This window comes from Azospirillum sp. P4_B5, from assembly GCF_056402275.1.
This window is the reverse complement of sequence record NZ_JBFUHT010000005.1, coordinates 113,817-163,214: the sequence shown is the minus strand read 5'-3', so window position 1 is coordinate 163,214 and position 49,398 is coordinate 113,817. Positions and strand designations below refer to the sequence as shown.

Below are 49,398 nucleotides of genomic sequence, written 5' to 3'. Positions count from 1 at the left end.
TCGGTCCGCCGAGAGCGGGGGAGGGTTGGGTGGGGCCCCGTTGCAACCACTTTCCGACGCCTACTCCCCACCCGCCTTGCGCGCCAGGAAGCCCCGCGCCGGGTTGTAGCCGTAGACCGCCCCACCCAGGAACACCACCAGCGCCAGCACCGTCCAGCCCAGCGCCGGCAGGTTCACGTCCAGATACAGCGCGAAGCGGATCAGCTCGACCGCCTGGCTGAAGGGGTTGACGGTGCACAGGACGTACAGAAGCTCCCCCGCCTCCTGCATCTTCCACAGCGGATAGAGCGCGGTGGACAGGAAGAAGGTCGGGAAGATGACGAAGTTCATCACGCCCGCGAAATTCTCCAGCTGCCGGATGGCCGAGGACAGCAGCATCCCCAGCGCCCCCAGCATCAGCCCGCTGACCACCAGCGCCGGCAGCACCGTGAGGTAGCCGAGCGGCGGCGCCTGCACCCCGTAGACCCAGGCGACGGCGAGGAAGGCATAGACCTGGAGGATCGACACCGCCGTCCCGGCCAGCAGCTTCGCCGTCAGCAGGAACCAGCGGGGCAGGGGGCTGACCAGCAGCATCCGCATGCTGCCCATCTCGCGGTCGTAGACCATCGACAGCGAACTCTGCATTCCGTTGAACAGCTGGACCATCCCGGCAAGGCCGGGGACGATGTAGACCTCGTAGGGAATGTAGGTCTCGTAGGGCGGGGTGATGGCGATGCCCAACGCCGCGCGGAAGCCCGCCGCGAAAACGAACAGCCAGAGCAGCGGACGGACCAGGGCCGACAGGAAGCGCTCCCGCTGGTGGACGAAGCGCAGCACCTCGCGCCCGACGATCCCGCCGAGCGCGCGCGCGTAGTGGGCGGGGGCATTATAGGCAAAAGCCGTCATGCCGCCTCCTTCGCGGTCAGCCGGGTGAAGCTCTCGGTCAGCGAATCCGCCCCAGTCGCGCGGTTCACCTCCGTCACCGGCCCGGCGGCGCGGACCCGACCGCGGTGGATCACCACCACGCGGTCGCCCTCGCCGATCTCGTCGATCAGATGGGTGGCCCAGAGCACGGCGATGCCGCGCTCCCGGCACAGCGCGTGGACATGCTCGACGATGGCGCGCCGCGCCGGGACGTCCAGCCCGACGGTCGGCTCGTCCAGCACCAGCAGGGCCGGCTCGTGCAGCAGGGCGCGGGCCAGCTCCACCCGGCGGCGATGCCCGCCGTTCAGCGCCCGCACCGTCTCGCCGATGCGCTCCGCCATGCCCAGCCGTTCCAGCGACTCCCGCGCCCGCGCCTCGGCGGTGCGGCGGGGGATGCCGTGCAGGGCCGCGAAATAGAGCAGGTTCTGCCGCACCGTCAGGTCGAGGTCGAGCGTGGGCTGCTGGAACACCACCCCCATGCGGCCCAGCGCCCGCGCCGGCTCCCGCCGCAAGTCGATGCCGCCGATGCGGATGGTGCCGCCCGGCGATTCGAACAGGCGGGTGATCAGCGCGAACAGCGTCGTCTTGCCCGCCCCGTTGGGGCCGAGCAGGGCGGTGAAGGACCCCGCCCCGACCGCCAGCGACACGTCCTTCAGCGCGAAGGCCCCGCGCCCGTAGGCGTAGCTCAGCCCTTCGACCGACAGCGCCGGTTCCGCCATGCCCTTACCCTTTCGACAACTTAGCCCTTCACCGCGACGCCCCAGGGGTAGCGGCCGACCTTGATCGACTTGACGACCTTCAGGCTGTCCACGTCGATCACCGACACGTCGCCCGACACGCCGTTGGTGGCGTAGAGCCGCTTCTGGTCGGGCGACAGGTCGAGCTGCCAGACGCGGCGGCCGACCAGCAGATATTCCTTCACCGCGAAGGTCTGGGTGTCCACCACCGCGACGTGGTTGGCCGGGCCGAGCGCCACGAAGGCGTAGCGCCCGTCGTCGGTCAGCTTGATGCCCACCGGCTGGATGCGGTCCTGGGGCACGCCCTTGATCTTGAAGCGGATGGTCTGCGCCACCTTGCGGCTGGCCGTGTCGATCACCGACAGCGTGCCGCCGATCTCTGCGGACACCCACAGGCGGCTGCCGTCCTTGTTGAACTGGGCGTAGCGCGGGCGGGCGTCCACCAGCGTATGGTCCACGACGGAGCGCTTCTCCGTGTCGATCCAATGGACCATGTTCGTCGTCTCCGACGTGTTCACCGCCCATTTGCCGTCGGGGCTGACCGCCATGCCCTCCGGCTCCACACCGACGTCCACCTGATAGGCGACCTTGCGGCTGGGCACGTCCACCACCGTGACGACGTTGCTTTCCTCGTTGGCGATGAAGAGCTGCTTGCCGTCCGGGTGCAGGGCGAACAGTTCCGGGTCTTCGCCCGAGGGCAGGTTGTGCAGGATCTTCTTCGTCGCGAGGTCCATCACCTGCACCGTGTCGTCGTCGCTGGCGCAGATGTAGAGGTGCTTGCCGTCCGCGCTCAGCGTGATGCCGCGGGGGCGCCGCCCGACCTTCACCGTCTCCGTCACCGTCAGGGTCGCGCCGTCGATGATGGACAGGGTGTTGTCCTTCTCGTTCGAGACATAGACGGTCTCCGCCAGGGCGGGGACGGCGCAGCCGGCCAGCAGGGCGGCGAGGAGAAGGGAGCGGGCGGTGGTCATCGGGGCGGTGTCCTTTTGGCGGAAATGATTGAGAAGAATCAGCGTCGGCCCATCAACGTCGGCAGCCGGTTTCGGGCTGGTCGTGGCCCAGCGTGTCGAGTTCGGTCTTCGGGTGCAGGAAGCCGTCCTGCGGCGAGACGGACACCAGCGAGCGGTCGGCGGCGAGAAGCACCGGCTGGCGCAACTGCCCGTCCCAGCTGCGGAAGGACAGCGGCACGCCCTTGAAGGCGGCCAGCGTGAAATCCGGCCCGCGGATGTAGGCGGCCAGCGCCGCCGGATCGGTGGAGCGGGTGCGGGTCGCCGCCTCGCCCACCGCGCGGATGGCGGCCCAGACGGCGTGGTCGCGGGGCGACATGACGCGCTGGGCGGCGGCCTTGAAGCGGGACTGGAGCTGCGCCGCGCCCCAGGCCTCGTGGGCGCGGTGCCAGTTGGTGGGGACGAGGCCCTGCGTGCCGGCGACCGGGCGCGGCTCCCAGGTGCGGTAGAGGACGTAATCGCCGAAGTCGCCGATCTCGTCGGCGACGATCACCACGTCGTGCCGCTTGCCCTGGGTGAAGACCGGCATTTCGGCCTGGGCGGTGCGGCGGGCGTCGTGGTCCTCGCTCCAGGTCTTCTCCTCGACCACCTCGGCGCCGAAGCGCTTGGCCGCCCGCTTGACGGCGGCGGCGTAGAGCCGGTCCTCGGGCCGGGTGCCGACGATCAGCAGCCATTTCGTCCAGCGCTTGACCGCCAGATACTGGGCCAGCGCGTCGGCCAGCATGGCGCGGTCGGGTGCCGTGTGCAGCAGGTTGGGCGCGCACAGCGCGTTGCGCAGGCTGTCGTCGGTCGAGCCGGCGTTGAACAGCAGCAGGTCCGCCGCCTCGGGCAGGCGGGCCAGCGCGCCGGGCGTCTCGCCGGGCAGGTCCAGCACGACGATGCGGTGCCCGGCGGTGGCGAGGTCGCGCAACGCCTGCGCCGGGTCGCCGTCGATGGGGACGGTCACCGCCTCCAGCTCGAACCGCTGCTTGAGGAAGCGGCCCGTGCTGTTGTTGTCCGCCACGGCGAGGGTGGCGCCGGCCAATCCGTCGTCGTCGGGCGGTTCGTCCAGGTTGGACAGGGCGGGGGGATGCTCGACCTCCTGCGTCAGGTAGGCGATGCGGACCGTGGAATTGTCCGCAGGCGCCGCCTCCTGCGAAAAGGCGGCCGGCGAGGCGCACAGCCCGCCGGCCAGCAAGGCGATCTGCATCAAGGAGGGTAACCAAAGGCTGAAACGCATCGCGGGTTTGCACTCGCCTGGTTTCGGGAGACCAGGGTATCCCCGCCGGGCAGCGTCCCGGAATGCAACTTTGGTACGATTGCGCGGTCGGAAAATTGCGGTTCGGTCCGATCGCGGCCGACTCCACGCACAGTTGCTACCAAAGTCCAATTATTGGCGGCACGGACCGCCCGCTATGCTCCGGGGCAACGGACAACGCTCCCTTCGCATCTTCTCTGAATGAGGACGCCCCTTATGAACGCACGGCTTCTCCGGCTTGCGATGGCCGGTTTCCTGACCGGCGCGGCCGCCGTCGCCTCCACGGTTGTCCCCACGGCGGCCTTCGCCCACGGCGACGTGACCCCCCAGGCAGTGGACACCACCGGCCTCGACAAGCTGGGCGAGGACTGGCGCGACGCGAACCCCTACCGCGGCAACCCGCGGGCGATCGAGATCGGCTCCTCCGCCTTCAACCAGAACTGCGCGCGCTGCCACGGGCTGGGCGCGGTGTCGGGTGGCATCGCCCCGGACCTGCGCTTTCTGGACAAGGGCGACATCGGCGACGAGTGGTTCAAGGAGCGGGTGATCAACGGCTCGATCCGCAACGGGGTCACCTACATGCCGCGCTTCGGCGAGGCGCTGGGCCAGGAGGCGCTGTGGGCCATCCGCTCGTGGCTGGAGACGGTGCACGAGGAATGAATGCGTTTGGAATGACGGCGCTTCCGACGCGGCGCCACCTGCTGTCCTTCGCCGCCGCCGCGCTGGCCGCCGGGGTCCTCCCCCGGCGCGCCGGCGCGCGCCCGTTGGACGATGTGGTGGCCGCCGGCCGGCTGATGGTCGCGGTCTACCGCGACAACCCGCCCTTCTCCTACCGCAAGGGCGGCGCCCTGGTCGGTGTGGACGTGGACCTTGCCCGCGCCATCGCCGGGCGGCTGGGCGTCGGCGTCGAGTTCATGGAGCTGACCGCCGGGGAGGCCGTGTCAGACGATCTGCGCAACGCGGTGTGGCGCGGCCCGGTCGTCGGAGGCGGCGTTGCCGACGTGATGATGCATGTGCCCTATCAGAAGGAGTTCGGGCTGCGCAACCCGGAGGCCGTGCTGTTCGGCCCCTATCAGCGGGAGGGCTTCGCGCTGGCCCGCAACCCGATGCGCATGACCCAGCCGATGCTGGCTTCCCTGCCCGACGAGCCGGTGGGGGTGGAGATCGACAGCATCCCCGACTTCTACCTGCTGGGGGCCTTCGGCGGACGCCTGCGCGAGCGGCTGGTCCATTACATGACGATTCCCGAAGCGGTCGAGGCTCTGGTCAAGGGCGACGTTGCCGCCGTCGTCGCGACTCAGAGCCAGGTGGAGGCCGCGCTGGGCGACCGCGCCGCCGGCTTCCCGATCACCCCGGTGACCTTCCCCGGGATGATGGCGTCGAGCTGGGACATCGGCATGGCGGTCAAGGAGAACTCCCGCGATCTCGCCTATGCGGTGGGGGACGCCGTGACCGCGATGCTGGAGGACGGGACGCTGCCGGCGATCTTCCGGACGCACGGGGTGACGCACAACGCGATTCCGGTGGAGTGACGGTGCTTGCCCCCCTCCCAACCTCCCCCCGCTTCGCAGGGGGAGGGGCTTAATTCCCTCCCCTGCGAAGTGGGGGAGGGTCAGGGTGGGGGCAAGCGCCCGCACAAGAACAACAACGCAAGGGAGGGGGGAAACCGCCATGAACCGCCATCTCGCCGCCGCGGCGCTCCTGGCCGCGCTCTCCAACCCGGCTCATGCCGGCTCGCCGGACCCCGCCGACCCGCTGGCCTCCATCATGTGGGACGTGCTGCGGCCGGAGCTGTTCGGAACGGCCCCCGTGCAATTCGACGACCGGGTGACCGTCACCGCCCCCGACAACGCCGAGAACGCCGCCGCCGTCCCGGTGATGGCCGACGCCACGGCGCTGGGCGCGGTGGAAGAGATGGTGCTGTTCGCCGACCTCAACCCCTTCCCGGTCATCCTGCGCTTCCAGCCGCTGGCGGCCAAGCCGGTGATCGCCACGCGCTTCAAGGTCCAGCAGGCGACACCGCTGCGCGCCGCCGCCCGCACGCCGGACGGCGTCTGGCACATCGGCGGCAAGCTGCTCGACGCGGCGGGCGGCGGCTGCACCGCGCCGCCCGCGACCTACGCCGCCGCCGACTGGGCCGACCATGTGGGGGAGGTGCAGGGCCGCGCCTGGGCGCCGACCGGAGAGGACAAGGCGACGCGCGTCCGCTTCCTCGTCCGCCACCCGATGGACACCGGTCTGGTCGCCGGCATCCCCGCCTACTTCATCGAGGCGTTGACCCTGCGCGACGCCGACGGGCGGGCGCTGGCCCGGCTCCAGACCGCGGAGCCGCTGTCCGAGAACCCCGTCTTCACGCTGGAGGTTCAGCCCGGAGCGGGAGCGCGCAGCCTGACGCTTGACGGGCGCGACAACCAGGGCGGCGAGGTGAAGGCGGCCATCCCGCTGCCTTGGGTCCAAGGGGCGCTGCCATGAGAGCGCTCGTCGCCCTTCTCCTTCTGATCGCCTCCGCCGCGCCCGGCTGGGCCGCCGGCCCGCTGACCTACACTCTGAAGCCCGTCGCCATCGCGCCGGACACCTGGGTCTTCGAGGGAACGCGGGAGCATTTCACCCGCACCAACGGCGGCAACATCCTCAACCCCGGCTTCATCGTGACCGACGACGGGGTGATCGTGATCCAGACCGGCCCGTCGCGCCGCTTCGGCGAGGAGATGCGCGCGGCCATCGCCACGGTCACCGACAAGCCGATTCGCAAGGTCTTTATCAGCAACCTGCACCCCGACTACTGGCTGGGCAACCGCGCCTTCGCCGACGTGCCCATCGCCGCCCTCCCCGGCACCATCGAGGGCATCAAGACCGAGGGTTCGGGGATGACCGAGAACATGTACCGCCTCGTCGGCGACTGGATGCGCGGCACCGAGCCGCTGGTCCCGACCGAGACGGTGTACGGTTCCACCGTCGTCTTCGGTTCGCACCGGCTGCGGCTGATCCCGCTGGATGGCCACACCGCCGCCGACCTCGCCATCCTGGACGAGACGACGGGCGTGCTGTTCGCCGGCGGAGTCGTCTTCTCCGACCGGACGCCGACGACTCCCCACGCCGACATCGGCCAATGGCTGGCGGCGCTGGATGCCCTGGACGCGCTGGAGGTGACGGTTCTGGTGCCGAACCACGGGGGCATCCGCTCCGACAAGGCCGCCATCGCCCAGACCCGCGACTGGCTGACGTGGCTCGACCGCACATTGCGCGAGCGGGCGGAGGCCGGGGCCGACATGGCCGAGCTGCTCGACGCGCCGATCCCCGAGCGCTTCGCCGGGATGGGCGTGCTGCGCGAGGAGTACCGGCGCTCCGTCTCCCACCTCTGGCCGCGTATCGAGACGGCCGTGTTGCCGCGGGTGAATTGAAGCCGTTCGTAATGAAACGGTCCGTGTCCTCCAGCAGAACGCTTCGCCCATTCTACTATTTGCCAATGGACCCCAATCGGGGCGCCGGTAGACTGCTTTATTGTCAGAAGGATAGGGGCTTCGCGATGCCGCGTCGTCCCTGCGTCGAACCCCTGATTGTTCCGAAAAGAAGCCGAGGCCGGGCGGACGAAGCAGACGGATTCCGCCAATTCGTCTGCACATGATCATTTGTCTACGCATGATCTCTGCCCGCGCCTCCGGCTGTCCATTCCCCTGGGAGGTATCCGCACCATGAAGCGTCTCTTCCGCACCTGCCTTCTTGCGAGCGCCATGGCCGCCGGCCTTGGCCTGAGCGGCCCCACTTTGGCCGCCGCACCGGTCGCTGGCGGGCCGAGCAACGACGACCTGCTGAACGACGCCAAATCGACGGGCGACGTCCTGACCTACGGCATGGGTCCTCAGGCGCAGCGCTTCAGCCCGCTCGACACGCTGAACCCGGACACCGTCAAGGGGCTGGTGCCGGTGTGGTCCTTCTCCTTCGGTGGCGAGAAGCAGCGCGGGCAGGAGTCGCAGCCGCTCATCCATGACGGCACGATCTACGTCACCGGCTCCTACTCGCGCCTCTACGCGGTGGACGTGAAGACCGGGCAGAAGAAGTGGCAGTACGACCACCGCCTGCCGGAAGGCATCATGCCCTGCTGCGACGTGGTGAACCGCGGCGCCGCGCTCTACAAGGACAAGATCTACTTCGCGACGCTGGACGCCCGTCTGGTCGCGCTGAACAAGGACACCGGCAAGGTCGTCTGGTCGAAGAAGATCGAGGACTACAAGGCCGGCTATTCGGCGACCGCCGCTCCGCTGATCGTCGACGGCAAGGTCATCACCGGCAATTCCGGCGGCGAGTTCGGCATCATCGGCATGGTCGAGGCGCGCGACGCCGAGACGGGCGAGCTGGTCTGGCAGCGTCCGACCATCGAGGGCAACATGGGCACCCTCAATGGCAAGGAATCGACCATGACCGGCGTGATGAACGCCAGCTGGACGGGCGATCTCTACAAGACCGGCGGCGGCGCCACCTGGCTGGGCGGCACCTACGATCCGGAAACCAAGACGCTGTTCTTCGGCACCGGCAACCCGGCGCCCTGGAACTCGCACCTGCGTCCGGGCGACAACCTCTACACCTCCTCGACCCTGGCCATCGACCCGGCCAACGGCGACATCAAGTGGCACTACCAGACCACGCCGCACGATGGCTGGGACTTCGACGGCGTGAACGAGCTGGTGTCCTTCGACCTGAAGAAGGACGGGCAGACCATCAAGGCCGGCGCCAAGGCCGACCGCAACGGCTTCTTCTACGTGCTGGACCGCACCAACGGGAAGCTGCTCAGCGCCTCGCCCTTCGTCACCAAGATCACCTGGGCCAAGGAGATTGACGTGAAGACCGGGCGGCCGGTCTACAACGACGACAACCGTCCGGGCACCCCGGTCGGTGCTGAAAAGGGCACGTCGGTCTTCTCCGCTCCGGCCTTCCTCGGCGCCAAGAACTGGATGCCCATGGCCTACAGCCCTGCGACGGAGCTGTTCTACGTCCCGGCCAACGAGTGGGGCATGGACATCTGGAACGAGCCGATCACCTACAAGAAGGGTGCCGCCTATCTGGGCGCCGGCTTCACCATCAAGCCGCTGTATGACGACTACATCGGCGCGCTGCGCGCCATCGACCCGAAGACCGGCAAGATCGTCTGGGAATACAAGAACCCGGCGCCGCTGTGGGGCGGCGTGCTGACCACCGGCGGCAACCTCGTCTTCACCGGCACGCCGGAAGGCTACCTGAAGGCCTTCGACGCGAAGTCCGGCAAGGAGGTCTGGAAGTTCAACACCGGCTCCGGCGTCGTCGGCTCCCCGGTCACCTGGGAACAGGACGGCGAGCAGTATGTGGCCGTGGTCTCCGGCTGGGGTGGCGCGGTGCCGCTGTGGGGCGGCGACGTTGCCAAGCTGGTCAAGGACATCAACCAGGGCGGTTCCCTCTGGGTCTTCAAGCTGCCGAAGGCCTGAGGGGGAAAGCCCGTGCCGTGACCGGACCAGGAAAGGGCGGCCCGAAAGCTTCGGGCCGTCTTTTCTTGCGAATCGCTTGCAAAGGGATTTGGAGCGGGATTTGAAACGGAATTGCCTACGATCGGCTGTTTTGGCGAATACCCGTTCCCGTCCTTGCGCATTCTTGAATGGTCCGGCATGATCGCACCCGGAAACGCCCCGAAACGATGAGCGTGGGAACCACGCCATGAGCCGAATTCTGATTGCGGACGATCATCCGCTGGTGCGCGACGCCCTGCGCAGCGCCGTCCTCTATTCCTGCCAGGCGCAGGAGATCCACGAGGCCGGTTGCCTGGACGAAACCATCTCCATCCTCGACTCCATGCACAGCGGCAAGGGGGAGCCGGACCTCGTCCTGCTCGACCTCAACATGCCGGGCATGAACGGGCTGACCGGGCTGATCGCCCTGCGCCGCCGCTTCCCGGCCATCCCCGTCGCCGTCGTCTCGGCGCACGAGGACCGCAAGGTGATGCTGGAGGCGGTGCGCTGCGGCGCCGCCGGCTTCATCCCCAAATCGACGCCGCGGGACGCCATCGCCGGCGCGTTGCGCCAGATCCTCGCCGGGGAGGTCTATCTGCCCGCCTCGGTCGAGGAGGGGGCTGCGGCGGAGGATGAGGAAACGGCGGAGATCGCCCGCCGCCTGTCCACCCTGACGGCGCAGCAGCTCCGCGTTCTGGAGATGCTGGGCACCGGCAAGCTCAATAAGGAAATCGCCTATGAGCTGAGCATCACGGAAACCACCGTGAAGGCCCATGTCTCGGCGATCCTGCAAAAGCTGAAGGTCTACAGCCGCACCCAGGCCGTGGTCTTCGCCAACCGGCTGCAACTGGAAAAGGCCCGCTTCGGCATTTGATCCGGGGCATCTGACCGGGCGGGCCTTTTCCGTTCAGCGGTTCCGCATCCGCCGCGCGTCCGCGGCGGCGCGCGCCGCCTCCTGTCCCGGATCGCCACGCCCGAAGCCGAGCGGCACCGGGCCGTCGAGCCAGCCGAAGCCGTCCAGGGCGTGGCCGTCGAACTCCGTCCAGTCCGACCAATCCTTGTCCTTGCTGCGCCGCTTCGCCTCCGCCTTGCGCACGGCGCGCCGGGCCTCCAGGCCGGGGTCGCGCCGCCCGAGTTGTTCGTCGCGCGTCGTCCGTTCGATGATGACGATGGAGGACCCGGTGACCGAATCGCCAATGATCGCCAGATCGCGCGACCGGTCGGCGTGGTTGGGGCCATGGGAGCCGGATTGCAAAATCACGATCTCCCCGGCGCGCGCCGCGCCGGACGGGAGCGCCAGGCCGGCGCCCAGCAGGAACAGGGGCAGGAACAGGGTGCGCATCGTCGTCTCCGCCGGTTTCGTCGCAGCGGGACAGACTGCGCCCGGCGGACGGCGGCGGGTGTGAGCCGCTTCACAGTTTCGACGAAAGAGTCAGGCGAGCAGTCGGAAGGCCGGGTCGGGTCGGGCCAATAGCTCCGCCCGCACGCGCTCGACCAGCGCGTCGTCGCGCAGCGCGCGCGGCGTGCCGAGCGGCACCTCCGCCGCCACCCGCGTCGGGCCGGGGGCCATCACCAGGATGCGGTCGGCCAGTTGGATCGCTTCGCGCAGATTGTGGGTGACGAACAGCACTGTGGCCGAGGACCGTTCCAGCATGGAGGCGAGGAGTCTGCGCATCCGCTGCGCTGTCGGTTCGTCCAGCGAGACGAAGGGCTCGTCCATCAGCAGCAGGCCCGGCTCCACCGCGAAGGCGCGGGCGAGCGCCACCCGCCGCGCCATACCGCCGGACAGACGGCCCGGATATTCGTCGGCCACCGCCTCCAGCCCCATGGCGGCCAGCCAGCGCTCCACCGTGCCGTCGCTCCGCCGCATCTTGGGCAGCACCAGCGCCACATTCTGGCGCACCGTGCGCCAGGGCAGCAGGCGGGGCGTCTGGAAGACGCAGCCAAGCACCGGCTCCGGCCCACCGAAGTCGAGCGTTCCGTCGAAGTCGCGGTCCAGCCCGGCGGCGATGGTCAGCGCGGTCGTCTTGCCGCAGCCGGACGGGCCGACCAGCGCCAGGAACTCCCCGGGCGCGGCCGTCAGCGACAGGCCGCGGATGACCTCCCGCCCGGCGAAGCGCTTGGAGCGGATCTCAAGCCTCAGCGCGCACCGGCCGCCAGCGGGTGAGCCGCTGCTCGACGGGTTGCAGGACGCAGAGTTCAAGGAGTTGGACGACGGCCACGAAGGCGACGGTGTACGCAAGAATGCCGGCCACATCGAACATCTGGAAAAAGAGGTGGATCTGGAATCCCACCCCGTCGCTGCGGCCCAGAAGCTCGACCACCAGCACGATCTTCCAGATCAGCGCAAGGCCGGACCGCGCCGCCGCGGCGAAGTAGGGGGTGAGTTGGGGCAGCAGCACATGGCGCAGCACGTCGGACCGCGCCATGCGGAAGGTCCGCGCCATCTCTACATACTGCTCGTCGATGGCGCGCGTCCCCTCGCGCAGGACGACCACGACGTTGGGGATCTTGTTGACGGCGACCGCGCCGATGGCCGCCGCCTCGGTCAGGCCGAACCAGACATAGGCGAGCACGATCACGACCAGCGCCGGGATGTTCAGGAACACGGTCAGCCACAGCCCGAACAGCCGGTCCGCCGTGGCCGAGCGGCCGAGCAGGATGCCCAGCGCCGAGCCGATGGACATGGCGATGGCGAAGGCCGCGGCCATGCGCGCCAGCGTGATCCCCAGGTGATGGAACAGCGCGCCGTCCGCCGCCTCGCGGACCAGCACGGAGAGCACGGCGGCGGGGCCGGGCAGGCTACGGCTGGCCGCCAGTTCCGCGGCGGCGGCCCACAGCCCGACCAGCAGAGCCAGCGACAGGACCGGGGCCAGCCGCCGCCACCGCATCAGAAGCGGACCTCCGGCCAGAAGGTGCCGTCCGGCAGGGCCATGGCGTTACCGACCAGCTCCCGTCCGCCGAGCTTGGCCATCAGCCCGTAGAGCCTGGCCGCGGCCTCCCGCTCCTCCTCCGTCCAGCGCTGCGGGATGCCGGCGCGGAATTGGTCGCGCAACGCTGCCCAGGTGGCCTCGTCCTCCGCCTTCATCAACGGGCGCAGCCGGTCCCACTCCGCGTCGGATCGCGCCATGATCGCCTTGGCCTTGCGCGAGGCGGCGACGAAGGCGTCGAGCGCCGCCGGGTTGGCCCTGGCCCAGCCCTCGTGGAAGACGAAGCCGACCGCCGGCACCTGGGCCGACAGGCCGAGGTCCCGCATCATTCCGTCCACCCCGATGACCGTCCGCATCCCCGCCGCCTGGAGGCGGGCGGCGTAGGGCCAGAAATTCAGCACCGCGTCCAGCTCCCCCGTCGTGGCCTTTTGGTTCAGCAGGGGCGGGGCGGCGAAGACCGGTGTCGCCGCGGCGTCGAGGTCGAGCGCGTAGCGGTCGCGGGCCAGCGCCTTCAGCAGCAGCCAGCTCTTGTCGATGGGCGTTCCGGCGACGCCGATGCGCTTGCCCTTCAGGTCGGCGACGGAGGCGATGGGGGAGGCCGCCGGCACCATCAGCGCGCCGACCGCCGCGGAATGCGGGATGAAGGTCAGGTCGGCCCCCGCCGCGCGCTGGCGGGCCACCCACAGCCAGTCGCTGGCGATCATGTCCACCGCGCCACCCTGAAGGGCGATCTGCGCCGCCTGACCGCTCGCCAGTTCCATCAGCTTCAGTTCGAAACCGGCGGCCTCGTCCAGCCGGTGGTGGCGGATGACGTCCAGCTCCCAGCTGACCGTGCCGAATTTCAGCACCCCGATGGTCACCGCGGGCCGGTCCGCCGCACGGGCCACGGAGGCGACGCAGACCAGCGCCAGGAGCAGGCACAGCCGGGCGAGGGACATCAGGCGCATGGCACCGCCCCTGCGTCAAAAATTGCATTTGTGTGGAAGGTGGGCCGCGTCATGGTTGCGCGGTGGACCGGGCGGCGGATTGGCCACCGCCCGTGTCCCATCACAAGGAGGCGTCGAGGATGGAGAAAATCCTCACTCTCCTGATCCTGCTGCTTCGGGTGATCAGGGACATCCTTGATCTCCTGAACCGCTAAGGATCGGGCTGGGAGGCAAGGGTCTAGCCACCCTTGTCTCCCTAGCCTGATGATGATGCGTCCTGCGGTCGTTTGCAAGGCAGGCCTCTGCGGTGCGGTGGCGCAGCGGAACGCGGGAATCCCACGACGGCGAACGCTGAGCTTAGGCCCCGCCCGCCGGTCCCCGGTATTCGACTATCGGGCAACTTGACCCTGTCGGGCACGGGGGGATTTCGTGGGTGCCGCAGAACAATGGGGGAGGGAACGTGGTGCGCGCAGGATGGCTGGGCGCCGCCGGGTTGGCGCTGTTGCTGGCCGGGCCGGCGGAAGACGCCGCGGCGGATGTTGTCCCGGTGCCGGACGGCTACCGGATGACCGAATACCGGTCGCCGACTCCGGCCTCGCTGCCCGGGGCCGACACGGTGGACACGGCGCAGGCCCGCGCGCTGGTGGAGTCGGGTGCCGCTCTTCCCATCAACGTGATGAAGCTGGACCGCAGCACGCTGCCCGGCGGCCCCTGGCTGGTGCCGAAGCCCTTTCCGCAGATCCCCGGCAGCGTCTGGCTTCCCAACGTCGGGCTTGGGGCGCTGACGCCGGAGCTGGAGGGCTATTTCCGGGCCAACCTGGAGCGGCTGACCGGCGGCGACCGCGGGCGCGGCCTGCTGTTCTACTGTCTGGCGGATTGCTGGATGTCGTGGAACGCGGGCAAGCGCGCCCTGGAGATGGGCTACCGCCGCGTCCTCTGGTACCGCGACGGGGCGGACGGCTGGGCCGAGGCGGGCCTGCCGACCGAGGACGGGAAGCCGGTTGCGGTCGCCGCACCGTAACCGGCTAGCCGATGCTTACTGCTTCAGCGACTTCAGGAAGGCGATCAGATAGTCCTGTTCCGCCGGATCGGTGATGGCGACGTGCCGCATGCGGGTGCCGGGCACGAAGCTGTCGTTGCCGGCGATCCAATGGCGCAGGTTGTCCTCGGTCCAGGTGATGTTGGACGCCTTCAGCGCGTTGGAATAGTCGAAGCGCGGGATCGAGCCGGCCTTGCGCCCGACGACGTTGTACAGGCTCGGGCCGAAGGCGTTCTTGCTGGAATCCAGCGAATGGCAGGCCGCGCACTGGTGGAAGATCTGCTTGCCGGCGGCCTCTTCCGCCGTCTTGGGCTGCGGCCCGCTTTCGGCGTTGGCCGTGCCGGCAGCAAGCAGAAGGGCGGCGGCGATGACGAATTTGGAAACGGTCATGTGAGATGGCTCCCCAGCCAAAACTCCGCGGCGCCGGTCGCGGCGGCGGTCGATGCCGCGCATTTTAAGGGGCTGGGTCGGGCCGCCGAATTGGACTTTGGAACAAGCCCGCATACGCAATGAGGTTTTGGGGCCGGTCCTGTTGCCTCACGCCCCGTACAGTTCGTCCGTGACCTTTTCCATCCAGTCGACGGCCTTGCCGTCCAGCTGCTCCTGGATGGCGATGTGGGTCATGAACATGGTCGGCGACGCGCCGTGCCAGTGCTTCTCGCCGGGCGGGAACCAGACGACGTCGCCGGGTCGGATCTCCTCGATGGGGCCGCCCTCGCGCTGGACCCGGCCGAAGCCGGCGGTGACGATCAGGGTCTGCCCAAGGGGATGGGTGTGCCACGCCGTGCGGGCGCCGGGTTCGAAGGTGACGCTGGCCGCCGCGGTGCGGGCCGGGGCTTCGGTCTGCACGATGGGGTCGATGCGGACCGTGCCGGTGAACCAGTCGGCCGGTCCGGTGACGGATGGCTGCGCGCCAACCCGAATGATCTCCATGGTCGAATCCTCCGCTGTGGTCCCCAGCCGGGGCTGCGTGACGGAAACAAGCGGGGAGGGCGGATGTGGCCTTGCGGCGGTCCGTGGAACAGGCACAGAAGGGGAGGTGGTGCGGGCGGTCGGACTCGAACCGACATATCCGTGAGGACGGCGGATTTTGAGTCCGCTGCGTCTACCAATTCCGCCACGCCCGCACGGTGCCTGCCGGACCCGGCGCTCGCGGCGACCGGTGCCCGCTATATAGAGGGGAAATCGCCCTGGGACAAAGTGTTTTGTGCGGACGCGTCGGCGTGTCTGGCCTAAGCCTGTGGGGCGCGCTAATCTCACCCGCATGACGAACCGCCTCCCCATCGACGATCCGCGCTACACCGCCGGGCTTCTGGCCATCGCCAGCGCCGGCGTGCTGGCCGCCGCGCTGTTTTTCCAGTTCGTGCTGGGCTACCAGCCCTGCGTCCTGTGCCTGTGGCAGCGCGTGCCCTACGGCGCGGTGATGGCCTTCGGCATCGTCACCCTGCTGTTCCGCCAGTGGCGCGGGCTGGGCGACGCGTTGCTGGTGGCGAGCGGGCTGGCCCTTCTGGCCGGCGCCGGGATCGCCGCCTACCATGTGGGGGTGGAGCAGCATTGGTGGGCCGGCACCTCGGCCTGCGGCGCCAGCGGACGCGCGCCCCAGACGCTGGAGGAACTGCGCGCCCAGGTGCTCGCCGCCCCGGTCACCCGCTGCGACGAAGTGGCGTGGTCGCTGTTCGGGATTTCGATGGCGGGCTACAACGTCGTGATTTCGCTGGCATTGTCCGCCTTCGCCTTCGCGGCGGCCCGCGCCGCCTACATCCGGACCTCGGTTTCCAGGACCTTCGCATGACCCCGCTCGACAACACCGCCGCTACCCCCGCTTCCGCTCCGTCCACCGGCGAGTCGTCGGCCCCCCGGCCCCGCCCGCGCGGGCGCCTGCCCGGCGACCCGACCCCGGAACAGCGGCTGGCGCGGATCGTGCGCGTGGACCATGCCGGGGAATATGGCGCCAAGCGCATCTACGAAGGCCAGCTTTCGGTCATGGGCCGGGGCCGGCACGCCAAGACCCTGCGCCACATGGCCGACCAGGAGCTGGAGCATCTCCAGTATTTCGAGAAGCAACTCGTCGCCCGTCAGGTGCGGCCGACCGTGCTGCAGCCGCTGTGGCACGTCGCCGGCTTCCTGCTGGGCGCCGGGACGGCGGTGATGGGCGAGCGGGCGGCCATGGCCTGCACCGTCGCCGTCGAGCAGGTCATCGACGGCCATTACGAGGCGCAGTTGAAGCACCTCGGCCCGGAAGAGGAGGAGCTGAAGACCTCCATCCTCAAATTCCAGGCGGAGGAGGTGGAGCATCGCGACATCGGTCTGCTCAACGGTGCGGAGCAGGCCCCGGCCTATCCGGTGCTGTCCGCCGCCATCAAGGCCGGCACCAAGGCGGTCATCTGGGTGGCCGAGCGGGTGTGACCGGCGCCCACTCCGGCGGAAACCGGAGCGGACTCAGGCGGCCTTGCCGTCCGCCCCAGTCTGCGCCGGAGGAGGGGCCGGGATGGGCACTGGGGCGGGCGGCGTGCCGTAAATCTCGTCCTCGCTCCGCCCGCAGCCTTCGCAATAGCCGTCCTCGCCGATGATGCAGATGCCCACGCAGGGATTCTCGTCGTCCATACCCAAATCTTCCCCGGTCCATTCTTCCCGATCGCGGCGTTTCTACATCGGATCGAGTTCGGTGTCCCAATAAAGAAAATCCCGCCAACTTTCGTGAAGGAAGTTTGGCGGGAATGCACGTCCGTTCTCTTGAAGCTGGTAGGCACTCGGCTGGAACGGGGGACTGAGGGGGATCATGCCGCAACTGTGCGGCAGCCAGTTTCCCTTTGCCAGATTGCAGGCCGAGCAGGAGGTGACGACGTTGTCCCAGGTGGTGCGCCCGCCGCGCGACCGTGGGATGACGTGGTCGAAGGTCAGTTCCTGCGTGGGAAAGTGGTGGCCGCAATACTGGCAGGTGAAGCGGTCGCGCAGGAAGACGTTGAAACGGGTGAAGGCCGGCCGCCGCGTCGCCGGGATGAACTCCTTCAACGAAATGACGCTCGGCAGTTTGATCTCGAACGTGGGGGATCGGACGACGCGGTCATATTCGGAGATGATGTTCACCCGGTCCAGAAAGACGGCCTTGACCGCCTCCTGCCAGGACCAGAGCGACAGGGGGAAGTAGCTGAGCGGCCGGAAGTCGGCGTTCAGCACCAGGGCCGGACAGTGATCGGGTGGTGGAGCCAATGGCCACTCCCTTATCTGAGGCGTGTCTGGAACCTTGTCTGGTGTTCCGCTCCCCCATGCGGGATGACACGCCGCCGGGTGACCGGAACACCAGATACATAGTTGATTTGTGGTTCGAACTCAATATGTCGCGCCGCACTGCGTCATTTCTTCACGATCCTGTAACCCTTTCGATAGGCAGGGCTCCGACGTTTCCGGGCGACCGGCAGGATGCCTGTGACATTTGGTTGTGAAGCCTTGATCGTGCATTTTCCGACATCGTGGTTACTGAGCGTTAACCATGCTCTGAGATGGTGGCAGCGCCCTAGGGGGACGCTTTCAAAGGGAACATCCATGAGCGCCACGATCATCGACCTTGCCGAGAAACGCGCCGAGCGCGAGGAGCGCGACCGCCAGCGCCGCATCGACGCCTTCGACCGCGAACTGCGCCGCCGCCTCGCCATGTATCTGGAGGGCGAGGACATCCCGGTCGAGCCGATCAAGGACAATCCCTACATCTGACTGCCCCTACATCTGACCGCCCTTTGCACCCCCACCCGTTGCGCCCGTAGTCCTGCATGCAGGCCGGGCGCGGTTGGGGTATAAGGCGGGGATGACCGACGTCGTCACCCGCTTCGCGCCGAGCCCGACCGGCCATCTCCACCTCGGGCATGCCCATTCCGCTCTGTTCGGCTGGACCGCCGCCCGCAAGGCCGGAGGGCGCTTCCTTCTGCGCATCGAGGACATCGACCCGCAGCGCTGCCGTCCCGAGTTCGACCGCGACCTGCGCGAGGATCTGGCCTGGCTGGGCCTGACCTGGGAAGAACCGGTGCGCCGCCAGTCGGAGCATCTGGACGATTACCGCGCCGCGCTGGCGCGGCTCGCCGATCTGGGCGCCGTCTATCCCTGCTTCTGCACCCGCAAGGACATCGCCGCCGAGATCGCCCGCGCCGGCCACGCGCCGCACGGGCCGGACGGTCCGCTCTATCCCGGCACCTGCCGCGGCCTGTCGGACCTGGAACGGCAGGACCGCATCGCCGCGGGCGCGGCCTATGCCCTGCGGCTGGATGTGGAAAAGGCCATGGCCATGACCGGGCCGCTGCGCTGGCACGACCGGCGGCGCGGCTGGCAGGACGCCACGCCGGGCATCCTGGGCGACGTCGTCCTGGCCCGCAAGGACGCCCCGACGAGCTATCATCTGGCGGTCACCGTGGACGACCATCTTCAGGGTGTGACCCTGGTGACCCGTGGCGACGACCTGTTTTTCGCGACGCACGTGCATCGCCTGCTTCAGGGGCTCCTTCGAGTCGGCGCTCCTGATTATCATCATCACTCTTTGATGGTGAATGAACGGGGTGAGCGCCTTGCCAAGCGCGACAACGCCAAGACCTTGCGATCTCTTCGGGAAACGGGGCGAACGGCGGCGGCGGTGCGCGCCCTGTCCGGCTTTCCGGAAGAGTTATGATCTACCACCAAATGTGTATTACAATGATCGGAACACTATCCGTTTGAGGCGGCTCTCCTGGAATCTCCTTCCTCTTGCACGTATCTTTTGAATCTCGACCGATTGTTTGCCCTGCCCAACGGATGGCGCCAAACGGTTGGCCGGCTTGCAATCCGAAGGGGGCAAGCGATGCGAGAGGAGGATGTGGCGGGGGGCGACCGTCGTCCCGCCGACCCCGCCGAACTGCGGCGGGTCTTCGACACGATCGGCGTGGCGATTGCCCTGCTCGATCGGCAAGGACGCATTGTCGATCTCAACGCGGCGATGCAGCGCGCCATCGGATGCCCGCAAGATCTGCTGATCGGGCAAGCCATGGCCGGCGCGTTCGTCTGGGGCGGCCGGGAGGACGCGGCGGAGCGCTTCGCTCAGGCGATGGCCGCCGCGGGCCGCGGGCTGGTCCAGGAACTGGCCCTGACGGGTGACGGAAACTGGCTCGACATCGTGCTGACGCCGCTGCCTGCGGAGTCCGGCGGAGAGGCCGGGGGCATCGTCATGACCGCGACGGACGCCAGCCGCCGCATGGCCGTGGAGGCACGGCTGCGCGGACAGGGCGAGTCTCTGCGCGCCGCGCGGGACGAGGTGAAGCGCGCCGGCCAAGCCAAGGTGCGCTTCCTGGCCGCCGCCAGCCACGACCTGCGCCAGCCCGCCCAGTCGCTGACCCTGTTCGGCGCGGTCCTGGCGGAACGGCTGTCCGATCATCCGCAATTGCCGCTGGTCCAGACGATGAACCGGGCGGTCGAGGCGATGCGCGGCCTGCTCGATGCGTTGCTGGACGTGGCTCGGCTCGACTCCGGGATCGTCTCGCCCGACGTGGCCCCTTTCGCGCTGGCCGAAATGATGGAGCGGTTGAAGACCGACTACGGCCCGCGCGCGGCCGCCAAGGGGCTGAAGCTGCGGGTGCGCCCGCTGAAGGCGCAGGTCCGCAGCGACGCCGCCCTGCTGGAACGGCTGTTGCGCCACCTGCTCGACAACGCGGTGCGCTACACGGCGTCGGGTGGCGTCCTCCTGGGGTGCCGGCGGCGGGGCATGATGCTGTGCATCGAGGTGGCGGACACGGGCGTCGGCATCCCCACCGACAAGCTCGACGAGATTTTCGAGGAGTTCGTTCAGCTCGGCAACGTGGAACGCGACCGCAGCCGCGGCCTCGGCCTCGGGCTGGCGGTGGTGAAGAGGCTGTCGCATCTGCTCGGCCTGCCCGTCCGCGTGCGGTCGCGTCCGGGGCGGGGCACTTGCTTTACGGTGGAGGTTCCCTTGCACGCTTCCTGGAATCCCAACGCGACGGAACGCGCCATGCCGTCCTTGGACCGATCCGGTGCGCTGGCGCTGATCATCGACGACGAGGAGTTGATCCTGCAAAGCCTGCGGCTGGTGCTGGAGCAATGGGGGTGGGATGTGCTGGCCGCCGCATCGGGAGAGGAGGCTCTGCGCCAACTCGACGGGGCGGAGCGGCTTCCCGACGTCATCATCGCCGACTACCGCCTGCGCTACGGTCGGACGGGGGTGGACGCCATCCGCGACATCCACGCCTTCGCCGGTGACCTCATCCCGGCGATCCTGCTGACCGGCGACACCAGCCCCGACCGCATCCGCGAGGCGCGGCGCAGCGGCTTCACCGTCCTGCACAAGCCGGTCACCCTGTCGGAGCTGTCGTCCCACCTGGAGGAGGCGCGGGCGCGCCGCGGCGGAGTGACCGTGGCCGCGTCCGTCGAGGTGGCGGCGTCTACCGCCGCAGGCCCGTCACGATCGCCAGATAGTCGGGCTCCTCCGGCGTCAGCCAGCCGTGACGGACGAGGAAGTCGATGACGACGAGGGGCACGTTGAATTTCCAGTCCTTCGTCGTGCGCACCGACTCCGCGACGCGGTCCAGCGGCCACAGCTCGAAGCGCTCGACCTCGCCGTCGGTGTTCCGCGGGACGAAATCCGCGTCGAGTTCCAGGTCGTAGAGGAACAGCGTGTCCTGCTTCAGCCCGGCCTCCGTCTCCATGCGGTAGGTGACGGCCCCGACGGGTACGGCGCGGGACGCCAGGGCGGCGTCCACCCCCGCCTCCTCCTGCGCTTCCTTGACGAGGTTCTCCGCCAGCGTCAGGCCGATGGGCTGGCCGCCGGCGATCAGGTTGTCCAGTTTGCCCGGCGCCACCTCGCGGTCTCTGGCGCGCCGTCCGATCCACAGCGACAGGCCGCCGTCCGGCTGGCGGACGAAGCCGTTGACGTGCAGCCCGTAGGCCGGGGTGCCGAACTGCGCCACAACCGCGCGGTCGATGCGCATCAGCGGCTCCGCCCCCCAGGCCGGCATGACCGGGTAGAACTCGCCGCGCAGGGCGGAGACCGCCCCCATCTCGACGAGGAACTGGGCGGCGTGCGCCAGCACCGAGGACCGCGCCTCGAAATCGCGGACCTCCGGGGCCAGCGTCACCCGGTCGGCGGTGACGACGAAGCCCGGATCGACGCCGGGAAGCTGCTCGGCCAGCGCGTGGCGGACCCAGCCGAGGCGATGCCCTTCCAGCTCGAACGGACGGAAGCCGGAGAGGTCGTGCGCGTTGCACGCGCGGATGTGGTCGAGGAAGCTCATGCGACTCCGTGTAGCCGCAGCGCCCCCCGCCGTGCAACCGTTCTTCCGTGAGCCGTTCCCGGTCAGCCGGCCAGCCGGTTGCAAAGGGCGTGCATGCGGCGTACACACACGGCCTATCGGACTCGGGGGAACAGGGCGATGCCGGCGGCGTTCGGGGATTTTTCGGTTCTTGTGATCGAAGACGAGAGCTTCACCCGCATGGTGCTGGCGAAGATGCTGGCCACGCTGGGTTTCCGCACCGTTCATCAGGCCGCCGACGGCGAGGCCGGTTTGGCAGCCGTACAGACGCACGCGCCCGATCTGGTCGTCTGCGACGTGGAGATGCAGCCGATGGACGGGCTGGGGTTCCTGAAGGCCCTGCGGGCCAGCCCCGACGCCCGTCACCGCGCGCTGCCGGTGGTCTTCATGACGAACCGTGCCGATCAGAGCCGCATGGACGAAGCCGCGGCCTTCGGCGCCGACACCTTCATCGTCAAGCCGGCCACGCCGGAGTCGCTGAAGGGCACGCTGGGCGCCAAGCTCGGCTGAGGACGCGGGACGGCCAAGGACGGACCCGCAGGTCACACTTTTTCCCCAACCTGTGGCAGGACTGCAAGAACGCGGCCAAGTGCTTGATTCCAGCCGGCTTCCGGATCCCCTGCCGATTGTGCGCCGCAATGGCAAAGGCGGCTCATCCAAATTCTGCCTTGTTGATCTGCTGTGATGAGGCTCACCATCCTTCTTTGGAAGGTGTGGACCATGCCCGTCGCCCATGCGTTAATATCGTGAGGCAAGGCGGCGGCGATGGACGCGGAAGCGGGTTGTTAAGGAATATCCGTCACGCTCGTTGTTAACCGTAGCGCCTTAGTTGGTTAAGGCGCATGGATGCACTGGAGGTCGATGGGTGATCGGCAAGGTCCAGCGAGTCCCCGACGAACGGCATCCGGGCCGCGCTCCGGAAGCCGGTTGCAAGTCTCAGCCCTGTCGACCTTCGTTCTTCTTGCCATCCGTCCCGCCGGTGCTTGCACCCCGGCCTTTTCGGACAACCCGGCCGCGTGGTCTATTACTGATGACCGGGGTGTCCGGCCGCCTCTCTTTTCAGACTATCAAGGCTTTCCTCCTGGAAAGCTCTAGGTCGAGCATTACATTCAGTTTTGAAGCATTCGAGTTTAGCACTCCGAAGGGGGCGCTTCATTTGAACCGCAACTGGATAAAAGGTCTGGCTTTCGACGGTGAGCGGGGGTGCCGCGGGACCGTTGTGTCCGTGACGCCCCAGAGTTCGCACCTGCGGCAGGTGCCGCCCCCGCCGCCCGGGTCCCCCGGCGGCAGCCCCGACGCATCGGACTAAGAGACACGGAGAGCGGAATGTTCCCGGCCGACGAACTGTTCACGCGCTACACACAGTCCTACGAGGGGCGCCGTGAGGTTGAGATGAGCCTCACGGAATACCTCCAGGAATGCCGCGACGACCCGATGATGTATGCCTCCGCACCGGAGCGCATCCTCGCCGCCATCGGCGAACCGGAAGTCGTCGACACCGCCAGGGACCCACGCCTTGGCCGAATCTTCATGAACCGGACGATCAAGATCTATCCGGCCTTCGCCGACTTCTACGGCATGGAGGAGACGATCGAGCGGATCGTCGGCTTCTTCCGCCACGCCGCGCAAGGGTTGGAGGAGCGCAAGCAGATCCTCTATCTGCTGGGTCCGGTGGGCGGCGGCAAGTCGTCGCTGGCGGAGCGGCTGAAGTCGCTGATGGAGAAATGCCCGGTCTACGTCCTGAAGGCCGGCAAGGAGATCAGCCCGGTCTTCGAGAGCCCGCTCGGCCTCTTCAACCCGGACGAGATGGGCGACCTGCTGGAGGACCGCTACGGCATCCCGCGCCGCCGCCTGACCGGCCTGATGAGCCCCTGGGCGGTGAAGCGGCTGGACGAGTTCGGCGGTGACATCTCCCGCTTCCGCGTCGTCAAGCTGCATCCCAGCAAGCTGCGCCAGATCTGCGTCACCAAGACGGAGCCGGGCGACGAGAACAACCAGGACATCTCCTCGCTGGTCGGCAAGGTCGACATCCGCAAGCTGGAGGTCTACAGCCAGAACGATCCCGACGCCTACAGCTTCTCCGGCGGCTTGAACCGGGCCAGCCAGGGCCTGCTGGAATTCGTCGAGATGTTCAAGGCCCCGATCAAGATGCTCCACCCGCTGCTGACGGCGACCCAGGAGGGCAACTACGTCGGTTCGGAGAACATCGGTGCCATCCCGTTCCAGGGCATCATCCTCGCCCACTCGAACGAGGCGGAATGGCAGTCCTTCAAGAACAACAAGAACAACGAAGCCTTCATCGACCGCATCTGCGTCATCAAGGTTCCCTACTGCCTGCGGGTGCAGGAGGAACAGCGCATTTACGACAAGCTGGTCAAGAGTTCCGACCTCGCGACCGCGCCCTGCGCCCCGTCGACGTTGGAGATGCTGGCGAAGTTCTCGGTGCTGTCGCGCATGCGCGACCATCCGAACTCCAGCCTCTACTCCAAGATGCGCGTCTATGACGGCGAGAGCATGAAGGAGACCGACCCCAAGGCCAAGTCCATGCAGGAATACCGCGACCAGGCGGGCGTGGACGAGGGCATGGACGGCATCTCCACCCGCTTCGCCTTCAAGGTCCTGGCCGCGACCTTCAACTACGACTCCAACGAGATCTCGGCCGATCCCGTCCACCTGATGTACATCCTGGAGCAATCGATCAAGCGGGAGCAGTTCCCCGACGACACCGAGAAGAAGTACATCGAGTTCATCAAGGCCGAGATGGCGCCGCGCTACGCGGAGTTCATCGGGAACGAGATCCAGAAGGCCTATCTGGAATCCTACAGCGACTACGGGCAGAACCTGTTCGACCGCTATGTGGATTACGCCGACGCGTGGATCGAGGACCAGGACTTCAAGGACCCGGACACCGGCCAACTGATGAACCGCGAGCTTCTGAACCAGGAGCTGACCAAGATCGAGAAGCCCGCCGGGATCGCCAACCCGAAGGATTTCCGCAACGAGGTCGTCAAGTTCGCGCTGCGCGCGCGGGCGGCGAACGCCGGGCGCAACCCCTCCTGGACGTCCTACGAGAAAATCCGTGAGGTGATCGAGAAACGCATGTTCTCCCAGGTGGAGGATCTGCTTCCGGTCATCAGCTTCGGGTCCAAGAAGGACGGCGAGACCGAGAAGAAGCACAACGAGTTCGTGTCGCGCATGATGTCGCGCGGCTACACCGAGCGGCAGGTCCGTCGGTTGGTCGAGTGGTACATGCGTGTGAAGCAGGCCGGCTGACGGCCCGCTTCGCCACACGAGCGTGAACGGGTAGGAGGGGCTCCCCCTTGATGAACATCATCGACCGTCGCCTGAATCCGCAAGGCAAGAGCCTGGCCAACCGCCAGCGTTTCCTGCGCCGTGCCAAGGAGCAGGTGGTGAAGGCGGTGCGGGATGCCTCCGGCAAACGCGGCATCCAGGACATCGAAAACGGCGAGAAGGTGACCATCTCGACCGGCGGCGTGCGGGAGCCCTCCTTCCACCGCTCCGGCGCCGGCGGCGTGCGCGACTACGTCGTGCCGGGCAACAAGGAGTATGTGGAGGGAGACACCATCGCGCGGCCGGAGGGCGGTGGCGGTCGCGGCGGCAACGAAGGCAGTCCGGACGGGGAGGGCGACGACGATTTCCGCTTCGTCCTGTCCCGCGAGGAGTTCCTGGACATCTTCCTGGAGGACCTGGAACTTCCCGACCTCGTCAAACAGAAGGTCAAGCAGACGGAATCCCATTCGCTGACGCGGGCGGGCTATTCGGTGACCGGATCTCCGGCCAACCTGAACCTCGTCCGCACCATGCGGAACAGCCTCAGCCGGCGCATCGCGCTGAAGCGGCCCAAGCCGGCGGAGATGCTGGAACTGGAGGCGCTCCTGCGCGAGGCGGAGGACCGCGGCGACGATCCCGAGAAACTGCGGGAGATGCGCGACCAGTTGGAGCGGCATTATCTCCGCTCCAAGCGCATCCCCTTCATCGACCCGATCGACGTCCGCTACAACCGGTTCGAGACGGTGCCGAAGCCCATCGCGCAGGCGGTCATGTTCTGCCTGATGGACGTCTCCGGCTCGATGACCGAGCACATGAAGGACCTCGCCAAGCGCTTCTTCATGCTGCTGTTCCTGTTCCTGAAGCGGCGCTACCGCTCGGTGGACATCGTCTTCATCCGCCACACCCACGAGGCCAAGGAGGTGGACGAGGACACGTTCTTCTACTCCACCGAGACCGGCGGCACCGTGGTCTCCACGGCGCTGGAGGAGATGCAGCGCATCGTCAAGGAGCGCTATCCGGAGAACGAGTGGAACATCTACGCCGCCCAGGCGTCGGACGGCGACAACATGTCGTCGGACAACGCGCGGTCGGCGGGTCTGCTGCGGGACGGCATCCTGCCGCTGTGCCAGTACTTCGCCTACATCGAGGTGGCGGCGGAGCACAACATGGGCCTGTCGGCGCTGGGCCGCGAGACGGAGTTGTGGCGGACCTACAAGACGGTCCAGGGGCCGGACCTGCCGATCGCCATGCGCCGCGTCCGCTCCCGCCGGGAGATCTTCCCGGTCTTCCGCGACCTGTTCGCCCGGGAGAAGGCGGGGGCGTAGACGTCCTTGCTCCCTCCCCTGCGAAGCGGGGGAGGGTCAGGGAGGGGGCAATGCCCGCCACCGCGAGGCCGCACCAAGAATCGGGGCCAACACCCCATAGAGTTTTGAGAGGATGCGAGGCATGACCGCTGTGATCGACAAGCCCGACAGCCTGCTCTACGACGGGGCGGACTGGGATTACGACCAGATCAAGCGCGTCTACGACGCCATCGAGGACATCGCCCTGAAGGACATGGGCCTCAACGTCTATCCCAATCAGATCGAGGTCATCACCGCCGAGCAGATGCTCGACGCCTATTCGTCCATCGGCATGCCGCTGATGTACAAGCATTGGTCCTTCGGCAAGCATTTCGCCCGCGACGAGATGCTCTACCGCAAGGGCTATCGCGGCCTCGCCTATGAGATCGTCATCAATTCCAGCCCCTGCATCAGCTACATCATGGAAGAGAACACCATGACGATGCAGACGCTGGTGATCGCCCACGCCGCCTTCGGCCACAACCACTTCTTCAAGAACAACCAGCTTTTCCAGCAGTGGACGGACGCCGAGGGCATCCTCGACTATCTGGAATTCGCCAAGTCCTACATCGCCCAATGCGAGGACCGCTACGGCCACCACGCGGTGGAGCGGGTGCTCGACGCCGCCCACGCGCTGATGAACCAGGGCGTGCACAAGTATCCGAAGAAGCGCAGCCTCGACCTCCGGCTGGAGCAGAAGCGCGAGCGGGAGCGGCAGGAGTACCAGGAGCAGACCTTCAACGACCTGTGGCGCACCGTGCCGAAGGCCGCCGTCGGCGGCAACCGCCCGTCCAAGTCGGTGTCGGAGCGCAAGAAGCTGCTTGGCCTGCCGGAAGAGAACCTGCTGTACTTCCTGGAGAAGAAGGCGCCGCGGCTGGAGCATTGGCAGCGCGAGATCCTCCGCATCGTCCGCCACATGGCCCAGTATTTTTACCCGCAAAAGCAGACCAAGCTGATGAACGAGGGGTGTGCGACCTACACCCACTACACCATCCTGAACGAGATGCACCGGCGGGGGATGATCAGCGAAGGCGCGATGCTGGAATTCCTGCATTCGCACACCTCGGTGGTGTTCCAGCCGGAGTTCGACGACCAGCGCTTCTCGGGCATCAACCCCTACGCGCTGGGCTTCGCGATGATGCAGGACATCCAGCGCATCGCCGAGACTCCGACCGACGAGGACCGCTACTGGTTCCCCGACCTCGCCGGGCGGGGCGACGGCATGGGCGCGCTGCGCGACGCCTGGGCCAACTTCCGCGACGAGAGCTTCGTGCTCCAGTATCTCAGCCCGCATCTGATGCGGAAGTTCAAGATGTTCAGCGTGCGCGACGACGCGGAAGACCCCTATCTGCTGGTCGAGAACATCCACAACGAGCGCGGCTACCGCGGCATCCGCAAGCTGCTGGCGCGGCAGTACGATCTCGGCTTCCTGGAGCCGGACATCCAGATCGTCGACGTCGATCTGGCCGGCGACCGCAAGCTGATCCTGCACCACCGCGTGACCAACGGCGTGCTGCTGGACGAAAGCGACGCCAAGGCCGTGCTGCGCCACATCGCCAACCTGTGGGGCTACGAGGTCCAGCTCGTCGAGGTGTCGGCCCTGTCCGACGCCATCCTGAAGGAGCATGCCGTCACCGCGCCCAGCGGCATCGGCGGGTGATTGGGGGCGGGGTGGGGCCGCGTGTTTGCCCCCACCCCAACCCTCCCCCGCTGGGCGGGGGAGGGAGATGATTGCGAGGCGGCGGCAGTCCCCTCCCCTGCGTTAGCGGGGGAGGGTTAGGGTGGGGGCGATGCTTCCGGGTCCAGCGTGTACAGCTCCTGCGGGCGGCCCACCCCGCGCAGCAGGTAGCGCCCGACCGAGATCAGCCGCTGCCGGCATTCCGGAGCGGATTCGGTGAAGGCGGACGACAGCAGGATGTCCTGGTCGAGCGACCGGCACATGGCGGCGATGCGGCTGGCCTCGTTCACCGCGGGGCCGACCACGGTGAAGTCCAGCCGATCCACCCCGCCGATGTTGCCGTAGAACACCTTTCCCTGGTGCAGCCCGAGATAGAAGCGCGTCACCGGCAGCCCGGCGGCGGAGCGGCGGCTGTTCAGTTCCTTGCAGCGCTCCCGGGCCTCCTCCGCGGCGTCGAGGGCGGCGCGGCAGGCATCCTCGGCGCTGGAGCGGTCGAAGACGGCCAGGATGCCGTCGCCCATGAATTTCAGCACCTGCCCGTGGTGCCGGTGGATGGCTGTCACCACCAGCTCCGCATAGTCGTTCAGCAGCGGCAGGATGGTTTCCGGGGCCGCGGTGTCGGTGATGCGGGTGAAGCCCTGGAGGTCGCTGAACCACAGCACGGCGTCCAGCTCCTCCGCCACGCCGCGGCGGATGTGGCCGCGCAGAACGCGGTGGCCGGCGTCCCGCCCCAGATAGGTTTCCGCCAGCGTGTTGGCGATGTGCGCCATGGCGTGGCCGCGCAACGCCAGCGCCAAGCTGCCGGTGAGGGTGAGCAGGGCGTCGCGCTGGGCGTCGCTGAAACCGTCGGGATGGTGCGACACCCAGGACGAGAAGATGCAGTCCAGTTCCCCGATGGCGGCGCGGGGGCCGAGGCGGTTGACGATGGCCATGTAGTCGGTGGCGCCCTGCGCCCGCAGCTCGTCGACGATCGGGAACTCGCCGCCCTCCGTGCCGTCGGTCAACCGCAGGCGCAGCATCGTCTCGCCGGAGGTGTAGAGCCGGTGGAAGGGGCTGCGCAGCCATTTCTCGTCGATGTCGGGATCGCTGCCGTCGCCGCCATACTCGGTCCGGCGCACCTCGGCGGCGTTGCGCCCGCTGCTGTCCCAGGTGACGACATGGCCGGCGATGGTCGGGTGCAGCGTGTCCGCCCCGACCACCGTCCGGGTCAGCGGCACGCCCGCAGCGACCAGCCGTTCGCAGAAGCCGCCGATGAGGTCCGTCTCCGGCACCCCACGCAGCCCGGCCTCCGCGATCCAGCGGCTGAGGTCGAGAATTCCTTGCGCATCCATGCCCGCCATCCTGCCAGAGGTCGCCTTGTCCGAGAACCTTGTCCGAGAACCTTGTCCGGGAACGGAGTGTCAGCGGCGGGACAGGGCGTCCGCGATGAAGGCCGTGACCGTTCCGAAGTCGCCGGTTGTCCGCAATTCGGCGGGCATGGCCCGAAAGTCAAGCTCCGGTCCAAAACCGATCATAGGCTTTCCGAAGCGCAGGGCGAGCCGCACCTCGTCCAAGGTCCCGTGACGGCCCGGCAGGACGACGATCACGTCACTGGTCAGGATGTTGACGTGGTTGCGGCTCAGCTCCGTCGGCGGCGCGCCGGCCGGCTTGCGCGCGAAGGGCGTCAGGATGGGCAGGTCGATGTAGGGGTTGGGGTAGCCGGGCAGGGGCGCATGGCCGCGGACCGGGTCGGGCTCGGACGGCAGGATTCCGATGGAGCGGCCCCGGCGCCCCGGCGTGCCGTGGAAGGCCCGCGCGGCCGACCGCATCACCCCGCCGCCGCCGCCGGTCAGCAAGTCGTGCCCGGCCCCGGCGATCCAAACGCCGAGCGGCTCCGCGTAATCCCCCCATTCCTCCTGCCCCGACCCCATCACCCCGATGATCGCCATGTCCGCCCTCCTGTTATCGTCCGCGTGGTTTCGCCCGCGCCGTGGGTTCGGCCTCCAGCGGGTTGTCGGGCCAATAATGCTTGGGATACTGCCCCTTGAGGTCGGCCTTCACCGCCTTGTAGGCATTGGCCCAGAAGCTGGCGAGGTCGCGTGTCACCTGCACCGGACGGCGGGCGGGGGACAGCAGATGGAGCAGCAGCGGCACCCGGCCGCCGGCGATGCGCGGCGTCTCGGCCAGCCCGAACATCTCCTGGAGCCGGACGGCCAGAACCGGCTCGTCCCCGCTGTAATCGATGGGAATGCGGGAGCCGCTGGGCACCTCGACGTGGGTCGGCGCCTCCTTGTCCAGCCGCTGCTGCATGGCCCAGGGCAGCAACCCGCGCAGCGCGTTGCCCAGGTCCACCCGGTCGAGATGAGCGCGGCGCGAGGCGCCGTTCAGGAAGGGCACCAGCCAGTCCTCCATCGTCTCCAGCAGGGTGGCGTCGGACACGTCCGGCCACTCCTCCCCCTCCCGGCGGCGCAGGAACAGCACGCGCGTCTGCCACTTGCGCAGCTCGTCGGTCCAGGGCAGTGCGGTCAGCCCCATTTCCCGGATGCCCTCCAGCATGGCGGCGGCGATGGCCTCGGCGGGCGGGTTGGGCAGGCGCTTGTCCTCCAGCGCCAGGGCGAACAGCATGCGGCGGCGGCGGGCAAGCACCGTCTGCTCCCGCCCGTCCCAGGCGACCATGGTCTCGCTGCGGATGTGCTCGGCGAAGGCCTCCTCCAGCTCCCCCAGGGAGAGCGGGGCCGCGAGGAAGATGCGCGATTCGCGGGCGGCCCCGTCCAGGTCGGCCACGGCCAGCCAGTCCTCGGCGCTCAGCGGCTCGGCGTCCTGGAAATAGGCGCCGCGCCCGTTGGACAGCCGGTATTGCGCGGCCGCCCCGCCGGCGCTTCCGCCGGGGCGGCGCTGGCCGATGCGGTCGGGATAGGCCAGTGCGACCAGCAGGCCGGTGGCGCCGAGGTCGCCGCCGCCTCCCTTCACGCCCAGTTGGCGCTTCCAGTTCCGGGCCTGCTTCAACGCCTGCTGGGCGCCGCCGCGCTCCACGGTCAGGCCGCGCCCGGCGCCGCGCACCCGCCCGTCATCGTCCAGCCCGCGCAGCAGCTCCACGCGCAGCCGCAGGTCGGCGTCGCGGAAACCAGGCTGGGCGCGGACGATGTCGCGCTCGCCGAGCAGGGCGGCGACCTCGCAGGCCAGCGCGCCCAGCCCCATCGCCTTGCCCTTCAGCATCATGTGGGCCAGCCGCGGGTGCACGCCGAAACCGGCCATGCGGCGGCCGTGGGCGGTGATGCCGCCGTCGGCGTCCAGCGCCCCCAACTCGCGCAGCAGCTCCCGCGCCTGGGCCATGGCGGCGGCGGGCGGCGGGTCGAGCCAGGCCAGCGACGCCGGGTCGGACACGCCCCACACCGCCAGCTCCAGCGCCAGCGGGGCGAGGTCGGCGTCCATGATCTCCGGCGGGGTGAAGGCGGCCAGCGCCTTGTGCGACGGCTCCGGCCACAGGCGGTAGCAGACGCCGGGCTCCAGCCGGCCGGCGCGGCCTCGCCGCTGCTCCGCCGACGCCTGGGAGACCTTGGCGGTGACCAGCCGCGTCATGCCGCTGCGCGGGTCGAAGCGGGGGACGCGCATCAGCCCGCCGTCCACGACGATGCGGATGCCCTCGATGGTCAGGCTGGTCTCGGCGATGGGGGTGGCGAGCACGATCTTGCGCGTGCCCGGGGGGCTGGGGGCGATGGCGCGGTCCTGGGCGTCGGCCGTCAGGTCGCCGTAGAGCGGGGCGATCACCGTGCCGGGCCCGAGGTCGGCGCTTTCCAGAAGGCTCTGCACCCGCCGGATCTCCCCCGCGCCGGGAAGGAAGACCAGCGCGTTGCCGCTTTCCTCCCGCAACGCGCGGCGGACGGCGGCGGCCACGGCGTCCTCGATGCGGGTGCCGGTGCCGTTGCTGGTGGTGGTGGTGGTGGCGTCGAGGTGACGGGTCTCCACCGGGAAGGCGCGGCCCTCGCTGGTCACCATCGGGGCGTCGCCGAGCAGGGCGGCGACAGGGCCGCCGTCCAGCGTCGCCGACATCACCACCAGCCGCAGGTCGTCGCGCAACGCGCCGCGCGCCTCCTGCACCAGGGCCAGGGCCAGATCGCTGTCGATGCCGCGCTCGTGGAACTCGTCGAACAGCACGGCGCCGACCGCCGGCAGTTCGGGGTCTTCCTGAAGCTGGCGCAGAAACAGGCCGTCGGTCACCACCTCGATCCGGGTCTTCGGCCCGACTTTCGTGTCCAGCCGCACGCGGTAGCCGACCGTCTCGCCGACGCCTTCCCCCAGCATCGCGGCCATGCGGCGGGCGGCGGCGCGGGCGGCCAGCCGCCGCGGCTCCAGCACGATCACCTTGCGCCCGGCCAGCCAAGGCCGGTCGAGCAGGGCCAGCGGCACGCGGGTCGTCTTGCCGGCCCCCGGCGGCGCCTGCAGCACCGCCACGCCGCGCCCGTCCAGCGCGGCCAGAAGCTCGGGAAGCACGGGATCGATGGGAAGGGCCGGGATGCTCATGGTGGCTGTCAGGTCGTTGGTGTGGGCGGCGGCGCCGTGTTCCTGGCAGCGGCGAGCGCTTCGGTCAAGTCCTCCACCATGCGGGTCAGCCGGGCGATCTCCTGCTCGCGCAGCAGGTCGATCTTCTGGTGCAGCAGTTCGATCTCCAGCTCCGCCTTCAGGTTCACGTCGTAATCCTGGCTGGCCCGCTTGCGGTCGATGTCGGCCTGCCGATTCTGGCTCATCATGATGATCGGCGCCGTATAGGCCGCCTGGAAGGACAGGACGAGGTTCAGCAGAATGAAGGGATAGGGGTCCCACGCCCTGGCCCAGCCCAGCGCGTTGGCGCCGATCCACAGGGCCAGCAGCGCCGACTGGACGATGATGAAGCGCCAGGACCCGACCAGGGCCGCCACCCCGTCGGCCACCCACTGGCCCGCCGTGCGCGCCGGTGTCCCCGCGCCGCGCGTCTCGCGCCGGTGCTGCCGCAGAAGGTGCAGCCGCTCCAGATCCTCGTGCCCCAGGGCGACAGGGTGCAGGCCGTTCGCCGGATGGCCTTTCAATCCGATGTGCGCGGCGCTCATGGCGGACATCCCCTGCCGTTCGTGACGATGTTTCAGGATCTCTAGGCCGGGCGGGTTGAGGCGCCAAGCGCGGATGAATGAGGGGTGCGTTAAATCGTCGCAATGATCCGCAACCGGCCAGCGATCCGAGAACCTTTCGCAACAAGGCGTTATGGTTCAAATAACCACAATCTGTTTGTGACTTAACGATCTCGGGACCCTATGGCCAACATTCACGACCCCGCACTTTTCCTCGCCCACGCCTGCGCGCTGGAGGAGGACGCCGCCAACCGTTTCGCCGACCTGTCGGAGGCCATGAAGACCTACGGCAACGCGGACGTCGCGGCCTTCTTCGCCAAGATGGCCGAGTTCTCGCGCCTGCATCTGGCGGACGCCCGCAAGCGCTCCGCCTTCCGCGACGTTCCGGCGCTTGCCCCGGAAGACTTCCAGTGGCCGGACGACGAGAGCCCGGAAGCGGCCTCCATGGAAGGCTCGCACTATCTGATGACGGTGGATTACGCACTGGAGCTGGCGCTCGACAGCGAAAAGCGCGGGCACGCCTTCTACGCCGATGTGGCCACCACCACCACGGACCCGGAGGTCCGCATGATGGCCGAGGAGTTCGCCTCCGAAGAGGCGGAGCATGTGGCGGAACTGGAGCGCTGGATCGAGCGCTTCCCCAAGAAGGGGTAAAGGCCGTTTCCCGCGGTTTCCGCCCTTGCGGGAACCGCGGGAAGGGCGAACGAGCGCCTTACTTGGACAGCTCGGCGTAGTCGTACTCGTACTTCTTGTCCACCGGCTTGAAGGTCTTGAAGGCGGCGATGATGTCGTCCACCGACACGCCCGCCGGCACGTTGAGAATTTCGTAAACGACCGAGCTTCCGCTGGTCGGGCCAACGTCGGCGTTGCGGTGAGCCTGGGAAATCAGGCCCTCGCCGGCCTTCTTGATCATGATCGAAGCCATATCCGTTCCGTCTCCTGTTACACGTCGCCCGACGCAGCAATATCCATAACGCGAATAAGGATATGGGGCCAATGGATAAATTGCTGCGGCGCGTCAGCGGCGGGTGATCCAGAGCGCGGTCACGTCGTCGTTCAAGTGTTCGCCATGGATTGCGGCATGGCCGGTCATCAGGGCGGGCAGGGGGCGGTCAGGAGCGTCCGCCGCCGCGCGCTCGGCCAGACGGAGCAGGCCGTCCTCGCCCAGCATGGCGCCGTCGGCGTTCCGGGCTTCGCTCAGCCCGTCGGAATAGAGGAACAGGCTGTCGCCGCGCCGCAGCGGCACGCGCTGGTTCGTGTAGGCCGAGTCCGGGAAGGCGCCGAGGAGCGGGCCGGACGCGTCCAACGGCTGGAAGCCGAAGTTGGTCGCCAGGAGGGGGCTGGGCGCCGCAGCGGCGGCGTAGAGCAACGTGTCGTCGGCGCGATCGATCACCCCATAGAAGGCGGTGGCAAACTGGCCCAGAGGCAGGATCTCGCACAACCGCCCGTTCAGTTGGCGCAGCAGGCCGGCCGGGTCGCGCATCTCCTCCGGCGGGGTGCGGGTGAGCAGCGTGTGGAGGCGGAAGGCGTTGATCGCCGCGGCGATGCCGTGGCCCGACAGGTCGGCGGCGAAGACCCCGACACGGCTCCCGTCGAACGCGAAGGCCGTCCAGAAATCGCCGCCGATCTCGTCCGACGCGCGGAAGACCGAATCCACCGCCAGCCCGTTCCGCTCGGCGAGGGCGGCCAGTTCCGCCGGCTCCGGGACCAGGGCGAGCTGCATGGCGCGGGCCTGCCGCAGGTCGCGCTCCACCCGCTCGTGGAAGGCGCGCAACTCCTGCACCATCGACCGGCGCTCCAGGTGGTAGCGCACGCGGGCGATGCATTCGCCGGGGTTGATCGGCTTGGCGATCAGGTCGGTCGCCCCGGCGCTGAAGCAGACCGTCCTCATCTGGTCGGAGTGCAGCGCGCTCTGCATGAGGATCGGCAGGTCGCGCCAGCGCGGGTCGCCGCGCAGGCTGCGGCACACGCCGATGCCGTCCATCCGCGGCATGGCCGCGTCGAGCAGCAGCAGGTCGGGGGCAAAGCTTTCCAGCCGCTCCATCACCTCTTCCGTGGAGGAGGCGAAGGCCACCTGGGTGATGCCGGCCCATTGCAGGAAGCGGGTCAGCGTCTTGCGGTTGAAGGCGCTGTCGTCGGCGATCAGAACCCGGCAGCCGCCGAGCGGGATGCCCAGTTCCATCCCGTAGACCGAGGCGCCCGCGCCGGAACGGGCGGGGCGGGGTGGAGCGTCGTCGCCCTCCGTTCCGGGTGGCACCGCCACGGCGCGTATGTGGCCCATCGCGTCCGTCCCCGCCGCGTCAGTCGTCGATGTTGAACATGGTGTGGAACTTGGCGATCGTGATCAGGCGCCGCACCTCGTCGCGGGCGCCGCGGATCGCGAAGTCCAGATTGCGCCGCTGCGCGGTGTCGCGGGCGATGATGAACATGCCGAGGCCGGAGGAGTCGACGAAGTCGAGCCGCGACAGGTCGAAGACCACCCTGTGCCCCGCCGGCCGCTCGAAGGTGGCGATGACGTCGCGGAAGGTGTCGTGGTCGGCAAAGGTCATGCGCCCGCTCAGCACGATCTCGGTGCTGGCCGGGGCCTCGCGGACGGAGAAATCCATGGCGGCGCTCATCTGTGGTTCACCCGTGGCCGAAGAGAGGCGCAATCCCCCGCGGGTCGGCCCGGTGGGCTCCGGGTCCGGCGGGGATGCGGGCGCATTCTAGGTCGCCGGGAATTGCACTTTGATGACGCTGCCGTGTCAGCATCGGGTTATTCGGGGCGCATCATCCGGCCGGGATGGCCGGATCTTATTGCAGCGCGGCTTCTTCCACCCTTGGATGCGACAGACGTTCGGCGATTCCGCCGGCCAGCCATGCCGAATAGGCATCGCGGCCTTCCGGCCCGAGCATGCCGCTGCGGCAGAAGGCCGACGCCTTGGCCGGCTCGGGACGCGCCGAGTCGGGGAATCGCCAGAGCGGCAGGTCGGCCTGCCCGCTCAGCCGGTCGAGCGCCGCCGGGCGGTAGCCGTTGCCCGCGCCGTACAGCCGCTCCTCCACCGCCGCCGGGCGGGGCGGAAGCAACAGGGCGATCCCGACCCCGGCGGCGCGCGCCTGATCGGCGAAGCGGCGCACCCGGTCGAAGGCCGGCGAGTCGTCGTTCATCCGGACGGCGGCGTCGCGGGTCTCCACCCAACGGTCGGCGGCGGTGGCGGTCCAGCCCTGCGGGCCGACGGCGTGGCACGGCTTGGCGTATTGCAGGGCGCTCTGGTCGGGCAGGTAGGAGCGGCCCAGCATCGCCACCTCGGTCAGGTGCGCGCCGTAGCGGCGCAACCCGGCGACCTCGCTGCGCTCCGCGAACAGCAGGTCCACGTCCAGGAGCACCAGCGCCGGCTTCAGCTTCAGCACGTCGCCCAGCAGCGGTTCGAAGTCCTCGATGCGGGCGTGGTCGTGGACGATGCGCAGGAAATGCAGGCTCTCCACCCCGTGCTTCGCCGCCAGCGCGGCCATTCCGGACTCGTCCAGGGTGGCGTGGCGCAGAGCCGAGTCGCCGAGTGCCACCACCACGACGGGGGACAGGTCCCGCGCCGCCCGCTCCGCCGTCGCGGCGATGCGGTTGCTGTTGTACCAGGCGAAGGGCCGGTCGTGGAGGCTGTAGCCGGTCCAGAAGGCCCCCGCCGTCCCGGCCGCGAACAGGGCGGGGATCACCACCAGCAAGGTGATCCACAACCGCCGCGGCTTCGCTTGCGGCCCGGTCCGGTCCGTCCGGTGCTTTTGCGGTTCAACAGGCCCGGTCATGGTCCCTCTGCTCCTCCCAGCGGTGTGCCCGGCGATGTGCGGTGTCCTATGATTCAAACACTCCGGGAGGGAGCAGGGTCCCGTGTGCCGCCATGTTTTCCTATGACGAAGGGGGCATCCGTCCGGATCGTGCCGGAGTAGCCGGATACGGGAGCTTTCGTGTAGTCTTGCGCGAAAGGCGAGGCACGCATCGAGGCACAGGATGAGCACCGAAATCCGCACCTTCACGATCCCCGACGCGAGCGCGGACGAGGCCCAGGGGCAACTCTCCTCCTTCCTGCGCACGGTCGAGGTGCAGCGCATCGACACGGCCTACGCCGACGGCGGCTGGCGCATTCTCGTGCTTTACAAGGACTTGAAGCGCAAGGAGGAATCGCTCCAGATCGAGGCCGCGATCAACGCCGCCCTCAACGGTTGGCGGGACCGCACCGCGGTCCGCGAAGGGGTGTCGCGCGACGCCGTCCTGCCGGACGAATTGGTGCCGGAAATCGCCCGCTTCGCACCCACGACGGAGCGCGAACTGTCCATCATCGTCGGCGCCCGCGACCTCGGCGTGGGCCACTTCGGCGGGGAGATCGTGCAGGTCGTCCGCGCGACCCTGGACGAACTGATCGACTGACGCCTCCGCTCTCCGGAATGACATAGGCCGAAGGGCCGTGTGGCCCTGTTCACTGTGCCGAAAGAGAAGCCGGACCCGCCGTAAGCCTGATTCCAGACCCCTCCACGCTGTGCCAGCATACCCTCGTAGTTTGCGGCAATGCAGCATGGCGGGGGCCATGGACGGGACATCCGGATCGAGAGGCGACGTGCCCGATTACCGCGCCATGGCGCGGGAACTGGAAGCCTTCAGCCGTCAGGCGGCGGAGCGCGCGGCGGCCACCGGCGACGGCAGCATGGACGCCCTGGCACAACGGTTGGAACGCCATGCCGAACAGATCCGGCACGACCTCGCCGAAGCCCCGACGCGGCGGTTCGGATGGCGCTTAGGCCTTCTCCACCTTCAGCAGAGTGCCCTCGGCCCCGACGATGCGGACACGGGTTCCGGCGGGGAGGTCGGGTCCCTCGACGGTCCAAAGCCCGTCGCCGATCTGCGCCCGGCCACGCCCGTTGACGATGGGGCCGTCCAGCGTGTGCAGCGTCCCGATGTATTGCGCCGTCCGGCGGTTCAGATGCGGCGTGTGCGTCGTATGCGCTGACCCGCGGGACAGGAAGCGGGTTCCCACCAGCGCGGCGATGGCGAGCAGGGCGAACAGCAATCCCTGATGCTCCCACGGCAGGGACGGCCAGACCAGTAGCACGAAGCCGACCAGCGCGGCGGCCCCGCCCAGCCACAGAAAGGCCGCTCCCGGCGCCACCGTCTCCAGTGCCCCCAGCAGCACGGCCAGAACCCACCAGTGCCAGAATTCGATCATCGCGGGCCCGCCTTCGGGGTTTCGTCCAATCCTACGACACCGGCGGCTCCGGCGCATCGCGCCTGTTCGGTTCGTCCTGATTCCGGTCGTCGCGATTCCGTTCATCGCGATTCCCTTCATCGCGATTCCAGGGGCTGCGCGGTGCCGGCGGCGGGGCGGCGGCCGTTCCGGAGGACGCCGGTTGGTTTGCAGGGCGGTTCGGGAAGGCTTCGCGGGCGATCTCCGCGATGCCGCCGATGGCGCCGATCACGTTGGCGGCCTCCAGCGGCATGAACAGCACCTTCTGGTTCGGGGCGGCGGCCACCGCCGTCAGAGCATCGACATAGCGCTGGGCGACGAAGTAGTTGATGGCCTGGGCGCTGCCCCCGGCGATGGCGTCGGAGACCAGCCGGGTGGCCTCGGCCTCGGCCTGGGCGGAGCGCTCGCGCGCCTCGGCGTCGCGGAAGGCGGCCTCGCGCCGGCCCTCGGCCTGGAGGATGGCGGCCTGCTTGGCGCCCTCTGCCCGCAGGATGGCCGCCTGGCGCTGGCCCTCCGCCTCCAGGATGGAGGCGCGGCGGTCGCGCTCCGCCTTCATCTGGCGGGCCATGCTGTCCACGAGGTCGCGCGGCGGCTGGATGTCGCGGATCTCGATGCGCGTCACCTTGACGCCCCAGGGGCTGGTCGCCTCGTCCACCACGCCGAGCAGGCGGGCGTTGATCTGGTCGCGCTGGGACAGCAGTTCGTCCAGGTCCATCGAGCCCATGACCGTGCGGGTGTTGGTCATGGTCAGGTTCAGGATCGCCAACTCCAGATTGTTGACCTCGTAGGAGGCCTTGGCGGCGTCGATCACCTGGAAGAAGACCACGCCGTCCGCCGTGACCATGGCGTTGTCGCGGGTGATGACCTCCTGCGAGGGCACGTCGAGCACCGTCTCCATCATGCTCTGCTTGCGCCCGATGCGGTCGATCAGCGGGAGAATCAGATGCAGGCCGGGCTGGAGCGTGCGGGTGTAGCGGCCGAACCGCTCCACCGTCCATTCCTGGCCCTGCGCCACGGTCCGCACCCCCAACAGAACCAGCGCCAGCGCGAAGATCAGGAGCGCGATGACGAAGAGCGTCAAGCCGCTGAGCACCATCACCCCACCTCCCATCCGGTCGTTTCCTCCCTCGGACCATGCCACGGCGGGGCCGCCCCGGCCAGAGCTACAGCGTCAGCCCAGCAGGGCGCCGATCGGCTTCAGCGGCTCGTGCGCGTCGAACAGGATCTTCAGGATGGCCAGGATCGGCACCGCCAGCAGCGCGCCGGGAATGCCCCACATCCAGCCCCAGAACAGGATGGACACGAACACACCGATGGGGTTCAGCGCCAGCCGCCGCCCGACGATCATCGGGGTCAGGAAGTTGCCCTCCATCATGGTCAGCGCCACGAAGGTCAGCGGCGGTCCGAAGATCTGCACGCCCCCGTCGAAGGTGAGCGCCGACACCAGGAACAGCACCGCCGTCATCACCGCCGGCCCGATGAAGGGGACGTAGTTGATGAGTCCGGCGAGCGTTCCCCACAGCGCCGCGTTGGGCACCCCCCACAGCCACATCGCCAGCGTCGTCGCGAGTCCGAGCCCGATGTTGATGACCGTGATGGTCGCCAGATAGGCGGCGATGTTCTGCTGCACCGTGGCGGCGACCATGGCGTAATGCACGCGGTCGTCGACGTCGCTCATCGTGCCGATCAGCGCCTCCAGGCTCTGCCGGCCGCGGGCCAGGAAGAAATACAGCAGCACCTGGAGGATCACCACGTTGGCGATCACCGCCTCCGCCTGGTGCAGCACCTGCTCGGCCAGCGACGGGCCGCGCACCACGACCTCCCGCGCAGCACCATTGCGGTCGGAGGCCATCTGCTCGATCTGGCGGGAGGCCTCGCGGGCGCGGTCGATTCCTTCGCGGATGTCGCCCAGCTTGAACTCCAACTCGTTGACCACGCGGGGCATCCGGTTGACCCATTCGGTCGCCGGGGTCGCCAGCGTGAAGATGGCCCCCAGCCCGGCGCCGAACACCGTGATCACCACCACCGCCGCGCCCAGTGCCTCCGGCAGGCCGAGCCGGTAGAGGCCGCGCACGCAGGGCCGCAGCAGAAGGCTGAGGATCAGCGCCAGCATGATCGGCAGCAGCACGTCGCGTCCAAAATACAGCGTGAACAGCAGCGCGATGACGAACAGCCCCACCACCGCCACCCGCACCGGGTCGCGGGGATTCCGGGCCGGGGGCAGGGGCTCGGTCACCGGCTCCGGCGGCGGGCTCAGGGGCGGATCGATCGTGCGGTCGCTCATCGGGGGCAGGCACTCCGGGAGTAGCGGGCCGGGGAGCGCTTGACGGCGCCGGACCCCCGCCCGATTTAGGGGTATTCCAGGACCGCGCCCACGCGGCCCCGCTTCGCGATGACCGGAGTTCCACGAGATGCGCAGCCCGTTCCCTTCGATAAACATCCGCCGCGGCCTGATGGTCCTGGCGCTATCCGTGCTGCCACCGATGGCCGCCTCCACCGCTGCTTTGGCCGACGATCCGGTCGTCGGGCGCTTCTCCAACGACTGGACCGGCAACGGGCTTCAGGTGCAGGCGATCGAGGACCCGAAGGTCAAGGGCATCACCTGCCATCTGGTGGATTTTGACCGCAGCGTGCTCGACCGGCTGACCAAGGGAAACTGGTTCGAGGACCCGTCCAACGCCTCTATCGCCTGCCGGCGCACCGGGCCGCTGGTGATCGGCGACATCGAGCTGTCGCAGAAGGGCGAGGAGGTCTTTTCCGAGCGCAAGAGCTTGGTCTTCAAGTCCATCGCCATCCGCCGCATCTACGACCGGGTGAACGACACGCTGATTTATGTGGTCTACAGCCGGCAGGTGAAGGACGCCTCGGCGAAGATGTCCATTTCCAGCGTGCCGCTGATCGATACGAACCCCCAGTGGGAAAAGGGTAAACCTCCCGTGAAATGATCGGATGGCTTGCAATCGGGCGGGTGCGGCGCCATCATCAGGCTTGGGAGGCAGGGGCCGGAATCCCCCGCCTCCCGGCCCGATCACTGCCGGTTCAGAAGATCAAGGATCGCCTTGACGATCTGGAGCAGCAGGATCAGGAGACCGAGGATTTCCTTCATCCTCCGAGCCTCCTTGTTGAGCGGCGGGGTGGTGGCCCTCCACCACCCGTCCGCGCCTCCACCTCGCACGGGGTGCGGGACAGGCGCAACGGAAACTCCACACATGCGTGTGCGGCGGATTGGCCGGCCAAGCCCGTGGCGATTCGTCAGGTCTTGCCGCGGCGGGATCGCCACTTGCGCCACAGCAGATAGAAGCCGGGCGCCAGCGTCACGATCAGGATGATGCGCACCATGTGGTGGGTGGCGACCAGCGCCACGTCGATGTTCAGCGCCAGCGCGACCAGCGTCATCTCGGCCAGCCCGCCCGGCGCGAAGGCGAGGATCAGCGCGGCGAGTCCCAGCCCCGTCGCCTCGTCAACCATCCAGGCCGCCGCCGTGGTGACCAGCAGCATCAGTCCGGTGAGACCCAGCGCGGTCAGCCCGTCGCGCCCGATGCGGCGAATGTTCAGCCCGGTGAAGCGGCAACCCAGCGACGCGCCGATCACCACCTGGGCGGCGGCGACCAGAACGCCCGGCGGCTTGCCCTCGGTCAGCCCGGCGAGGTGGATCGCGGCGGACAGCAGCATCGGCCCGACGATCTGGGCCGCGGGGATGCGCAGCAGCTTCGCCAGGGGGTAGCCCAGCGCGCAGGCGGACAGCAGCGCCACATCCAGCGGGGCGAGCGACAGCAGGGGCGGGCCGAGCGCGCCGCGCCGCGCCGGGTCGTACAGCCCCAGCGCCTGGAAGGCGAAGGGGATAACCAGCACCACCAGCATCACCCGCAGCGCGTGGGACAGCGCCATGGTCCGGCTGTCGCCGCCCATCTGCGTGCCGACCATCACCATCTCGTTCAGCCCGCCGGGGGTGGCGGTGAAGAAGGCGGTCGGCGGATCCAGCCGGGCGGCGCGGCGCAGATACTGGACCCCCAGCGTGGTCGCCAGCACGAGATAGACGGCCAGCGCGCTCAGCGACAGGCTCCATTCGCCGAGCCGCCCCAGGATGTCCGGGGTGAAGCCGCTGCCCAGCATCACGCCGAGGATCATGATCATGGCGTTGCGCAGCGGCTTCGGCACATGCAGCGCGACACCGGCCATGGCGGCGACCGTGGTGGCGGTCATGGCGCCGATCATCCAGGCCAGCGGCAGATGGAAATAGCTGAACAGCGCGCCCCCCGCCGTCCCCAGCGCGAGGGCGAGCGCGAAGGGCCGGAGCCCCGGTCCGATGGTCATGCCGCTCGTTGTGTCCGGTTCAAGGAACGATCCGCCCCAGCCGGACGGCGGTCTGCCCGGATTTCGGGCGCCGCGCCGGCATGATCAGCACGCAGTCGTCGTAAGGCGTCACGATCGGGCGGTTGCCGTCATGGCCGAGGACCGTTCCTGCGCGGGGAATGATCTCCATCCCCACATAGGGCTGGTCGAAGAAGAATTCGTCGGTTTCCGCGGTCACCGCTTCGGTCACCTCGACGGTGCGCAGCGGATCGGGGTGGCGGCGGATGTGGCGGTCGGCCAGCGACGGGTCGATCATCTCCTGGGCGAGCAGGAAACGCATGGCGCTTTCCAGGGCAACCAGCGCCGTCTCGTTCCGCCAATGCTGGCCGCATTCGACCAGGAGGGCGGTGCGCCGCCCGTCCGCCGCGGCGAAATCCGCGTAGTCGATCACCCGCCGCCCCGCTGCATGCCCCTCGTCCGCGACGACCCAGGCCGGGTAACCGAGCCGGCGGGCCAGCGCGCGGGCGCGGTCGGTCCGTCCGCACAGCGTCAGGGGCGGGGTATCCGCCGTCATGGAATGCAGATCGAGGATGACGTCCGCTGCGTCGAACACCGGGCGGAGTTGCCGGGCGCGGCGCAGTTCCATGCTGTCGCGTGGGCCGTCCAGCACCTCCGGCGACCAGACGCGGTTCATGTCCTCGTCGACGAAGCGGGAGGCGTAGGGACGCTCGGCATCGAAGCTCTGATAGGCGGCGGTGTTGGCGAAGGCCAGGGTCAGCCGCCCGCGGGTGGGCCGGATGCCCATCCGGAACAGCCGGTCCATCGCCACCGCGCCGCCGATCTCGTTGCCATGGATCAGCGACACGATGACGGCTTGCGGGCCGGGGCGCCCGGACTCCAGCGTCGTGACGTGGTCGATGCCGGTGTTTCCACGACGGTAGGGACCGATGTCCGGCGGCGTCAATTCGATCGGTGGCAGGGATTCGGTCAAGCGGATCTCGCCTCTGCGGGTCTGGCCGGTGCCGGGCGCTTTCGCCGAATGGTCAGTATGGCGGAGAGTCCGGCGGTGCGCCAGCCCCGCCAATTCCACGCGTCCATCATGTCCTTTGCCTTACCGGTGTATGACGGTTTTTGGTCGACTGACACCCGGCCATCGTCTATACCCGAATCCATCCGCCGCAGCGCCACGCTATGCCATCCGGGCAGGTGCCGTGGCGCGTTGGAGCCGTTGGTACACCGGGGTCAGCCATGAGTTTCGTGATCGAGGACGTGCTCGTCCGCAACGATCCGATCGTCCCGCGCCTGCCGGTGTTCTTCGATTCACCGCACAGCGGCACCGTCTACCCGCGCGACTTCGCTTTCGTCTGCCCGCTGTCCACCCTGCGACAAGCCGAGGACACCCACGTGGACGAGTTGTTCGCCCACGCGCCGGAGCATGGTGCCACTCTGCTCTGCGCCCTGTTCCCGCGCACCTACATCGACGCGAACCGGGCCATCGACGACATCGACCCGGCGATACTCGACGGGCGCTGGCCGGAAGCCCTGCGGCCGACGGAGAAGAGCGCCGCCGGCATGGGGCTGATCCGCACGCTGTGCCGTCCGGGGATGCCGCTCTACGACGGGCGGCTGTCGGCGGCCGAGGTGGCGGAGCGCATCGACCGCTACTACCGGCCCTATCATTTCCAGGTCGCCAGCGTGATGGACGATCTGGCCGACCGGTTCGGCGCCGTCTGGCACGTCGACTGCCATTCCATGCCCTCCGCGGTCGGGCCGGGGGTGGCGCACAAGCTGGGCATGGATTTCGTGCTGGGCGACCGCGACGGCACCACCTGCGAGCCGGGCTTCACCGCCCTGGTCGAGGGGGTTCTGACCGGGCTCGGCTACAAGGTCGCGCGGAACCATCCCTTCAAGGGGGTGGAACTGGTGTCCCGCCATTCCGACCCGGCGCGGGGCCGCCATTCCCTTCAGCTCGAAATCAACCGTCGTCTCTACATGAACGAGGAGACGCTGGAGCGGAACGAGGGCTTCGCCCGGCTCCAGGCCGACCTGACCACGCTGACCCGCCGCATCTGCGCCCACGCCGAATCTCGCACCGTCCGCCGCGCCGCGGAGTGAGGCGGACACGCCTTCGAAAGGCGACGTTCTCCCCTGGCAATGTCGCGTTCCACGCAACGGGCTGAAGCGAAGCCTGTTCGCGTCCTTTCTGACGTGGGCTGAAGCCCCCCATCCGCACGGCCCCTCCATCGGGTACCGCCTGCTTGGCCGCGGCCACGTTGCGGGCAGAAATATTGAAATTTCATTGCGGCAAACGGGAGGTGGAAGCCTTGATGGATATAATTAGCGGAGGTTGATAACAGCGATATTTAATGATACAGAAAAATTCAACGCTTACATAAAAAACCATCAATGCGCTTCATCGGTGCATTTTAAGCCACCTTAAAGAGAATGGCGAGGCTGCGATATGAGCTACATTTATATGGGGAATGGTGGCGGCTACGTGCCCGGTTACACAACAAGCGATTGGATTGTCGGCGGCGCTGGCAACGACACGATCTACGGCGGCGCCGGCAACGACACGATCTACGGTGGGGCCGGCAACGACATCCTGTACGGCGATACCGGAAATGATTTTCTGAGCGGCGACAATGGCGACGATCAGATTTTTGGTGGTGATGGCGACGACACCCTGTCGGGTGGCTATGGCAGCGATACCCTCGTAGGTGGCGACGGGAACGATCAATATTGGCTCTATTCTGGAGGTGGCTCGAAGGTTATAGATCAAACAAGTTCTGGTGGAGTTGACACTATTAAACTGTTCAATATAGGAACTAGTAATGTTGTTATCTCCTGGTCTGGATCAGATATTTTAATTTCGTACGGAAGCGACAGGGTTTTCGTTAAGGTATCACCTTACTATCAAACATCATTGGCATCTTATCTTAGTCTTTCAACCGGTTATACGTACAATTTCACGGCGCTTGCCTACAGCTTCACCTATGGTTCGTCGATCAACCTGTCGACGATCGATTACCAGAGCGTCGGCTCCGGCAGCACGACGCTGATCGGGCAGAATGGTGCCAGCCAGCTGTTCGGCAGCGGCGGGAGCGACACGCTCTACGGCAACGGCGGCAACGACTTGCTGGACGGTGGTGCCGGCAACGACCTGCTGGACGGCGGCAGTGGCAACGACACGCTCTACGGCGGGCCTGGCAACGACACGCTCTACGGCGGTGACGGGGACGACATCCTCTACGGCGACGGCGGCGCCGCCATCCTGAACGGTGGTAACGGCATCGACACGGTCACCTACCTGCTGTCGACGGTTGCTGTAGCGGTCAACCTTCCCACCGGAAGCAGTTGGGATCCCGCGGGCGGTGGCGACATCCTGACGAACATCGAGATTGTCATCGGCTCCAACTACGGGGACGGCATCACCGGTTCCGGCGGCAACGACACGCTCTACGGCGTTGGCGGAAACGATCAGATTTTCGGCGGGGGCGGCAACGACCTGCTGGACGGCGGAACCGGCAACGACCTGCTGGACGGCGGCGACGGCGATGACACGCTCTATGGCGGTGACGGCGCCGATACGTTGAATGGTGGCAACGGCATCGACACGGTCACCTACGCGCAATCGACGGTTGCTGTGACGGTCAACCTCGCCACCGGCAACAGCTGGGATCCCACGGGATCGGGCGACATCCTGACGAACATCGAGATCGTCATCGGCTCCAACTATGGGGACGGCATTACCGGTTCCGAAGGCCATGACCACCTGTATGGCGGTGCCGGCAACGATACGCTCTATGGTGGTGGCGGTAACGATCAGCTCTACGGCGGCGACGGCAACGACTACCTGGATGGCGGAACCGGCAACGACTACCTGAATGGCGGCGACGGTGCTGACACGCTGATCGGCGGCAGCGGCGCCGACACGCTGGACGGCGGCAACGGCATCGACACGGTCACCTACGTCCAGTCGACGGTCGCCGTGGCGGTCAACCTCGCCACCGGCAACAGCTGGGATCCCACGGGATCGGGCGACATCCTGACGAACATCGAGATCGTTGTCGGTTCCAACTACGGGGACGGCATCACCGGTTCCGGTGGCAGCGACACCCTTTATGGCGGCGGCGGCGATGATCAGCTCTACGGCGGCAGCGGCAACGACGTCCTGGATGGCGGTGACGGCAACGACACGCTGCATGGCGAGGGCGGCGAGGATCTCCTGGCCGGTGGCGCCGGCGACGACGTTCTCGAAGGGGAGGACGGTTACGACACGCTGTACGGGGGGCTGGGCAACGACTACATCTCCGGCGGCGCGCACAACGACACCCTCTACGGCGAGGATGGCAACGACGCGCTCGTCGGCGGTTCGGGCGACGATGTCCTGAACGGGGGCATCAGTGCCGACTTGCTGTACGGGGACGACGGCAACGATACCCTGGATGGCGGCGCCGACAACGACACGCTGTACGGCGGCACCGGGGAGGATTTCCTGGCCGGCGGGACTGGCGATGATGTCCTGGAAGGCGACGACGGCTACGATATCCTGTATGGCGGGACCGGCAACGACTACATCTCCGGCGGTGCGCACAACGACACCCTCTACGGCGAGGATGGCAACGACGCGCTCGTCGGCGGTTCGGGCGACGATGTCCTGGGGGGCGGCGCCGGTGCGGACCTGTTCGTCTTCTGGGGTGAGGGCGGCGCCGACAAGGTGCTGGACTTCAACGCCGCCGAGGGCGACCGCATCGGTCTGTCCGCCGGTGTGCCCTGGGCCGTCATCGGCAGCACGGCCGAAGGAGCCGTGGTCGGCTACGGCGCGTCTTCCAGCATTCTGCTGGTCGGGGTCAGCGCGGCCAGCGTGAACCAGGGCTGGTTCACGACCGTCTGAGCGCGGCCGGCAGGCTGGATACGGGAAGTCGCGTCCAGCCTGCCGGCATTGCCCGCGGCCATTTGCCGTTACGGCGAGAACTGCTCCATCAGAATCCGCTCCTCGAAGTTCAGCTCCGGGTCGAACAGCAGGGTCAGCGTGACGTCGCGGGCCTCCTCCACGTTGACGCGAATGACCTCGCGCACCTCGGTCGAGTCGGCCACGGCGCTGACCGGGCGCTTGACCTCCTCAAGGATGTCCACGGTGATCTTGGAGCTGTGAGGCAGCAGCGCGCCACGCCAGCGCCGCGGCCGGAAGGAACTGATGGGAGTCAGCGCCAGCACCCCGGCGCCCAGCGGGATGATCGGCCCGTGGGCCGACAGGTTGTAGGCGGTGCTGCCGGCGGGGGTGGCGACCAGCACGCCGTCGCAGATCAGCTCCGGCAGGCGGACGACGCCGTCCACGGTGATGCGCAGCTTCGAGGCCTGCCGCGTCTCGCGCAGCATCGACACCTCGTTGATGCCCAGCGCCTCCACCTGCTCGCCGTTGCAGCGGGTGGCCCTCATGCGCAGGGGGTGCAGCTTGACGCTCTGGGCGCTGGCCAGCCGCTCGGCCAGTTCGTCCTCGCGGAAGACGTTCAGCAGGAAGCCGACCGATCCCCGGTTCATGCCATAGACGGGCGGGGGGTTCTGCCCGTCGCGCTTCAGCGCGCGGTGCAGCGTCTCCAGCAGGAATCCGTCGCCGCCCAGCGCCACGACGACGTCGGCGTCCTCCAGCGGCGCGTTGCCATAGCGGTGGACCAGCCGTGTGCGCGCCCGCATCGCCTCTTCCGTGTTCGCCGCGCAGAAGGCGATGCGGAGGTCGGCGGGCTTACGGGTCGAGGAATCGGGCGCCAGCGGGTCCAGGGTCGGATCGGCGGGCAGCTTGGCGGCGGTTTCGGTCATGTCGGGGGGACCATAGCGCAGGATGCCCGGTTGCAGAAGGCCGCTTCGGTCAAAGGGCGGGGCTGTTGCACGTCATGTCCCCTCTCCCCGGAGGGGCAAGGGCGCTCGCCTGCGGGCGGATCATCCGCCGGTCACGCTCATGTGGCGGGGCACCGCCGGGCCTTGGTGGCGGCGGTCGATGATGAAGTCGTGGCCCTTGGGCTTGCGGGCGATGGCGTCGCGCACCGCCTGGACCAGCAGTCCGTCGTCGTCGCTGAGGCGCAGCGGGGTGCGCAGGTCGGCGGCGTCCTCCTGGCCCAGGCACATGTAGAGGGTGCCGGTGCAGGTCAGCCGCACGCGGTTGCAGCTTTCGCAGAAATTGTGGGTCAGCGGCGTGATGAAGCCGATGCGCCCGCCGGTCTCGGCCACCCGGACATAGCGGGCCGGGCCGCCGGTGCGGTAGTCGATCTCGTCCAGCGTCCAGCGCTTGGCCAGCTCCGCCCGTACGAGGCTGAGCGGCAGATACTGGTCGAGCCGTGCCTCGTCACCGATCTCGCCCATCGGCATGACCTCGATGAAGGTCAGGTCGAAGCCCTGCTCGCCGCACCAGCCGACCAGCCGGTGGAACTCGTCGTCGTTCACGCCCTTCAGCGCGACCGTGTTGATCTTGACCTGGAGCCCCGCCTCCTTGGCGGCCTGAAGCCCGCCGAGCACCTTGTCCAGCCGGCCCCAGCGGGTGATCGCCTGGAACTTGTGGGGGTCGAGTGTGTCGAGCGACACGTTGATCCGGCGCACCCCGGCCTCCACCAGATCGCCGGCATACTTGAAGAGCATGGTGCCGTTGGTGGTCAGGGTCAGCTCGTCCAGGTCGCCGGCCTTCACATGGCGGCCCAGGCTGTGGATCAGCTCGTGGATGCCCTTGCGGACCAGCGGCTCGCCGCCGGTCAGGCGCAGCTTGCGGGTGCCCAGCTTGACGAAGGCGGAACAGACGCGGTCGATCTCCTCCAGCGTCAGCACCTCCGCCTTGGGCAGGAAGCTCATGTCCTCCGCCATGCAGTAGACGCAGCGGAGGTCGCAGCGGTCGGTGACGGACACGCGCAGATAGCTGACGGTCCGCCCGAACGGATCGACGAGCGGGGCGGCGGCGGTCGGCGGAACGGTCGTCATCGT

The 49,398-nt window shown here is 68.2% G+C and carries 49 protein-coding genes, 1 tRNA gene and 1 pseudogene; 22 read left to right on the top strand and 29 right to left on the bottom strand.

Going from position 1 to position 49,398, the window contains the following annotated elements; all coding sequences use genetic code 11:
- Nucleotides 1–60: 60 nt before the first annotated feature.
- The 4 genes from AC1DVI_RS05645 to AC1DVI_RS05630 are packed head-to-tail and all read right to left on the bottom strand — an operon-like array spanning nucleotide 61 to nucleotide 3,836.
- On the bottom strand, nucleotides 61–885 hold the full coding sequence (locus tag AC1DVI_RS05645) for an ABC transporter permease (RefSeq protein ID WP_476957090.1): 825 nt from the start codon (nucleotides 883–885) through the stop codon (nucleotides 61–63).
- Complete coding sequence (locus AC1DVI_RS05640) at nucleotides 882–1,622, bottom strand: ABC transporter ATP-binding protein (protein WP_476957089.1); 741 nt, start codon at nucleotides 1,620–1,622, stop codon at nucleotides 882–884. The genes AC1DVI_RS05645 and AC1DVI_RS05640 overlap by 4 nt, the downstream gene beginning before the upstream one ends.
- A 20-nt stretch (nucleotides 1,623–1,642) precedes the next feature.
- Nucleotides 1,643–2,611 (bottom strand): YVTN family beta-propeller repeat protein, encoded by a 969-nt coding sequence (locus AC1DVI_RS05635; protein ID WP_476957088.1) that lies wholly within the window; start codon nucleotides 2,609–2,611, stop codon nucleotides 1,643–1,645.
- Nucleotides 2,612–2,663: 52 nt separating this feature from the next.
- Nucleotides 2,664–3,836, bottom strand: a complete 1,173-nt coding sequence (locus AC1DVI_RS05630) for an ABC transporter substrate-binding protein (RefSeq protein ID WP_476957087.1) — start codon at nucleotides 3,834–3,836, stop codon at nucleotides 2,664–2,666.
- Nucleotides 3,837–4,100: 264 nt separating this feature from the next.
- Here AC1DVI_RS05630 and pedF point away from each other — a divergent pair, with 264 nt between their 5' ends.
- The 6 genes from pedF (at nucleotide 4,101) to AC1DVI_RS05600 (ending at nucleotide 10,232) form a co-directional block, all read left to right on the top strand.
- Nucleotides 4,101–4,544 carry a cytochrome c-550 PedF gene (gene pedF / locus AC1DVI_RS05625; protein ID WP_145622731.1) on the top strand — a complete coding sequence of 148 codons (444 nt, stop codon included), beginning with the start codon at nucleotides 4,101–4,103 and terminating at the stop codon, nucleotides 4,542–4,544.
- Nucleotides 4,545–4,555: 11 nt separating this feature from the next.
- The gene (locus AC1DVI_RS05620) at nucleotides 4,556–5,416 is read left to right on the top strand and encodes a substrate-binding periplasmic protein (RefSeq protein ID WP_476957086.1); all 861 of its coding nucleotides are present in this window, start codon (nucleotides 4,556–4,558) and stop codon (nucleotides 5,414–5,416) included.
- Between the two features lie 139 nt (nucleotides 5,417–5,555).
- Nucleotides 5,556–6,356 carry a quinoprotein dehydrogenase-associated SoxYZ-like carrier gene (locus tag AC1DVI_RS05615; protein WP_476957085.1) on the top strand — a complete coding sequence of 267 codons (801 nt, stop codon included), beginning with the start codon at nucleotides 5,556–5,558 and terminating at the stop codon, nucleotides 6,354–6,356.
- Entirely contained in the window at nucleotides 6,353–7,285 is a 933-nt protein-coding gene (locus AC1DVI_RS05610; RefSeq protein ID WP_476957084.1) for a quinoprotein relay system zinc metallohydrolase 1, read from the top strand. The genes AC1DVI_RS05615 and AC1DVI_RS05610 overlap by 4 nt, the downstream gene beginning before the upstream one ends.
- A 291-nt stretch (nucleotides 7,286–7,576) precedes the next feature.
- On the top strand, nucleotides 7,577–9,340 hold the full coding sequence (locus AC1DVI_RS05605; protein ID WP_476957083.1) for a methanol/ethanol family PQQ-dependent dehydrogenase: 1,764 nt from the start codon (nucleotides 7,577–7,579) through the stop codon (nucleotides 9,338–9,340).
- A 226-nt stretch (nucleotides 9,341–9,566) separates the two neighbouring features.
- Nucleotides 9,567–10,232, top strand: a complete 666-nt coding sequence (locus AC1DVI_RS05600; protein ID WP_145622721.1) for a response regulator — start codon at nucleotides 9,567–9,569, stop codon at nucleotides 10,230–10,232.
- A gap of 33 nt (nucleotides 10,233–10,265) precedes the next feature.
- Here the strand turns inward: AC1DVI_RS05600 and AC1DVI_RS05595 are convergent, their stop codons facing one another.
- From AC1DVI_RS05595 to AC1DVI_RS05580, 4 genes are all read right to left on the bottom strand, one after another.
- A complete protein-coding gene (locus AC1DVI_RS05595) occupies nucleotides 10,266–10,700 on the bottom strand; it encodes a hypothetical protein (protein ID WP_476957082.1) in 435 nt (144 codons plus the stop codon).
- Between the two features lie 90 nt (nucleotides 10,701–10,790).
- The gene (locus AC1DVI_RS05590; protein WP_476957081.1) at nucleotides 10,791–11,561 is read right to left on the bottom strand and encodes an ABC transporter ATP-binding protein; all 771 of its coding nucleotides are present in this window, start codon (nucleotides 11,559–11,561) and stop codon (nucleotides 10,791–10,793) included.
- A complete protein-coding gene (locus AC1DVI_RS05585; protein ID WP_476957080.1) occupies nucleotides 11,491–12,249 on the bottom strand; it encodes an ABC transporter permease in 759 nt (252 codons plus the stop codon). Before AC1DVI_RS05585 ends, AC1DVI_RS05590 begins: the two co-directional genes overlap by 71 nt.
- Nucleotides 12,249–13,235 carry an ABC transporter substrate-binding protein gene (locus AC1DVI_RS05580; RefSeq protein WP_476957079.1) on the bottom strand — a complete coding sequence of 329 codons (987 nt, stop codon included), beginning with the start codon at nucleotides 13,233–13,235 and terminating at the stop codon, nucleotides 12,249–12,251. Before AC1DVI_RS05580 ends, AC1DVI_RS05585 begins: the two co-directional genes overlap by 1 nt.
- 439 nt (nucleotides 13,236–13,674) lie before the next feature.
- Here AC1DVI_RS05580 and AC1DVI_RS05575 point away from each other — a divergent pair, with 439 nt between their 5' ends.
- Nucleotides 13,675–14,235, top strand: a complete 561-nt coding sequence (locus AC1DVI_RS05575; RefSeq protein ID WP_476957078.1) for a PQQ-dependent catabolism-associated CXXCW motif protein — start codon at nucleotides 13,675–13,677, stop codon at nucleotides 14,233–14,235.
- 15 nt (nucleotides 14,236–14,250) lie between these two features.
- Here the strand turns inward: AC1DVI_RS05575 and AC1DVI_RS05570 are convergent, their stop codons facing one another.
- From AC1DVI_RS05570 to AC1DVI_RS05560, 3 genes are all read right to left on the bottom strand, one after another.
- Nucleotides 14,251–14,643: a c-type cytochrome gene (locus AC1DVI_RS05570; RefSeq protein ID WP_476957077.1), complete on the bottom strand. Its 393-nt coding sequence runs from the start codon at nucleotides 14,641–14,643 to the stop codon at nucleotides 14,251–14,253.
- Between the two features lie 147 nt (nucleotides 14,644–14,790).
- On the bottom strand, nucleotides 14,791–15,186 hold the full coding sequence (locus AC1DVI_RS05565) for a (R)-mandelonitrile lyase (protein WP_476957076.1): 396 nt from the start codon (nucleotides 15,184–15,186) through the stop codon (nucleotides 14,791–14,793).
- 107 nt (nucleotides 15,187–15,293) lie between these two features.
- Nucleotides 15,294–15,380 (bottom strand) — tRNA-Leu (locus AC1DVI_RS05560).
- A 137-nt stretch (nucleotides 15,381–15,517) separates the two neighbouring features.
- On the opposite strand from AC1DVI_RS05560, the gene AC1DVI_RS05555 reads away from it, so the two are divergent.
- Both AC1DVI_RS05555 and AC1DVI_RS05550 read left to right on the top strand, forming a co-directional pair.
- Nucleotides 15,518–16,045, top strand: a complete 528-nt coding sequence (locus tag AC1DVI_RS05555) for a disulfide bond formation protein B (RefSeq protein ID WP_114857606.1) — start codon at nucleotides 15,518–15,520, stop codon at nucleotides 16,043–16,045.
- Nucleotides 16,042–16,659 (top strand): demethoxyubiquinone hydroxylase family protein, encoded by a 618-nt coding sequence (locus AC1DVI_RS05550; RefSeq protein WP_476957075.1) that lies wholly within the window; start codon nucleotides 16,042–16,044, stop codon nucleotides 16,657–16,659. The genes AC1DVI_RS05555 and AC1DVI_RS05550 overlap by 4 nt, the downstream gene beginning before the upstream one ends.
- A gap of 33 nt (nucleotides 16,660–16,692) precedes the next feature.
- On the opposite strand, the gene AC1DVI_RS05545 is transcribed toward AC1DVI_RS05550, so the two are convergent.
- Both AC1DVI_RS05545 and AC1DVI_RS05540 read right to left on the bottom strand, forming a co-directional pair.
- Nucleotides 16,693–16,857, bottom strand: a complete 165-nt coding sequence (locus AC1DVI_RS05545; RefSeq protein ID WP_476957074.1) for a DUF1289 domain-containing protein — start codon at nucleotides 16,855–16,857, stop codon at nucleotides 16,693–16,695.
- A 42-nt stretch (nucleotides 16,858–16,899) separates the two neighbouring features.
- A complete protein-coding gene (locus AC1DVI_RS05540) occupies nucleotides 16,900–17,463 on the bottom strand; it encodes an HNH endonuclease (RefSeq protein WP_149163002.1) in 564 nt (187 codons plus the stop codon).
- Nucleotides 17,464–17,796: 333 nt separating this feature from the next.
- Between AC1DVI_RS05540 and AC1DVI_RS05535 the strand changes: the two genes are divergently transcribed.
- The 3 genes from AC1DVI_RS05535 (at nucleotide 17,797) to AC1DVI_RS05525 (ending at nucleotide 20,749) form a co-directional block, all read left to right on the top strand.
- On the top strand, nucleotides 17,797–17,964 hold the full coding sequence (locus AC1DVI_RS05535; protein ID WP_014241314.1) for a hypothetical protein: 168 nt from the start codon (nucleotides 17,797–17,799) through the stop codon (nucleotides 17,962–17,964).
- A gap of 91 nt (nucleotides 17,965–18,055) precedes the next feature.
- Entirely contained in the window at nucleotides 18,056–18,907 is an 852-nt protein-coding gene (gene gluQRS, locus AC1DVI_RS05530; RefSeq protein ID WP_476957073.1) for a tRNA glutamyl-Q(34) synthetase GluQRS, read from the top strand.
- Between the two features lie 168 nt (nucleotides 18,908–19,075).
- Nucleotides 19,076–20,749 carry a hybrid sensor histidine kinase/response regulator gene (locus AC1DVI_RS05525; RefSeq protein WP_476957072.1) on the top strand — a complete coding sequence of 558 codons (1,674 nt, stop codon included), beginning with the start codon at nucleotides 19,076–19,078 and terminating at the stop codon, nucleotides 20,747–20,749.
- On the opposite strand, the gene AC1DVI_RS05520 is transcribed toward AC1DVI_RS05525, so the two are convergent.
- The gene (locus tag AC1DVI_RS05520; protein ID WP_476957071.1) at nucleotides 20,667–21,515 is read right to left on the bottom strand and encodes a DUF4743 domain-containing protein; all 849 of its coding nucleotides are present in this window, start codon (nucleotides 21,513–21,515) and stop codon (nucleotides 20,667–20,669) included. The genes AC1DVI_RS05525 and AC1DVI_RS05520 overlap by 83 nt on opposite strands.
- Nucleotides 21,516–21,686: 171 nt before the next feature.
- Here AC1DVI_RS05520 and AC1DVI_RS05515 point away from each other — a divergent pair, with 171 nt between their 5' ends.
- From AC1DVI_RS05515 to AC1DVI_RS05500, 4 genes are all read left to right on the top strand, one after another.
- Nucleotides 21,687–22,043, top strand: coding sequence for a response regulator (locus AC1DVI_RS05515; protein ID WP_476957070.1), 357 nt, complete (start codon nucleotides 21,687–21,689; stop codon nucleotides 22,041–22,043).
- A gap of 816 nt (nucleotides 22,044–22,859) precedes the next feature.
- On the top strand, nucleotides 22,860–24,806 hold the full coding sequence (locus AC1DVI_RS05510; protein WP_476957069.1) for a PrkA family serine protein kinase: 1,947 nt from the start codon (nucleotides 22,860–22,862) through the stop codon (nucleotides 24,804–24,806).
- 50 nt (nucleotides 24,807–24,856) lie between these two features.
- Nucleotides 24,857–26,149 (top strand): YeaH/YhbH family protein, encoded by a 1,293-nt coding sequence (locus tag AC1DVI_RS05505; protein WP_476957068.1) that lies wholly within the window; start codon nucleotides 24,857–24,859, stop codon nucleotides 26,147–26,149.
- A 121-nt stretch (nucleotides 26,150–26,270) separates the two neighbouring features.
- Entirely contained in the window at nucleotides 26,271–27,827 is a 1,557-nt protein-coding gene (locus AC1DVI_RS05500) for a SpoVR family protein (protein WP_149163009.1), read from the top strand.
- Between the two features lie 116 nt (nucleotides 27,828–27,943).
- Here AC1DVI_RS05500 and AC1DVI_RS05495 read toward each other — a convergent pair whose 3' ends face one another.
- The 4 genes from AC1DVI_RS05495 to AC1DVI_RS05480 form a co-directional block, all read right to left on the bottom strand.
- Nucleotides 27,944–29,176, bottom strand: coding sequence for an adenylate/guanylate cyclase domain-containing protein (locus tag AC1DVI_RS05495; protein WP_476957067.1), 1,233 nt, complete (start codon nucleotides 29,174–29,176; stop codon nucleotides 27,944–27,946).
- 69 nt (nucleotides 29,177–29,245) lie between these two features.
- Nucleotides 29,246–29,773 carry an SLOG cluster 4 domain-containing protein gene (locus AC1DVI_RS05490; RefSeq protein ID WP_476957066.1) on the bottom strand — a complete coding sequence of 176 codons (528 nt, stop codon included), beginning with the start codon at nucleotides 29,771–29,773 and terminating at the stop codon, nucleotides 29,246–29,248.
- Nucleotides 29,774–29,786: 13 nt separating this feature from the next.
- Nucleotides 29,787–32,345, bottom strand: a complete 2,559-nt coding sequence (hrpB, locus tag AC1DVI_RS05485; RefSeq protein ID WP_476957065.1) for an ATP-dependent helicase HrpB — start codon at nucleotides 32,343–32,345, stop codon at nucleotides 29,787–29,789.
- A gap of 8 nt (nucleotides 32,346–32,353) precedes the next feature.
- The gene (locus AC1DVI_RS05480) at nucleotides 32,354–32,908 is read right to left on the bottom strand and encodes a DUF1003 domain-containing protein (RefSeq protein WP_476957064.1); all 555 of its coding nucleotides are present in this window, start codon (nucleotides 32,906–32,908) and stop codon (nucleotides 32,354–32,356) included.
- Between the two features lie 201 nt (nucleotides 32,909–33,109).
- On the opposite strand from AC1DVI_RS05480, the gene AC1DVI_RS05475 reads away from it, so the two are divergent.
- Entirely contained in the window at nucleotides 33,110–33,580 is a 471-nt protein-coding gene (locus AC1DVI_RS05475) for a ferritin-like domain-containing protein (protein WP_476957063.1), read from the top strand.
- Nucleotides 33,581–33,638: 58 nt separating this feature from the next.
- Here AC1DVI_RS05475 and AC1DVI_RS05470 read toward each other — a convergent pair whose 3' ends face one another.
- The 4 genes from AC1DVI_RS05470 to AC1DVI_RS05455 all read right to left on the bottom strand — a co-directional run bounded on the left by AC1DVI_RS05470 (nucleotide 33,639) and on the right by AC1DVI_RS05455 (nucleotide 36,706).
- A complete protein-coding gene (locus tag AC1DVI_RS05470; protein ID WP_149163015.1) occupies nucleotides 33,639–33,851 on the bottom strand; it encodes a hypothetical protein in 213 nt (70 codons plus the stop codon).
- Between the two features lie 93 nt (nucleotides 33,852–33,944).
- Nucleotides 33,945–35,207, bottom strand: coding sequence for a PP2C family protein-serine/threonine phosphatase (locus tag AC1DVI_RS05465; RefSeq protein ID WP_476957062.1), 1,263 nt, complete (start codon nucleotides 35,205–35,207; stop codon nucleotides 33,945–33,947).
- A 19-nt stretch (nucleotides 35,208–35,226) separates the two neighbouring features.
- On the bottom strand, nucleotides 35,227–35,544 hold the full coding sequence (locus tag AC1DVI_RS05460) for an STAS domain-containing protein (RefSeq protein ID WP_246472225.1): 318 nt from the start codon (nucleotides 35,542–35,544) through the stop codon (nucleotides 35,227–35,229).
- A gap of 175 nt (nucleotides 35,545–35,719) precedes the next feature.
- The gene (locus AC1DVI_RS05455) at nucleotides 35,720–36,706 is read right to left on the bottom strand and encodes a hypothetical protein (RefSeq protein WP_476957061.1); all 987 of its coding nucleotides are present in this window, start codon (nucleotides 36,704–36,706) and stop codon (nucleotides 35,720–35,722) included.
- Nucleotides 36,707–36,908: 202 nt separating this feature from the next.
- Between AC1DVI_RS05455 and AC1DVI_RS05450 the strand changes: the two genes are divergently transcribed.
- Nucleotides 36,909–37,325, top strand: a complete 417-nt coding sequence (locus AC1DVI_RS05450) for an HRDC domain-containing protein (RefSeq protein WP_476957060.1) — start codon at nucleotides 36,909–36,911, stop codon at nucleotides 37,323–37,325.
- A gap of 364 nt (nucleotides 37,326–37,689) precedes the next feature.
- Here the strand turns inward: AC1DVI_RS05450 and AC1DVI_RS05445 are convergent, their stop codons facing one another.
- The 3 genes from AC1DVI_RS05445 to AC1DVI_RS05435 form a co-directional block, all read right to left on the bottom strand.
- Entirely contained in the window at nucleotides 37,690–38,118 is a 429-nt protein-coding gene (locus tag AC1DVI_RS05445; RefSeq protein WP_014241283.1) for an NfeD family protein, read from the bottom strand.
- A gap of 31 nt (nucleotides 38,119–38,149) precedes the next feature.
- Nucleotides 38,150–39,232 (bottom strand): SPFH domain-containing protein, encoded by a 1,083-nt coding sequence (locus AC1DVI_RS05440; RefSeq protein WP_476957059.1) that lies wholly within the window; start codon nucleotides 39,230–39,232, stop codon nucleotides 38,150–38,152.
- 75 nt (nucleotides 39,233–39,307) lie between these two features.
- On the bottom strand, nucleotides 39,308–40,420 hold the full coding sequence (locus AC1DVI_RS05435; protein ID WP_476957058.1) for an AI-2E family transporter: 1,113 nt from the start codon (nucleotides 40,418–40,420) through the stop codon (nucleotides 39,308–39,310).
- A gap of 127 nt (nucleotides 40,421–40,547) precedes the next feature.
- Here AC1DVI_RS05435 and AC1DVI_RS05430 point away from each other — a divergent pair, with 127 nt between their 5' ends.
- On the top strand, nucleotides 40,548–41,081 hold the full coding sequence (locus AC1DVI_RS05430; RefSeq protein ID WP_476957057.1) for a CreA family protein: 534 nt from the start codon (nucleotides 40,548–40,550) through the stop codon (nucleotides 41,079–41,081).
- A 307-nt stretch (nucleotides 41,082–41,388) separates the two neighbouring features.
- Here AC1DVI_RS05430 and AC1DVI_RS05425 read toward each other — a convergent pair whose 3' ends face one another.
- Nucleotides 41,389–42,450: an AbrB family transcriptional regulator gene (locus AC1DVI_RS05425; protein ID WP_476957056.1), complete on the bottom strand. Its 1,062-nt coding sequence runs from the start codon at nucleotides 42,448–42,450 to the stop codon at nucleotides 41,389–41,391.
- A 19-nt stretch (nucleotides 42,451–42,469) separates the two neighbouring features.
- Complete coding sequence (locus AC1DVI_RS05420) at nucleotides 42,470–43,420, bottom strand: M14 family metallopeptidase (protein WP_476957055.1); 951 nt, start codon at nucleotides 43,418–43,420, stop codon at nucleotides 42,470–42,472.
- Nucleotides 43,421–43,677: 257 nt separating this feature from the next.
- Between AC1DVI_RS05420 and AC1DVI_RS05415 the strand changes: the two genes are divergently transcribed.
- The 3 genes and pseudogenes from AC1DVI_RS05415 (at nucleotide 43,678) to AC1DVI_RS05405 (ending at nucleotide 47,326) form a co-directional block, all read left to right on the top strand.
- The gene (locus AC1DVI_RS05415) at nucleotides 43,678–44,544 is read left to right on the top strand and encodes an N-formylglutamate amidohydrolase (protein ID WP_476957054.1); all 867 of its coding nucleotides are present in this window, start codon (nucleotides 43,678–43,680) and stop codon (nucleotides 44,542–44,544) included.
- Between the two features lie 346 nt (nucleotides 44,545–44,890).
- Nucleotides 44,891–45,139, top strand: a pseudogene (locus AC1DVI_RS05410) (calcium-binding protein); the annotation flags it as partial.
- 216 nt (nucleotides 45,140–45,355) lie between these two features.
- Nucleotides 45,356–47,326: a calcium-binding protein gene (locus AC1DVI_RS05405; protein WP_476957160.1), complete on the top strand. Its 1,971-nt coding sequence runs from the start codon at nucleotides 45,356–45,358 to the stop codon at nucleotides 47,324–47,326.
- A gap of 68 nt (nucleotides 47,327–47,394) precedes the next feature.
- Here AC1DVI_RS05405 and AC1DVI_RS05400 read toward each other — a convergent pair whose 3' ends face one another.
- Nucleotides 47,395–48,249, bottom strand: coding sequence for an NAD kinase (locus tag AC1DVI_RS05400; protein WP_149163024.1), 855 nt, complete (start codon nucleotides 48,247–48,249; stop codon nucleotides 47,395–47,397).
- A gap of 120 nt (nucleotides 48,250–48,369) precedes the next feature.
- The gene (gene moaA, locus AC1DVI_RS05395) at nucleotides 48,370–49,395 is read right to left on the bottom strand and encodes a GTP 3',8-cyclase MoaA (protein WP_014241273.1); all 1,026 of its coding nucleotides are present in this window, start codon (nucleotides 49,393–49,395) and stop codon (nucleotides 48,370–48,372) included.
- Nucleotides 49,396–49,398 lie beyond the last annotated feature (3 nt).

Bases quoted from the DNA above. Each gene is read 5' to 3' on its own strand.
- AC1DVI_RS05640 (WP_476957089.1), bottom strand. From the start codon at position 1,622: ATGGCGGAACCGGCGCTGTCGGTCGAAGGGCTGAGCTACGCCTACGGG.
- AC1DVI_RS05415 (WP_476957054.1), top strand. From the start codon at position 43,678: ATGAGTTTCGTGATCGAGGACGTGCTCGTCCGCAACGATCCGATCGTC.
- AC1DVI_RS05430 (WP_476957057.1), top strand. From the start codon at position 40,548: ATGCGCAGCCCGTTCCCTTCGATAAACATCCGCCGCGGCCTGATGGTC.
- AC1DVI_RS05555 (WP_114857606.1), top strand. From the start codon at position 15,518: ATGACGAACCGCCTCCCCATCGACGATCCGCGCTACACCGCCGGGCTT.
- gluQRS (WP_476957073.1), top strand. From the start codon at position 18,056: ATGACCGACGTCGTCACCCGCTTCGCGCCGAGCCCGACCGGCCATCTC.
- AC1DVI_RS05570 (WP_476957077.1), bottom strand. From the start codon at position 14,643: ATGACCGTTTCCAAATTCGTCATCGCCGCCGCCCTTCTGCTTGCTGCC.
- AC1DVI_RS05450 (WP_476957060.1), top strand. From the start codon at position 36,909: ATGAGCACCGAAATCCGCACCTTCACGATCCCCGACGCGAGCGCGGAC.
- AC1DVI_RS05580 (WP_476957079.1), bottom strand. From the start codon at position 13,235: ATGCGCCTGATGTCCCTCGCCCGGCTGTGCCTGCTCCTGGCGCTGGTC.
- pedF (WP_145622731.1), top strand. From the start codon at position 4,101: ATGAACGCACGGCTTCTCCGGCTTGCGATGGCCGGTTTCCTGACCGGC.
- AC1DVI_RS05480 (WP_476957064.1), bottom strand. From the start codon at position 32,908: ATGAGCGCCGCGCACATCGGATTGAAAGGCCATCCGGCGAACGGCCTG.
- AC1DVI_RS05475 (WP_476957063.1), top strand. From the start codon at position 33,110: ATGGCCAACATTCACGACCCCGCACTTTTCCTCGCCCACGCCTGCGCG.
- AC1DVI_RS05440 (WP_476957059.1), bottom strand. From the start codon at position 39,232: ATGGTGCTCAGCGGCTTGACGCTCTTCGTCATCGCGCTCCTGATCTTC.
- AC1DVI_RS05620 (WP_476957086.1), top strand. From the start codon at position 4,556: ATGACGGCGCTTCCGACGCGGCGCCACCTGCTGTCCTTCGCCGCCGCC.
- AC1DVI_RS05605 (WP_476957083.1), top strand. From the start codon at position 7,577: ATGAAGCGTCTCTTCCGCACCTGCCTTCTTGCGAGCGCCATGGCCGCC.
- AC1DVI_RS05600 (WP_145622721.1), top strand. From the start codon at position 9,567: ATGAGCCGAATTCTGATTGCGGACGATCATCCGCTGGTGCGCGACGCC.
- AC1DVI_RS05495 (WP_476957067.1), bottom strand. From the start codon at position 29,176: ATGGATGCGCAAGGAATTCTCGACCTCAGCCGCTGGATCGCGGAGGCC.
- AC1DVI_RS05535 (WP_014241314.1), top strand. From the start codon at position 17,797: ATGAGCGCCACGATCATCGACCTTGCCGAGAAACGCGCCGAGCGCGAG.
- AC1DVI_RS05465 (WP_476957062.1), bottom strand. From the start codon at position 35,207: ATGGGCCACATACGCGCCGTGGCGGTGCCACCCGGAACGGAGGGCGAC.
- moaA (WP_014241273.1), bottom strand. From the start codon at position 49,395: ATGACGACCGTTCCGCCGACCGCCGCCGCCCCGCTCGTCGATCCGTTC.
- AC1DVI_RS05470 (WP_149163015.1), bottom strand. From the start codon at position 33,851: ATGGCTTCGATCATGATCAAGAAGGCCGGCGAGGGCCTGATTTCCCAG.
- AC1DVI_RS05505 (WP_476957068.1), top strand. From the start codon at position 24,857: ATGAACATCATCGACCGTCGCCTGAATCCGCAAGGCAAGAGCCTGGCC.
- AC1DVI_RS05460 (WP_246472225.1), bottom strand. From the start codon at position 35,544: ATGAGCGCCGCCATGGATTTCTCCGTCCGCGAGGCCCCGGCCAGCACC.
- AC1DVI_RS05565 (WP_476957076.1), bottom strand. From the start codon at position 15,186: ATGGAGATCATTCGGGTTGGCGCGCAGCCATCCGTCACCGGACCGGCC.
- AC1DVI_RS05445 (WP_014241283.1), bottom strand. From the start codon at position 38,118: ATGATCGAATTCTGGCACTGGTGGGTTCTGGCCGTGCTGCTGGGGGCA.
- AC1DVI_RS05550 (WP_476957075.1), top strand. From the start codon at position 16,042: ATGACCCCGCTCGACAACACCGCCGCTACCCCCGCTTCCGCTCCGTCC.
- AC1DVI_RS05455 (WP_476957061.1), bottom strand. From the start codon at position 36,706: ATGACCGGGCCTGTTGAACCGCAAAAGCACCGGACGGACCGGACCGGG.
- AC1DVI_RS05630 (WP_476957087.1), bottom strand. From the start codon at position 3,836: ATGCAGATCGCCTTGCTGGCCGGCGGGCTGTGCGCCTCGCCGGCCGCC.
- hrpB (WP_476957065.1), bottom strand. From the start codon at position 32,345: ATGAGCATCCCGGCCCTTCCCATCGATCCCGTGCTTCCCGAGCTTCTG.
- AC1DVI_RS05585 (WP_476957080.1), bottom strand. From the start codon at position 12,249: ATGCGGTGGCGGCGGCTGGCCCCGGTCCTGTCGCTGGCTCTGCTGGTC.
- AC1DVI_RS05490 (WP_476957066.1), bottom strand. From the start codon at position 29,773: ATGGCGATCATCGGGGTGATGGGGTCGGGGCAGGAGGAATGGGGGGAT.
- AC1DVI_RS05435 (WP_476957058.1), bottom strand. From the start codon at position 40,420: ATGAGCGACCGCACGATCGATCCGCCCCTGAGCCCGCCGCCGGAGCCG.
- AC1DVI_RS05510 (WP_476957069.1), top strand. From the start codon at position 22,860: ATGTTCCCGGCCGACGAACTGTTCACGCGCTACACACAGTCCTACGAG.
- AC1DVI_RS05615 (WP_476957085.1), top strand. From the start codon at position 5,556: ATGAACCGCCATCTCGCCGCCGCGGCGCTCCTGGCCGCGCTCTCCAAC.
- AC1DVI_RS05425 (WP_476957056.1), bottom strand. From the start codon at position 42,450: ATGACCATCGGACCGGGGCTCCGGCCCTTCGCGCTCGCCCTCGCGCTG.
- AC1DVI_RS05595 (WP_476957082.1), bottom strand. From the start codon at position 10,700: ATGCGCACCCTGTTCCTGCCCCTGTTCCTGCTGGGCGCCGGCCTGGCG.
- AC1DVI_RS05645 (WP_476957090.1), bottom strand. From the start codon at position 885: ATGACGGCTTTTGCCTATAATGCCCCCGCCCACTACGCGCGCGCGCTC.
- AC1DVI_RS05525 (WP_476957072.1), top strand. From the start codon at position 19,076: ATGCGAGAGGAGGATGTGGCGGGGGGCGACCGTCGTCCCGCCGACCCC.
- AC1DVI_RS05520 (WP_476957071.1), bottom strand. From the start codon at position 21,515: ATGAGCTTCCTCGACCACATCCGCGCGTGCAACGCGCACGACCTCTCC.
- AC1DVI_RS05545 (WP_476957074.1), bottom strand. From the start codon at position 16,857: ATGGACGACGAGAATCCCTGCGTGGGCATCTGCATCATCGGCGAGGAC.
- AC1DVI_RS05500 (WP_149163009.1), top strand. From the start codon at position 26,271: ATGACCGCTGTGATCGACAAGCCCGACAGCCTGCTCTACGACGGGGCG.
- AC1DVI_RS05400 (WP_149163024.1), bottom strand. From the start codon at position 48,249: ATGACCGAAACCGCCGCCAAGCTGCCCGCCGATCCGACCCTGGACCCG.
- AC1DVI_RS05610 (WP_476957084.1), top strand. From the start codon at position 6,353: ATGAGAGCGCTCGTCGCCCTTCTCCTTCTGATCGCCTCCGCCGCGCCC.
- AC1DVI_RS05635 (WP_476957088.1), bottom strand. From the start codon at position 2,611: ATGACCACCGCCCGCTCCCTTCTCCTCGCCGCCCTGCTGGCCGGCTGC.